This window comes from Thalassolituus sp. (assembly GCF_984348125.1).
In genome coordinates this window covers 57,672-115,342 of record NZ_CFHJLR010000012.1, presented here as the reverse complement: position 1 = coordinate 115,342, position 57,671 = coordinate 57,672, and the positions used below count along the sequence as shown (strand labels likewise).

Sequence of the window (57,671 nt, the reverse complement as noted above, 5' to 3'; positions counted from 1 at the left end):
AACCTTCTGAGCGCGGCCGGCTCACTCGCTGTTGACGTGAACGAAGAAGGTACATGGCACACTCTTTTTATCGGTCAAAGTAACCGTGGTGAGGCAAGGCTGCTATGGATGTCGGACGCTAAACTTCGCCCCGAAATGTTTCCCGGAAGTGAAGGGCCATCCGACTGGCTTCATCACGTTACTATTTACTGGAGAAATAATCGCGGACGCTACCGGACAGGGAGCATTGGGGGTAAAGCATGGCTGTAACCCCAAAAAAATTCTCTGTAAAGAATCTGGTCGATTCTGCGAAAAATTACGAATTCCCAAGTATGCGTGGCCGGTTGCTTACCTGGATGATGATAACGGCATTGATTCCCGCTATTTTCCTTGTACTGATCGGCCTTACCTATGCTGAAAAGCAACTGGAAAAACGTGCTCTCGCTGATCTGAGTGCGGCATCGAAGCGACTGCATCACGACATCAGTCTGGTTGTTAATTCTCCACTGGAAACCGTCAGAGTCTTTTCGCGATCACCCTACCTGCATCAGGCATTGAAGGATTTCTCATCCGTGTTTGATAAGGATGAACTGTATTCCACGGACTATCAGGATATGCAGGATAAATACTGGGCCTATTTTTCTCTATATGCTGAGAAAAACCGTTTACGTGATTTGCTGATACTTAACCATCAGGGCGAGGTCGTGTTTTCAGCGGTACAAAGCGACGCGTACGGTGCTGACATTAAACACGTAGACTACACAGGAACCGGTATACAGGCAGCCTACAAGAAAGCGCTCTGGAAGATGGACTCCGCCATTGCCTTTTCTTCATCTGAAGCGGACGAGAATACCTTCGCTTTTCTTGCAGCTCCCGTCGTTGGGGATCGATTATTAGGCGTCATTATATTGATACCTGAGCCAGCTGAATTAGAGCGGCTTCTCTCTATACACAGCCACAGCGGGCAACTTGTTAATCTCTATTCCGAAAAAAAATCCGTAGGCTACCGCTCATTGTTTAAGGGAGATGTCATAGACCGAACTTCAGGTCTCGGCAAGCGATTATCGGGTGCCATGTTGGGGACGGACTTCAGCGGCGAACTGGATTTCTGGGAAGGCGACTGGTTGGTCAGTATACGTTCGGTTCCGGTACTGCAGTCGGTTCTTGTGCAGCGCCGTGATAAAGATGTCGTATTAGAGTCAGTCAGAGAATTAAGGTACGGAGGGTGGGGCATTACTCTGGTTGTATTGCTTCTTACCTTCGTATTGTCACGGCGCTTGTCTCATAACCTTGCTGCTCCGGTGTTTACCCTGACTCAGAGTATCGAACGTATATCGGAGGGCGATCGTGAAGTCTCTGTTGATGTGAACAGAAAAGATGAACTGGGTAAACTGGCCCAGCAGTTCAATGAAATGGCGGTCTCTCTGAGAGATACGCAAGCGCAGCTGGTGCAGACTGAGAAGATGGCCTCAATCGGGCATCTGGCGGCTGGTGTTGCACACGAAATTAATAATCCCATGAGTGTTGTCACCGCCAACATGACAACTATGAAAGAGTACGCTGCGACTTACGTAAAGCTAGCCGATCTCTTCTCCCGTTATCTCGAATCAGCGAGTGAGGACGCCTCTGAACGACAGGGTATTCTTGATGAACTGCAGTCGTTTGAGAAAGAAGAGGATATTGGCTTTGTTCATCAGGATATGAAAGCGCTGCTTCAGGATTCCCAGCTTGGCTTGTCACGGGTCCAGCATATTGTCAGCAGCCTGAAACTTTTTTCTGAGCTGGATAAATCGGAAGAGGAAGACATTGACCTGAAAGAAACTCTGGAGCAGGTAGTCAGTGATGTGGCGCCATCACAAACGCGTCAGGTAGAGATTACTTACGATATTGAACTGGACAGCAAAGTCCGGGTCAAACCCGAGCAGATGCGGAGAGTGTTCTCCGCAGTAATAGATAATGCCATCAGGGCGTGTGTCGATAAGGGCAGCCTGCGAATTAAAGCCTGTCGTCAGGACTCAGTGCTGATTATTGATTTTCAGGACACTGGATGTGGCATGGCACCGGATCAGGTGAGTCAGGTGCTGGATCCCTTCTACACAACACGTGAGGTTGGAGAAGGGATCGGTCTGGGACTGTCGGTCGCGCACTCTATCGTTGAAGCTCATGCCGGGACACTCAGTGTTGTCAGCAAAGAGGGTCGTGGTACCCGGGTTCGGATAGCCTTGCCTGAGCGCTGAGATCTGCGTCTGGATTTATCGCTCCTGCGCTTTTATAGTGGCTTGGTGGATACCCTGACTGGCGACCAACGGAGTGCAGACATGCTGTCGTTACTTGCAAGATTACTTAAAGCCCTCAATTCGGAGGCAGCTCCAGGACAGGTAGCTTTCGGCTTTGCGCTGGCTATGATCCCGGGGTTTACCCCGCTATTTTCCCTGATTAATCTCGTTGTATTACTCATCGCGTGCATTCTGAGAATTAACTTCAGTGCCTTTTTGCTCGGCATTGTTGTGTTCTCCGCCATCGGCTATTTCCTCGACCCTCTCTCAGCTGATGTAGGGGAGTACCTGTTAACTCTGCCATCGCTCACTGATACCTGGACACAGTTTTACCAGAACGACTGGATGAGGGTTTCTTCCTTTAATAACACGGTCGCGATGGGTGGGCTGGTTATTTCAGTTTTACTACTGGTTCCAGTGACTCTGATCAGCCGTATTCTTATCCTGCAATACCGTAAGCGTGTTCTGAACTGGGTTAATCGTTTGAAAATTGTTCAGGCGCTTAAAGCCACTAAATTCTGGTCTATCTACACCAAGTTTGCGGAGTACTCATGACTAAATGGATTCGCTGGTCAGGTCTGGCTGGTTTTCTTGCGGTAGTCGGGCTGATTGCCGCGCTATTTATTTTCCTGCTGCCTTTTCTGATCAAGTCAGGTATTGAATTTGCGGGCACCAAACTGGCGGGTGCCAAAGTCACTCTGGACGATGCCGATGTGACACTATCTCCGCTGGGTGTTCGCCTCGAAGGGCTGCAGGTGGCAGACGCACGTGCTCCTATGATGAACCTGATGGAGTTTGATGAAGCTGTCGCTGACCTTGAATTAGCGCCCCTCATTGTCGGTAAGGCGATCAGTAATGAGCTGTCTGTTTCTAACCTGAGGTTCCACACTGAGCGCGAAAGCAGTGGTGCAATAGAGGTCGCAGAGTCGGAATCAGAAGGTGATGAATCGCCTTCTCTGAAGGAAAAGGCCTCTGAGGCTCTTCCTTCTGTCGATGAGGTGTTGGCAAAAGAAACGTTAAGCACGCCTGATGCGGGCGAGGCTCTGAAAGCTGCCTGGAACGAAAATAGCCAACTGATCGATGACGCCTTCGATAAAGTGCCGGACGACAGCTCTATAGCTCAGTATGAAGAGCAGATTCAGGCGATAACGTCTGGACGTCTGGAGTCTATCGAGGATTTTCGCGAACGCAAGCGACAGCTTGATGAGCTGAAAGAGCAATTTAAACAGGACCGCGATGCGGTGAGGGATGCCAGAGACGTCGTTCGCTCTGCGAAAACAGAAGTGTCCGCTAAACTCACCGAGCTTCGTCAGGCCCCGTCTGAAGACCTTGCCTATCTCAAGGATAAGTATCAGCTGAGTGGTTCTGGCGTTTCTAATATTACAGGGTTGCTGTTTGGTGATGACGCCGCTAATTGGGCGCGTGAGGCTCTGTATTGGTATGAAAAAGTCAAACCTTACCTGGAGTCAGACGACGGTGCAGAGGCTGATAGCGAGAAAGATGAAAAAGCACCGCGTCTGGCTGGACGTTTCATACACTTTCCGAGTGACGATCCGTGGCCTGATTTCATGATCCGCACTGCGCGACTGACAGGCCCATTTGATGGTGGTCAGTTGGTCATTTCGGGCAGGGATATTACGCACCAGCAAACAGTGACGGGTCGACCGACCGTATTTACTGCGACGGGAGAAGGGTTGCAGAAAATTGGGGATCTGGATGGTCGCCTGGTGCTGAACCATACCGTGGGCAACGCAACAGATACGCTGACTCTTGCAATCAGCGACTGGAAAATGGCTTCTCTTAATCTTGGTGTTGCTGGTGCCAGACTGGACTCGTCTCGTGTTCAGCTGGATGCAACGGCAGAAGTGGTTCGGGGCGAGCTGGATGCTGATCTCGATGCGAACGTGACCCAGGCGAACTTTACGGGTGAAGGCCAGACCCTGTTTGCCCGTGAACTGAACGCGGCGCTTCAGGGAATTAATAACTTTACTGTGAATGCGGGTGTTACCGGCACCCTTAAGAACCCTGACATTGCTTTCGGTTCTGATCTGGATCGCCAGATAAACAGCGCGATCAGCAAGCGCATCCGGGCCAAGCAAGATGAGTTCGAGCAGAAGCTGAAAAATCGTCTTAATGAGAAGATGTCAGAATATGCAGGTGATTATGCTGAGGAATTACAGCAGTTAGCCGCGATGGAAGGTTCGCTTGATGATAAACTCAGTGCCTTAAAAGACCTCGCTTCGACTGAGCTTGAAGATTTTAAAGCACAGCAAGAGCGTGAAGCCCGCGAAAAACTCGAAGCTGAAAAAGCAGCTGCCGAAGAAAAAGCGCGGAAAGAGGCGGAAGCAAGGAAGCAGGAACTGAAAGATCAAGCGAAAGACAAACTAAAGAACCTATTCTGATGCAGACCCGATTACTAACACCTGAAGAATTTAAAGCCACACATTTTTCCCCTGCGCGGGTGGAAGACAGCACGCCCACCCCGGATTTCTGGATCTATGTTCAGGCGATACCGGCTGAGCACTTTGGCATATTTGATTGCCGTGAAGGGCAGGTGACCCATGTATATCGAATGGGTAACGAATTCGAACACGTCTTGATCAACAGCCAGTATCAGGGTGTGGCAATGGTCATCGTGGTCGACCTGGGCAGCAAATCTGTGCACGGACACTACCTGCTGGATGTAAACCCTCCAGGGACTCAGACCTCGGAAGAAAATACCTGATGATCCGGTAGTGTCAGCTCCGGCTAAGCAGACGAATAAGCCAACCAGTAACCGGACGAGGGCTGATCTGGCCTAAAAGGTATAACAGTGTGAACTGTAAGCTGACGGTGCGGTGGGTTAGTTTTCTCGACAGTTGTTTCAGTACCGCTTCGGCGACATCTTCGGCGGTCAGGTTGACCCCCAGAGCGTCGATAATGTGTGCTCCATGTTTCTGAGACGTCAGCATAGGCGTCTTGACGAATGGAGGCATTACGTCTCCGACATGAATACCATCCTTTCTCCACTCAAGGTTAAGAGCTTCGGTTAACCCTTGAACGGCAAACTTTGACGCTGAATACACAGCGAACTCCGGAATACCATAAGTGGCCGATGCCGAACTCATATTGATCACCTGACCTTCAGGTGCAGCTTTGAGGTAGGGATAGGCTGCCTGGCAGCCATTAATAACGCCTTTGATATTAATATCCAGAATCTGCTGGTGGCGTTCGCGACTGATGTCGGTAAAACGATTCACCTCAAGTATGCCAGCACAATTAAACAGAAGTCGCAGCTGTCCATGGTGTTTAGCGGCAAAATCACTGACTGAATGCTCAAAGGCATCGGCATCTGTCACATCCAGTTTATAGATATACACGCGTTCAGGCGTTTGAGCGCAAAGAGCCTCAAGATCATCAGTAAAAAGATCCGCAAGTGCGACAGACCAACCACGATTAATCAGAGCTTCTGCTGTTGCTCTGCCAATACCGGATGCTGCTCCGGTAATAAACGCGTTCATATCACCTCCTAAGATTATTAACTGGCCTTGCCCTGGCTACTCTTCATCGTCAGCTGTATCGATGGAGTTTTTAACTGCCGGTAATGAGTACTCAGGTAGGGTAAACCGCTCCAGGCTGGTGCGGTCCAGCGTATTCAGCGGCGTCATATCATTCACTACTCCACCTTTTTCGAACAACAACCAGCTCCATTCGTTATTCAGTACGGCACGACGATACAGATTCAGAATCTGTGTCTTAGTAATATTGCCGACTTGATCTGCGATGGCCTGACGGGTATCAAAGGTATATCGTCCGGTTGAGAGATCAGCCCAGAAATTGGCTGCTTTTTCGCCCATATTTTTAGGGTTTTCGGTCAGCCGCGTGATCAATCCTTCCTGAAATAACGCGAACTCTTCATCCGACATGGTCTCCAGTTTACCTTCGTAATCGCGGAAAAATATCCGGCTATGATTCATCATCTCTTCTGGGGTAGCGGTTGGCGATTGAACGATAAACAATAGCCCGGGAACAGATTTCTGCGGATAAGCGGTCGCAAATACGATGTAGCCCAGTTGTTGCTCCGTGCGCATATATTGATAGTAGGGTGACGAAATCATCTGAGCGAGCAGGCCCGCTTCAGCACGGGATACGTCTGACGTGTCTGTCCCCTGAAGGTACAGTGTCATGACTTTATCCGGGTGATCCTGAGTGACCGACTGCTGAAATTGCCCAGCAGGTGCTTTCAGTAGTTTCGAGTCTGTCTTTGCTTCGGTATTGGCCGGATAATATTTTTGAGTCAGAGTGCCAATCTCCGCAGCAGACTCTGCACTCAGAGTACCGTGAACATAGGTCGTTATAGCAATGCTGTTTCCGAGCTGTGCGGCAAAATTCTCCAGCTGCTCTTTAGTGGTCGCTTTTACCACAGGTAACAGATCTGTATCACTGAAGGATGGTTCGATTAACCAGTTCTTCAGGTCAGCCAGAGTGCGCTGATACGGACGTGCCTTCAGGTTGTTTTCAAGAGCGCGGATCAGGCTTGCCTGATAGCGCTCGAACTGCTCGTTACTGATGTTCATATTTTTCATTTCAGTAAATATCTGTTCGAGCAGAACCGGTAACTTATCGAAATAGCCGCTTACTGCGATTTCCAGCCCTTCGCTGGTGGCAGAAAGGCGATAGTTTAGCCCTGCGAGGCTGGCAGGATAACTGTAGGTGTTTAAGGCTTCAGTGACTGTCCGGGCATAGAGACGTGCGAGGACACGTTGCTCGGCACTGTCTTTAATCGCTGGCACTTTAAGATCTATTAATACCTGCGCGCGAGGAGCATCAAACTCATGCTCTGGGTAATACCAAAGCTGGTAGCCGTTATCTGATGTAACCAGTTCGGGGGTATCGGACGCTTCGCCGGGGGCCGTTTCAAGGTTTTCTGGAACGAATGGGTTGGCCTTTGGTAGGTGGAGTGCCCCCTTCCATTCAGATGTTTCTGCCTTCTGATAGTCTGAAGGGCGTATTTTGATCTCGGTCCCGTACCAAGGGTCGGTCGTATCTGTATCGACACCTGGTGCTATCAGGACGCGCAACATATTGTCAGCCGTCAGACCAGACAAGTATTTCTTTATCAGCTCATCGGGAGCAGGTTCTGAACGGTAGTCACCGTAGATGGTATCTTCTACGGGAAAAATCAGCATATTGCTGCTCAGGCGGGTGGTGTAGTTGGATATTGGCCCATGTTCCTGAAAGCGGAATGTCATTTCATTGAGCATTCTCTGCTCTTCTTTGATGTAGTCAGGGATACCGTTAGTACGGATCAGATCAATGTATTCCATCAGGATGGAGGTGATTTCCTCCTGATGGAGTAGGCCGGACTTGGTTAAACCAATACCGACGACCATAGTGGATGCATGGTGGGTGCTCAGCGAGCGACCGGCACTGAGCGATTCAGCCCAACCCTTTTTCTTCAGGAGTGCGAGAATACTGCCGTCGCCTTCGTGACCAATCAGGTTCGAAAGTAACTGCACGGGTTTGTACTGATACTGTGAAAGAATTTCTGGCAGTGGAAAAGTAAAGCGAAGCTCGCGTATTTCCTTGACCGGTTTGATGTGCATATCAAGTGGCAGCTGTTCGGGAACAAACACCGGAACATCAGGCCGTTCGAAATGAACATCCCTTTCAGGAATATCAGAAAAAAGCTGGCGGGCTTTATTACCCAGTTGATCAAGCTCGTAGTCGCCGGCGATAACGAGCGTCATGCGATCTGAAGAGTAGTGCGTCTGATAAAAAGAAATCAGCTCGTCGCGAATCTTACTATCTTCGCGGTCGCTGAGGGTGTCCAGGTTCCCGGTCGAAAAATTAGAGAAAGTGAACTCGGGGTTCATTGCCATTTTTTGTGCTGAAAAAATACGGCGCCCATCTTCTTTAAGGTTCGCGCTGTACTCGGCGTGTACAGCGTTTTTCTCCCGATCGACGTACGCTTCATCGAACGTAGGGGAAATGAAAAATGGGGCGAAACGTTCCAGCGCGCCGCTTAGTTTTTCGTTGTCGACATCAAAGAAATAGGTCGTCTGCGCATAGGAGGTAAAGGCATTATGGCTACCACCATTCTGCTTTATAAACTGTTGGTATTCGTCTGGCTCGGGAAATGGCTCAGTGCCGAGAAACAGCATATGCTCGAGGAAGTGGGCGAGGCCCTCACGATCCTTGGGATCATCCATGCTGCCAACGTTTACACTCAGGGCTGCACTCGCCTTGTCTGCTTCGGGAGTCCTTACGAGCATCACTTTAAGACCATTTTCAAGCTCCATATAGCGGTAGCTATAGGCGTCCGCAGGGCTTACGATCAGGTCGGGGGATTGCGAAATGCGGAACATAGAGTATCCAAAAGCGGCCAATACAATAAGAATAAAAGTCCAGTAGCGAGGCGAGAACATGCCAACTCCTGCTGCAATGTATGTCGTTTTAATTAGTGGGCTGTGCCGTCTGCGCTGGCAATTGCCTGAGCATCGTCCAGGGAGTGATGCGCAGGGTCCAGCGCGGCAATGTGGGTAAGACGCGCACGGGCGTCTTCCAGTTCCGCTACCATCAGCGCAAATTGTGATTCAAACGCCTGGTCAATGGCGTTGTATAGAACTTTCACTTTGTCTTCTGCTTCGGCGTTGCCTCCTTCGCGGAGGGTTTTCAGGCAGGCGAGGGCGATGTTGTGGTACATCTGGTCTTTGTTCACGGGCGTCTCCTTTTTCCTCATGATACACGACCCGGCGCACCGCTATAAGCCTGCGTGAAACTCCTTAACTTTCTTTACCCCAGCGTGGCGTCTGGGCTGAACCAGTGCAGCTCACTGATACTGACTTCAGGACTCAATACACTTCCACTGAGCCAGTCTATTCGTGCTTTGTGGGATGTGGCCAGCAGTTCGGAATGTTGAATATGACCGGCATAAATTACCATGCCTTCATCATGCAATTTCTGCAGCAGGCGCCCACCCTGTACAGCATTCCGTGGCTCCTGCATCCGCGTCAGAAATTCCGGTGCCAGGGTGATCCCACCAATTGGCAGACTCAGGATTTGCCGGGCGTTAAGGAAGCTTCGGCCGAAGTGGCGTATCATCCGTGTAATATCGTGGTGGACCAATTCTCCATGCAGAAGAATATCTTCTTCCTGCTCACTGAGTAGCTGTTCTTCGCTGAGAATCATTGATACTTCAATGGGGTGCAGTGCACGTGCCTGTTCCAATGCAGGCAAGAACTCCCGGACGGACTCGGCTGATGCATTGTGGCTGTCGAGGATAACTCTTACCGGCCCACTGAAGTGAGACTGCCAGGTCGTCACAACGGTCGTTAACCAGGACTGCCAGTCAGCTTCTTTATAGTTACCCAGCTGCTGACTCTCAACGCCGAGGATCTCGCCATGAAGTCCAAATACCGGAAGCACTGTTTGCTCTTCTTCTGTGGAGCTTACCTGACGGGTATTCAGACCCAGTTTTTCACGTAGCCAGGATTCATAGTCAGAGTCGGATGGGGCTTCGTGGCGGGTCATGCTGGCTGCCGGAAGGCGTCCATCGGCTTCCATCGCGGCGGCGAAATCCTGAAGCTCTGACACCGACGACGCATCACGGGCAGCAATCAGAAACTCGTTAGGCTGAGGCATGTGATAGAGGTCCTGCCCCTGGCGACAGATACTTTTGAGGTCAGAGAATAAGCGAGCCGAAGCACTGAGATCACCAACCAGCTCAGCCTCAAACTGGATATGGAGGGCGGCAGCTGGCAGGGATTCCTGAGATGCTTCAGCAGAATGATCCGCGTGTGTACTCTCTACAGCCGGGCTGTTGAAGACGGATGAGTTCAGATCACAGACGCATAAGCGATATTGAGCCCCAAGTGGGCTGATGGCCATCGAAGACGGCAATTGCTGGTGTTCGTTGTCGAGGAGTGTGAAGTGACCAAGCCAGGTCGCTCCAGCCTCAATCTGTCGTGTCACTTCTGCTTCAAGTGTTACTCCTGCTGCCGAACAGGCCGGCGAGAATAGGTTGAGCCCCTGCAGATCTTCTTCCCTGATCGCCAATGCCTTGCATAGCTGCGGGCTGGCAAGACGAATGATCCAGTTGCTGTCAGTCAGAAACGCCGCTGAATCCGTAGTCAGAGCTTGTTGAAACTGATGTACGTAACCAAGCAGACTTTGTTGACGAACGCCTTCTTCTATATCAATTGTGAGTAGAGTGTTGTCCCAAGGCTTAGCGACAAAGCGGTGGACGTCACCCGCATGCCAGGCTTCGCGCAACGCGGAGTAGTCGACCTGCCCTGACAGAAGCAGGCGATAGGTATATGGGGAAATCTTTCTGGCTTCGTGGCACAGAGAAATACCATCACGGCGTGGCATCTTGAAGTCTGTAACCATAACGTGGATGTGCTCGCGGCGGAGTACGTCGAGTGCTTCCTCACCATCATTTGCTTCGAACAGGTTCCAGTCCTGAGATCTGAGCATGCGGCGAAGTGCCTGAATAATGCTGGGCTCGTCATCTACTAAAAGTACATTGATCTGCATAGTTGCTGCTTCTCCTTTTGTAGAAGTGTAGTTCGACGCTTTTTGGCTCGGAACAAGAACTCTGTAAATTCCTGTTAATTTTTCCTTGCAAACGCAGAAGGCTATCTATACTGGATTTAGTGTAGTTACCTATCGAGAGATTGCTGTGAGGGAAAAACAAGCGCTGACAACAGGTGAAGTCGCCAAATACTGCGGAGTTAACTTCCGTACAGTGATCCGTTGGATCGAACGCGGCCACCTGGATGCATACAAACTGCCCGGCCGTGGCGATAACCGAATACCGGTAGAGAGCTTTGTTGATTTCCTCAACAATAACAATATGCCGGTTCCGGAAGAGCTCGACAGTGGCGGACATAAACTCGTACTGCTGGCGGACGTTGATGAGGTCTCGACAGAGATCGCCTCCTGCGTCCGGCGGGCTGGCTGGGATCTTCTGGTGACGCAGGACCCTGTCCACTTTGGCTTTCTGATCAGTCAGAACCAGCCGGCGGCCATTGCGATTACCCGACCGGAATTCGAAGAGTCGGTGAGGCGCGTGGTGCGTGACGGTGACCACAAAGAGATGTTGTGTATCTCTATATGTGGCTCGGGCGATGGCGCTCAAGGGCTCAAGGACGGATGGCTTCATCTGCGCTGGCCGCAGGATCAGCAGCAGTTCATTCTGCAGCTGACCAGTAATCAGGCAGCATGATGTAGCCGGGCATTCAGCCCCGTCCTGTCCGTGATTTCCGGGAGCGTAATGTCAATGTACTGGACGTATGTGATAATTATTGCGCTTCTTGCTGCTGTTATGGTTCTCCTGACCCGGCTTTCTCAGCAGCGTATTTCACTTGTCGATCTACAGCGCGAGAAAGACCGCGCTGACATCCTCTGGAGGCATTTTCCTGGCGTTGTCGCTGAAATTCGCCCTGATGGCACTATCATGAGTGCCGGAACCGGTATCCACACCCCTGGGGCAGACCGCCTGATTAAAGGGGAGCAGGTTCAAAGCTTTCTCTCGGGTGAGGCTCTCAGTACATTCAGCCAACGCCTGAAAGAATCTGTGGTTTCCCGCCAGCCCGTGTCCTATTACCTCTGTGTTGATGCTGATGACACGATCGTACACCTGCGCAATGAACTTGTACCTGTTATACGTGATGGCCGGGTTAAGTCTTTATTAATCATCAGCAGTGATATAACTGAGCTGAAGGAAGTCGAAGAAAAGCTGAAGACGGAGAAAGCGATTGCTGAGTCCGGATACCAGGCCAAGCGTCGCTTTCTGGCCAGTATGAGCCACGAGATCCGGACGCCACTGAACGGCATGCTTGGTGCTCTCAGCCTGTTGGGCGGAACCCCCCTTAGCCCTCATCAGAAAGGCTACCTTCATAACCTGCAACAAGGTGCAGATCATCTCCTCGCCATCGTTAATGACGCGCTTGATGTCTCCAGGATTGAGAGTGGTCACCTGCAGTTGGTGAGGGAGGAGTTTGATCTGCCAGCCCTGGCGCAGAGGGTTTTGGGAATTGTTCAGGGAAAGGCCTCTGAAAAGAGGATCGCGCTGCAGCTATTCTGCGACGATGACGTTCCGGGGCGGGTTATTGGTGATCCTCTCAGGGTCAGTCAGATTCTTATTAACCTGCTTAACAATGCCTTGAAGTTCACCGACAAAGGTCATGTCATATTGCGGCTCGTGAATTCTGATAAAGATGGAGACACGATACGATTTTCGGTAGAGGATACAGGCACTGGCATTGAGCCATCACGGGCTCCGTATCTTTTTGATGAATACAGTGCGGCCCACGATGAACGCTCCAGGGCGCTTGGCGGCACGGGCTTAGGCCTGAACATCTGCAAACGCCTTGTTGAAGCAATGGGCGGAAATATTGGCGTGGCCAGTACGCCCGGTATCGGTTCCTGCTTCTGGATGAACATCCCGTTAGCTGCGACCCAGGAGGGAGTTACGACTTCTGCGGACCTGAAATTTCGTGACAGGACACTTTGGGTGGCTGACTCCTACGCGGTAAATCGCTCCTTCGTTATGGGGGTTGCCGGACGCATGGGCATGAATGTGCGTGGCTTCGATCGCCTCAGGGACTGTATTTCAGCCTTGCTGGTGGATAAGCCTGACGTACTTGTTCTGTCACGCCGTTTTTTTGCGGCACCTGATATGCAGCTTCAGTATGACTCTCTGGGAGACGTCAAGTTGTGCGTCAGCTGCGATGAAAGTTTTTCTGAGAATTGGCAGCCTCCGGCTGAGCTTGTTCATGGTGCCTGGGCCTGGCCAATGGACCATCGCCATCTGAGTTCGCTCTTAGGTCGGGTCCTTGAATCAGAGCCTGCGGGTGACCAGGTGATCCGGCCGCCGGGCACGGAATCAAAGCAGGTAGTTCGCTCCTCCCTCTACTTGTTACAGGTTCTTCTTGTTGAAGATAACCCAGTGAATCAGAAGGTTCTGGAGCAGCTACTGAAGCGGCAGCAGTGTCAGGTGATTGTACGCAGTAGTGGTGTCGAAGCTATTGAATATCTGACCAACAACTCTGGTACTGAGCTGGTCATTATGGATCGGCATATGCCCGGTATCGACGGCATAGAAACCATGCGACGCATCCACGCATTGCCGGGGTACGAGACTTTGCCGGTCGTCGCTTTGTCTGGAGATGCTCTGGAGGAGCAAAAGCTCGAGTTTCTTCAGGCGGGAGCGATTGACTATCTGCTTAAACCAGTGAGCCCAAAGCGCCTGAAGCAGCTGGTTGACAGCTTCAGGTCAGAGCATCGCCGTGCGGTATAAAGCGGTTGTCCGTTTCTGCTTTCATCTTGCGTACGATGTCTTTTTCCGGTTTCCGCCCTTGCGATTTCAGGTATCGGAAGATGCGAATTGCCGGGTTGTTCGCGCCAGACTCAAAACCACTCAGCGTCTGTTCTGCACGAATATAGAAAAAAGCAATATTAATAAGCTCAGCGTCCGCAAGATCTGAGAGAGATTGTTCCCAGTCACTCTGGCTGCTACGAATCCAGTTCGCCGCCCGATTTCTGAGTTGTTCCGCTGCGCTGGCGGGATTGTCTGCAGCGGCTGCAAGCTGTCGCAACTCGTTGCTCGTCGGAACGGCCTCAGTCTCTGTTGTGGTCGCTGACGGGTTCCATTCACCGATCATACATTCTACTCCGCAGTTTTCTGCCGTTGCTCTGTCGTATATGGTAGCGATATTACCACAGAGCGAAACAGGTCGGGACGCAGGGCATCATGAGTGACATTGAAGAAGATCGTTATCATGACATACGGCCATATAAGGACGAGGAAGTCAGGCAGGTTCTGGAAAGATTAGGGCAGTCTTTTGAACTACATCGGGCGCTGGTGTCCTATCGCTTTGCCCGATATCCGCAATGGCTGCAGCGAATACTGGCTCGGATGGTTGGCTGGCAGCTTCGTCGCCATTTTGCACCAATGACAACCGTAGATGCCTTTCAGGGATGGTTGAAAGACTGGATAACAGCCCTGATAGACTCGACCACTGCAAATGTGGAGGTTCATGGCCTGGACCTTCTGAACAAGGGCCAGTCGTATCTTTGGCTGTCCAATCACCGCGATATTGCCATGGACCCCACGCTGATAGGTTACGCCCTTGTCTCGTCTGGGTGGCCAACAGCAAGAATTGCGATTGGCGATAATCTGCTGGCCAATCCGGTACTGGCGGATCTGATGAGGCTGAACAAAAGCTTTATCGTTAAACGTTCAGTTTCAGACCGTCGGGCACGGCTAAAGGAATTTCAGAAACTGTCAGGTTATATCCGCCACTCACTCGAGGATGGCCACTCTGTCTGGCTTGCACAAAGAGAAGGGAGGGCGAAAGATAATCTTGATCACACGGATACCGCAGTTCTTAAAATGCTGTCTCTTAGCGGGCGGGATGACCGGCTCACTTTCGCTGAAACTTTGCAGCGGCTGCGGCCAGTACCTGTATTAGTTCAGTACGAGTGGGATCCTTGTGATGTATTGAAAGCCCGCGAACTGGTGGCACTGGAGGAGAACGGTGTTTACAAAAAATCTGAAGGAGAGGACACACACAGTATTCTCCTTGGTATGAAAGGGCAGAAGGGCAATATCCGTATTTGCTTTGGGCGACCCCTGGCGATGGCTGACATGCAGGACGCGAACCTGATGGCAGCAGCAACTGACCGGGAGATTGATCTGATGAAAAAACTGTTTCCGGTTAATTATGCGGCTTTACGCTTGCTGCAGAGTGAGCACCAGCTCTATCAGGACCTGAACTGGCAGTGCCCTGTTGGTATGGAACTACCGTTGAATGAGTTGAGTATGCGGTGTTCGGGAGAGCCGACCGCAGTGAAGATCAGAATGTTAAAAACTTACGCCGCGGCATTGATCAGCCGCTTGTCGAGCCCGAGTAATCAGTAATTATCCGGCGTCTTAATCGCCGGATAATTACCAAATCTACCCGCTGCACTATTGCGCGTTCAGAAGCTCAGTAATACGAAGGTCAACGTTTGGACGAATACTGACGTCAGGGAACTCCTCAGTAATCATACGGAAGTATTCCAGTGCCTTCAGACGACTACTCTGGGAGTTGTATGGGCTCATGTAAATCAGTCCCATCTGGTAAAGAGCTTTAGATCGGATCTCTTTTCCTGACGCCTCATTCTCATAAACGATGGTGTATACGGTAACGGCTTCTTCGATGCGGTCTTCAGTAATCGCACGTTCACTCATCGGATTCAGTTCATCGTCATATGGAATGTTTGGTCTTGACAGTAATTCCTCACGATTCAGATTATTCAGAAGTTCTTTTGCTGGCACGAAAACCGGATTTTCTGCGCGTTGGTTGAGCTCTGCAAGGTGCGATTGGATGCGGCTGGAAATACGTGAAGACGGGAATTCCTGGCGGTGTTTCGTGAAAAACTCACGTGCCTTGGCGTCATCACGCTGATCATTGAAGCGATTCATGTAAATCAGGCCAATCTGGTACAGAGCTAACGATTTCATGTTATCGCTGTAATCCGGGTTGTTGTAACCCATCATGTAGGTATCGACCGCTTTTTCAGTCTGGCCGCGTGCAATTGCCTGAATGGAAAAGGTTAGTAAGTCTGGCTCGTCTCTCAAAGCCGCAGCTGCTCGGAGGCGAATGTTTTCTTCATATTTAGCGACTTCATACGCTCCTGCGCCCGCGACGGCAAGTGGTGCCGGTGCAGCACATGAAGCAAGTAAAAAAGGTGTGACGATAAGTAGCAGACGGATCAGCATAGTTATATCCCTGTTGTTGTCATAATGCCCACTGGATCAGAGTAAGCTTGTAGCCAGTCTAAATTGATGACAACGGGAAGGAAAGTCAGTTCATCGGGAAAGCGTAGATCAGCGTATCACCGATGCGGCCAGGACCGCGGCAAGAACACCGATCGAAGCCCCGGCAATGGCTGCTCGCAAAGCAGTGGATCTGACCATTCTGACGGTGGCTCGACGGTGATCCTCGAGTGCAGAATCAAAAGCCATTTTCTGAACCTGAAGCTTGCTGGTCAGTTCATCAGTGGCACGTTTTACCATACGGTCTGCGACGGCAGCGGCCAGTTTCTGGTTCGCTGTTTTAGTTCGGTTAAATAGTCGTTCAGATTCAAACTCCGCATCCAGCTCTTTCTGAACTTCGCCGACTTGTTGCTGTAGTTGGCGGCGCATTACTTCAAGCTGATGACGCTGGTGCTGCTGAAGTTGAGAGGCAGTGGTGTCAATGCCAGCGGTAATTTCTCCTTTGGCCTCCGTCAAGGCACTTCTGAGGTGCTTCTGTACCAGGCGGTCAATCTCTACTAAGGGAATAGAAGCAGTAGGCAAAGTAGTCACGTCCTTATTCGCGTCATTTGCAGCGGGCTTGTCGAGAGAGCGAATGACTGCCATGACGGCTTCCTGATCCGCTGGTTTGCAAAGAACACCGTTGGCGCCTTTCTGCAGTGCAATCCGGAAATAGTCTTCGCCGTCTTTCGACGTATACATGATGGTAGGGATGGCAGAGGTCTTGGGATTTGCCCGAATCATCTGGGTGGCCTCAAGCCCATCCATTCCCGGCATCATATGATCCATGAATATGATGTCTGGCTGACGATGCTCAAGGAAAGCTAATGCAGCTTCGGCGCTCTCGACAGTGTCGACGTTTACCTGAATGCGAGCGAGGAGTCTTTGCAGCACCAGGCGTGCAGACTTGGAGTCATCAACAATGAGGGCACTTTTTATCAGCATGGCTATATTATTGTTATGCAAAAATGCAATCTTTAGTCGATTCCATATCGAAATCAAGGATTTATTACGCCTAACTTGAACCAGGTCACAGGGGGGGAGTGTGAGAATGGCCCGGGGAGCATCAGAAATTGAATGGATCTGGCATAATAGATAAGCGAGATATCTGGCAGGGGGCCAATAATGACAGTACAAGACCATGGGCATTTAATTAAGCGGGCTGCTGTAGCGTCTCTGGTGACTGCGACAGTTCTGTTGCTTTCAAAAGCCGCGGCGTGGTCTGCCAGCGACTCGGCAAGTGTTCTGTCCTCTCTGCTTGATAGTCTGATGGACATTGCAGCCTCCCTGATCAACTTTTTCGCAATACGTTACGCATTAATGCCACCAGATGACGAACATCCTTTTGGTCATAGCAAAGCAGAAGGACTTGCTGCATTAATGCAGTCAGCTTTTATCCTTGGCTCGGCGACTATGTTGCTGCTTCATGTGATCGACCGCTTGCTGAAACCTCAGGAATTAACGGCCCTGCCGGAAAGTATTGGTGTGATGGCTTTTTCTACGTTAGCCACTGTATGCCTTGTGATGTACCAACGTTATGTCTGGCGAAAAACCGGATCACTCGCGGTTAAAGCAGACTCGGCACACTATCTCAGTGATATTCTGACTAATATTGCAGTTATCGTTGCGCTTGTCGGTGCTATGTGGGGGGTGTTGTGGCTCGATGCCGTCATTGCGTTACTCGTTGCTGCGATACTGGTGTTCGGAGTTATTACTATCGTTAAAGAGGCTCTTGCCGTACTTATGGATCAGGCACTGGATGCAGATGATGAGGCGGAGCTGATCAATATCATTAATACCACTGAGGGGGTACTGGGTTACCATGACCTGAAGACGCGCCAGTCGGGTGTAGTTCAGTTTGTGCAATTCCACCTTGAGCTTTCGGCAGACCAGTCGTTAAAGCAGGCACATGCAACGGGAGAAGTGCTTGAACAGCGAATTCTGGAGCGTTTTCCGCGAGCTGAAATTCTGATACATCACGATCCTATCTGATGATTCGTAGTGCGTTTTTAACAGCCTCTTTGTTTATAGTCTGTTTATCAGACTGTCTGGCCAGTGACTTTGACGAGCCAACGCTTATTCCCTTCGGAACCGTGTGGCCTGAGCACCCAGAAACTGAAGTAGATGTTCAAACAGAAGTTACTGATGATATGGCAGAACGGTCACGTCGTTGGTTGATTGATCATCTGGATAATCTGTCGGGTGGCATCGACAGTTTTTTCGTTGATCGATTTTTTAACGATGATGTGACCGATATTCAGGGACATGGCAGCCACGCTAAATTCTCTTTTTTTACGCGTCGTGAATTGGGTGACCCAGTGGACTACAAGTTTGGCGTCAGCCTCAATATCGAACTTCCTCATACTAACGACAGATTAAATCTTCTGCTGGAGTCTGAAGATGAGGACGTTCGGGAGTCACAGGTATTAGAAAGCCCGGATAACGTTACCTACAGTTCAGCACTGCGATTTATTATCCAGCAGACAGAGCGTTGGAGCTCGTCGGTTGATGCCGGTATACGCTGGGGAATTCCGCCTGATCCGTTTGTACGCTTTCGGGCTAAGCGTCCCGTGTATTTTGACTACTGGAACTTCACTTTTCGTCAGGAGCTGAATTACTACACCTCAGATGGTTATGGTTCAGTGACGGATCTGACATTTGACCGTCCGATTGATACGCAGCGCTTATTTCGCTATGAAATGGAGAGCGAATATCTCCTGAATAATGATTATTTTACTCTTATGTACGGTGCTGGCCTGTACCATGAAATTAACCCTATTTATGCCTATGCGATTCTGGCAAAAGCAACGGGGGATACGGAATACGGAGCTACGTTTGACGCCTATGAATTCGGCGTGCGTCTGCGTCGACGTATTTATCACGACTGGATGTTTGCTGAGTTACATCCTCAGTATATCTGGACTCGTGAAAATGACTGGGAACCGACGCCGGTACTGATGCTGCGTTTGCAGGCTGAATTCAGACGGCAATAATTCTGCGGAAAGTCAGATTGATGCGCGGCTCTGTTACCCGTGCGCGGCGGGGAAGGGCGTGCTGCCAATCGGACTGCATGCCAGCCTTCATGATGAGCAGGCTACCGTGTTGAAGGGCCAGGCAGTGTGCCTGTCGCGTTGCTCCAGAAGGTCGTAGAGTAAAGTCTCTTGCAGCTCCCAGGCTTACAGAGGCGATCACTGGTGCTTCGCCTAATTCAGGCTCATCGTCGCTGTGCCATCCCATGCTGTCCTGTCCATTGCGATAGAGGTTAAGCAACACCGAGTTAAATTCAACGCCTGCTATTCGGGAGAGGTCTTTCGCTAACGAGGCAAGGTAGTCTGGCCAGATAACAGAAGTGAAGTCTGTTCCTGAATATCGGTAAGTATGAGGGCGATCTCCCATCCAGGCCTGCAGCCGTGGAATCGGGTGTCTTTTTCCGTAGATGGTGATGCTTGGCTGCTGCCAGGCAATGTCAGACAGCAGGCGACTCAGTAATTTATCGCTGTTCCCGCGGGATAACCAATGGGGAAAATATTCCATGCTGCCATCCGGCAGCATGGTTTGCCCGAACAGGTCACTCATCTCAGTTATCGAAGAAACCTTCAAACAGAGGAGAGGTCAGGTAGCGTTCGCCAGAGTCTGGGAGAACGACAACGATGGTCTTGTCTGCATAGGCGGGATCTTCGGCCAGGCGCAGAGCACCAATCATAGCTGCACCGCATGAAATACCCGCGAGAATACCTTCTTCGGACATGAGCCGATGTGCCATTGCCATCGAATCGTCATTGGAGACAGGTTCGACTCTGTCCAGCAATGAAATATCGAGGTTGCCCGGAATAAAGTTGGCGCCAATGCCCTGAATCTTGTGTGGTCCAGGAGTCAGTTCTTCACCTGCAATTTTCTGCGTAATAATGGCTGAGTCAGCAGGTTCAACAGCAACCGCTTCGATAGAGCTCTTCTGGCTCTTAAGGTAGCGGGCACAGCCACTGATCGTGCCACCAGTACCGACACCTGCAACGATAACATCGACGGTTCCGTCGGTATCATTCCAGATTTCCGGACCCGTTGTTTTCTCGTGGATAGCCGGGTTGGCCGGGTTTTCGAACTGTTGCAGCATAATTCGGGAGTCAGGCGACTCGGCCAGAAGTGCTTCTGCTTTCTGAACTGCCCCTTTCATACCTTTAGGACCTTCAGTCAGAACCAGGTTAGCGCCCAGGGCTTTCATGACTTTACGGCGTTCCATGCTCATGGTTTCTGGCATGCATAGGGTGACCTTGTAGCCGCGTGCTGTCGCGACAAAAGCAAGAGCAATACCTGTATTGCCACTGGTCGGCTCGACAATTTCCATGCCGGGCTTGAGAAGCCCATCCTGTTCAGCTTGCCAGACCATGTTGGCGCCGATGCGGCACTTCACAGAATGCGCCGGGTTCCGGTTCTCAAGTTTGGCGTATAAACGTGGGTGTTGCGTCAGTTTACTGATGCGGACGAGTGGGGTGTTGCCAATTGACTGGGTAATGTCGTCGTAGACCTTCATAGTTTCCTCAGTGACAATATTTCTGGTTGGGCTAAACTTAGGCCGATATGTGATGTACTAACGACAGCAAACCGGGAGAGAAGTTGCCCAGTTCCAACGTTCAGCGAGACAGCGATACCTTACGGCCCCTTGAAAGCCAGATCAATATGCTTACAAGCCTGATCGAGCGTAAAAAAGCTGGGGGGCGCTTCCCGGCAGCCCTGGAGGCCAGTTATCAATCGTTTCGTCTACGCCAGTTTTTCAGCGTGGATCTGCGTGTCATCATGTCTGGCCTGCTGGTCTTCGTGGTCTTTGGCTGGGCGGATTTCTCATTTGGAGGTGCCCAGTCAGTCATGTTGTTCAGTGTCAGGGTGCTGATCGCTGTGCTTCTGATGTTGGCTATTATCTGGATTCCCCGCAGTCGCTTTGCACCATACTCTCTCTACGCTCTGGTGGTTGGGGTGTACATATGTTTCCTTTCAGTGCTCTGGAATATATATATCGTTGATCTGCCGTGGGGCTATTTTTACCATCTGGGTATGATTCCCATGCAGGTCTTTGCTTTACTCGGCTTGCGTAGCAACTATCGCGCGATGTTTTCCTGCTCGTTGGCTATGTTGCTGAGTTATACCGCGTTTATCGTGTTGCTGCCGGGCCCTGCGGAGCTAACCGAAGTGAACCGTCTGGCCATGGCCATGGCGCCTTATTACATCCTTTTCTGGGCGATACTCGTCATTATGGCATCCTATTTGTCGTATACGATTGAGTCTGGTACCCGCACTGACTTCATCAAAAACCGCTTATTGGCACTTGAGGCGGATAGGTTGCAATACCTTGGTAGGCGCCTGCAGCAGTTGTCGACGACGGATTCGCTGACAGGGATTGCCAACCGGCGCCATGCAGAGACTCAGCTTTCTGAAGAGTGGAGACGTTGCCTGCGTAGCAATGAGCCTTTGGCGGCTCTGATGATCGATGTTGATTTATTCAAAGCCTATAACGACCAGTATGGCCACCAGCAGGGGGATTCTTGCCTGCGCAGTATTGCGCAGAAAATGGCTGAGTTCTGTCGGCGCCCCGGGGATGTCTGCGCACGTTATGGCGGGGAAGAGTTTATTATCGTTTTGCCTGAGACGACGCTGAATCAAGCCGAAGAACTGGCGCAAGAACTGTGTGAGGCCATCGCGGGCCTGAACATTCCTCATGCCCGCTCTCCTCATAGTGTCGCGACTGTGAGTGTGGGGGTGGCTGCTGAGATTCCCAGAGCAGGCGAAAATTATGAGGGGCTGCTGAAGCGCGCAGACATGGCGCTATATCAGGCCAAAGACAGTGGTCGGAATCAGGTCAAACGCCAGTCAGTTACATCGAGCTGACCGGCGTTTGTGATTGAGTTTTACTGACCGCTACGCAGGGCTTCCAGGCGGGCGTCTTTCTCTTCCCAGAGCTTCTGTACCCATTGCTGAAAATGCAGGCGATAGCTGTCGTCTGTCTCGTAGTCACCATTAATCAATTCGGCTGGAATCGGTTTCTCTTCGACAACGACATTGCAGCGCGGCATTTTACCCTGCATAAAATCCCAGAAGGTTGGAATGCCGTCCGGGTAGTTGATGGTCACGTCCAGTATTGACTGGAACTGATCTCCCATAGCGCTCATGGCGAATGCCATGCCACCCGCTTTGGGCTTCAGCAGGTGTTTGAAAGGCGAGCCGGTTTCATCGTGCTTCTTCTGAGTAAAGCGTGTGCCTTCGAGAAAATTCATCACACTGGTCGGCATGTCTTTGAACTTTTCACAGGCCGCGCGCGTAGTATCCAGATCTTTGCCCTTCATTTCCGGGTGCTTTGCCAGGTACTCTTTGCTGTAACGCTTCATGAATGGGAAATCCAGCGCCCACCAGGCTGCGCCCATGATCGGCACCTTAATCAGTTCCTGCTTGAGGAAGAACTTCAGCAGTGGGATACGGCGATTCAAAGTATGCTGGAGAACCAGAATATCGACCCAGCTCTGGTGATTACTCACGACGAAATACCAGCCGTTACGGCTCAGGTTATCGGGACGCTCTATCGTCCAGTTCATTTTCTGGGTCAGGGTCATCCAACCTGAGTTGCAGCTGATCCAGGCATTGGCGACAGCTGCCAGTAGGTAGGTAAGGAGCTTACGTACCGGAGCGACTGGAATGATCACTTTAAGGAAAGTCAGCGGAAACAGTAAGCACGCCCAGAACAGGGTGTTAATCAAAAGCAGCAGGCTTGCAATAATGCCGGTTACGATCGGTGGCATGTCAGATACCTTATTTCTGATGTTGGGACTGAATCGCTGTCAGGGCGATGGTGTAGACAATGTCTTCTACCAGAGCACCTCGTGACAGGTCATTTACCGGTTTCGCGAGGCCCTGCAGCATCGGTCCGATACTGATGACGTTGGCACTTCGCTGCACCGCTTTATAGGTTGTATTACCTGTGTTCAGATCCGGGAAGATAAGCACGGTTGCCTGTCCTGCTACCGGGCTGTCCGGCGCCTTACTCTTGGCAACGCTGGCGGTGGTGGCCGCATCATATTGCAAAGGCCCATCGACTACCAGATCAGGACGGCGCTCACGTACGATGGCCGTGGCTTCACGGACTTTCTCTACGTCTGCGCCACTACCGGATTCGCCAGTCGAGTACGACAGCATGGCAATGCGTACGGGGATATTCATCTGCCTGGCGGATTCGGCACTCTGAATCGCGATATCCGCCAGCTCTTCCGGGCCAGGGTCCGGGTTCACAGCACAGTCACCGTAGACCAGAACCTGATCTGGCAGGCCCATAAAGAACACAGAAGACACAAGCTTGGCGTTAGGGGCGGTTTTGATCAGCTGCAGAGCCGGGCGGATCGTATTCGCCGTGGTATGAATGGCGCCAGACACCAGGCCATCAACTTCATCCTGTGCCAGCATCATGGTGCCGAGCACGACGTTATCTTCGAGCTGAGCGAGTGCCATGGGCTCTGTCAGATTCTTATGCTTGCGGCGTTCAACCATGCCGGCAACGTACTGATCGCGGACATCGTCCGGATTTACGATGCTGAGATCATCGGGAAGCTCAACTTCCTGCGCCCGCGCAACCTGACGCACGCTTTCCTCGTTGCCGAGCAGAATGCAGTCGGCAATGCCACGGCTCTGACAGATGGCTGCCGCAGCAATGGTTCTTGGTTCTTCTCCTTCCGGGAGCACGATCCGGCGCTTATTGGCTCTGGCGTGAGACACCAGCTGGTGGCGGAAAGCCGCGGGGCTCAGGCGAGGAGTATGTGGCGCACCAATCCGCTCTGCCAAAGTTTCAACATCAAGGTGCTGCGATACCGCATTCATGATGCGTTTAACCCGCTCCGTATCATCAACCGGAACGTGCGTATCCATGTGGGTTAGGGCGCGGGCGGTGGAATAGCTGTCGGTATGAACACTCAGAACAGGAAGGCCGGTTTGCCATGCACGCTCGCACAGATTGTGCAGGGCATCGGTTGGTGTGTATCCCGACGTGAGTAGCAATCCAGCGAGTGGCGTGCCATTGGTCGCTGCCATTGCGCTGGCGACAATAATGTCATCGCGATCTCCTGGGGTCACAACCAGAGTTCCGGGGCGAAGGTGGTCGATCATATTGGTCAGTGTGCGGGCGCAAAGAGTGATGCGTGCCACGCGCCGCTGATCAATGTCGCCCTCACTGATAATGTCTGCGTTCAGCGCACGGGCAATATCAAGCGTACGTGGGCTGAGGAGGTCCGCCTGCCATGGAATGACGCCGAGAACAGGGCAGTCATCAATCGTGATCTGCTCGCACTCTTTGGCGCTACAGCCTGCCGGGGGCATATCCGCAGGAGATTCTTCAGATGTGGGTAATGCGCCATGAATGTCGGGTGCGCCGGCCTTGTTAATAATACAGCCCATCATACTGGCTTTCTTGCCGCCGAAGAGTCCGACCTGCAACTTCAGGTCTGAACGAATCTGGCTTGCACTTTTGCCTTCTGCGCTGGTGACCAGCAAGACGTCTGCCCCCATAGCTTTAGCAATTTCGACATTCAGCTTGGCGGTGTACGGCTCGCTCCGATCTGGTACCAGGCCCTCGATGATCACCACATCGCAGCCTTCTGCGACCTGAGCGTGAAGGCCGACAGCATCTTCCAGCGTACGATCCAGCATGCCATTACTGACCGACTGCTGAACATCTGCCAGTGCCATTGGCTCTGGCGTATCAAGATGGAGAACACTGCGGATAAGCTGTGTAGAGCGCTCATTGGCCGACGAGCCAGGGGCGACCGGTTTCACGAAGCCAACTTTTAGTCCCTGAGCATCAAGTGCCTGAATCAGTCCCAGGCTGATGGTCGTCAGGCCGCTTTCAGTATCGGTTGGGGCGATGAAAATATTAATCATGGTCAGATGTGAGCCTGTATGTGTCCTGCGCGATCATGCGCTCTTCGTCGGTGGGAACTACCATTACCAGGGGGGTGCCCTGTTCACTGATTCGTCCGGTGTCGTTGCCGTTCGATTGGTTAAAGTCGCCGTTCAGGCGATATGGAATATTCTTCCAGCACGCCAGAATACGCTGACGGATATTGGCCGCATGCTCGCCAATACCGCCGGTGAATACGACTGCATCGGTGTGTGTGAAGTTAGTACTGAGTGCGGCGAGCTGGCGGGCGGTGCGGAAACAGAACGTATCGATCGCTCGACGTGCGGCCTCATCACCCTCTGATTCCGCTTCAAGGAGAGTCCGCATATCGTTGCTGAGTCCACCAGAAAGTCCAAGCAATCCACTTTCACGGTTCAGCGTGGTCATCAGATCAGAGAGTGATGTCTCTGTGGTTTCACTCATAAACTCAATCAGCCCTGGGTCAATATCACCACTGCGGGTGCCCATCACCAGGCCCTCGAGGGGAGTCAGCCCCATGGTTGTGTCAATAGATTTGCCCTGGCGGATTGCACAGGCACTGCAGCCATTGCCTAAGTGAGCAATGATCAGATTGAGGTCTTCGGGCGATTGCTGCAACCGCCGTGCAGTCTCGGCAGCAACGAAGCGATAACTGGTGCCGTGAAATCCATAACGACGGACGCCATATTCTTCGTACCAGGCGTAGGGCACGCCATAGAGGTACGTCGACTCAGGGATGGTCTGGTGAAATGCGGTATCAAAGACAGCAACGTTGGGCACGCCCGGGAGTAATTCACCGCAGAGTTCGATCCCCATCAGGTTCATCGGATTATGCAGTGGTGCCAGTCCGGAAACTTTCCTGAGCTCGGCAATGGTGTGCTGATCCAGCGTGCAGCTCTCGATGAAAGATTCGCCGCCATGGACAACCCGGTGACCAATGCCTCTGAGTCCCTTGAGCTGGGATTCCGCGGCCTTGATGAATGCGGTCAGTGCGGCATTGTGATCCATACTTCCCGAGGTCTGAAGTTCGATCTGACCTGAGACAGACAATGAAGCTTGTTCTGTACCCAGGCGCTCGGCGTTAGCCTCTATAACAGGGGTGGTTTCTTCAGCGCTATTGTATAGGGCAAGCTTAAGGGAGGAGCTGCCACAGTTAACTACCAGTACCGAGCCTTCCATCGGTGTATTTATCTCCTGTCCGTAAGGTGAGTCGGGTTTACCCAGGCCGTATATCCTGGCTTGCCAGGTACCCCAGTAATCTCAAGGTGATATCGCCGTCGTGCCTTAAAAGCCGCTCTTTATGGAAGCGGAGGCTGTAACGGCTGCCCTGTGTCCCGGGTTCTGCGCGAACGATCTGAGCCGGGATATTCTTTAATTCATGTTCTGCAGCGGAAATCGTCAGGTTGACCCGGGCGCCGACGGGCATTTGTCCCTGGCTGATGACGGTCATGCCGTCGGTAGAAAGCCAGGTTACGGTGCCTGAGATACTGCGTCGCTTCAGAGGAAGCCAGTGATGACGTATGAGCGTGACCTCGATATGTGACTCTGTCATGAATCAGAGGTTTCCGGCTGATCGTACTTTCCCAGTTTGTTGAATCTGATCATGCTGCGCACTTCATCTATATATTCATGGCCTCGCTCGGAATAACTTTCGAGCCCACCGGCGACCACAGTGCCGCTGGCAAAGCCTTTGTTTTTCATTGCTTCTGAGCGGATACGGCGTAATTCGCGGTACGCGTCATGGCGGTTAATGTTCAACATGTAGCTGCGTACGCTGGCGTAGGGGCTCTTGAAAGAGGCTACCTCGTGGAATGCGTCGCCAGCTCGCTGCTCAGGCACAATACCGCAGCCCTTGCTGAAGCACCACTGACCAAACAGATTGTTACCTTTCACTGCAAACCTTGAGGTTCCCCAGGCTGATTCGTTGGCTGCCTGTGCCATGGCCAGGCTTGGCGGAACCGGAGCTACACGCACTAACAGGCGTTCTACCAGCTTGCTCGTTTCTTTCACGTCTTCGAGTCGGTACTTTGAAGCCAGCGTTTGAAGAAACTCGTTCGCGTCGTCATCCAGCTCGTCGTACTTCCCATACTCCTTGATAGTGAGCAAGGCCGAACGCTCGGCCATGATCTCCCTATTTGCCTCATCGGCCAGGCGTTCGATAAAGGAGAAAAAGGCCTGCTTCTTCTCTTTGACATTGGCGTAAGAGGAAAAGTCCGGGAGTTCCTCTTTACTGATCGTTTTATCTACGGTGAAGTCTGTCGCGACATCTGGTTGATTGCTGCAACCAGAAAACAGAAAAGCCGCCACCGCCAGGCCAGACAGACAGATCGTGCGTACGAACATAGGGAGAAACTCCTGTTGAAAACATAATGTAAGTTTATCAGGTTCCTCTGTGAGGGTTGAAGGTGCCTGTAACAATGGCCTTCTGAAAGCCATCGCAGATGCCTGGAATAGGACAAATCGGGATAAGGCTGACAATATACTGACGGAAAAAAGTGCATAACTTTTAATTTAACTGGCGTCCAGTAATTAAACGTTAAATTTTATTAACAAGCCGCAAGAATACGATATGCTGGCCGATAATATTCAAGGCAGGTTTGAGAGTCTTCAGTGCAGACAGTGAACGGTTTTGCGACTCAGGCCAGCCTAACTTGGACAACGGTCGGGGCACCGGACTATGGCAACAGAACCCATTATTTTAATCGCAGATGAGACTCTGTCTGTGCAGGCTCAGCTCGGTGAAGCGCTGGGTAAGAGAGTATCACTGGTCAGTGCAATGAATCAGGAACAGTTGGACTACTGGATAGACCAGCCGGAGCGTAAGCCAGATCTGCTGGTCGTCGATCAGAGTTTTACCGGACAACAACTGTCACGATTCTGCCACTACTGGACGCAGGACCCTGAAACCCGTCAGATCGGCCTGATTGTGATGGGCCCTGACGATGACGATGTTGAAATATCTTCGCTGGGTGCAGGCGCCGATGCGTATCTCCGCAAGCCGCTAAATTCGCAGTTGTGTCGTATCCGGATTGATCAGCTGCTGGCAGCGCGTAAGGAAATGCAGCGGCTTGAATCGCTCTCCGTGACTGATGGCCTGACGGGTATCGCCAACCGTCGGTATTTTGATGACTTTCTCAAGGCTGAATGGTTGAGAGCGAAGCGTGAGGGCGGCAACATAGGTTTGATCATGGTGGATATTGACCACTTCAAAGCGTTCAACGACCACTACGGTCACCTCGAAGGAGATCATTGTCTACAGAAAGTAGCCACGACGCTCAAAGAGCAGGCTCAACGGCCGCGGGATCTTGTTGCACGGTTTGGTGGTGAAGAGTTTGCTATTGTTCTGCCATCCATTCATTTTGATGGCATGAAAGTGGTGGCGGATCGAATCCGTTCTTCACTGACAGAAGCAGCCATGCCTCACGAAGCGTCGGATACCAGTGATATTCTGACGGTAAGCATGGGACTGGCATGGGCAGAGCCGTCTTCGTCTGACAGTATGGAAGCCTTGATTGAAGCAGCAGATGAAGCCTTGTATGCGGCTAAAGCAGGCGGGCGCAATCGTTACAGCGAGACGGTTGATCTTGCTTCTATCCGGTCGTTGATGACCAATTGAAAGACAGGGGGCAATTAGCCCCACTGTCGGTTTCTTCAGCCGCGCAGAATGCGGCTGAGGAAGCGGTAGTTCATATCTTCCCGGCGCAGCAGAATCATAGCGTCGGCGACTCCGAAGTCTGCATCCAGGTACGGTTCACCACAGATTTTTACGCCAATTCTCAGGTAGGCCTTCAGCAATGACGGAACCAGGGACTTACCGTCGAGTTCAGTATTGGTCGCAGGCACCGGAATTTTGGGAACAGCGCGCAGGTTGTCAGGGGTCATATGTTTTTCACGCAGATGATCCATGATGGCGTTGGCTTGTTCGAAGCCACCGGATACAGGAATTGAACAGCAACCCATCAGGTAGTCGATGCGGTTCACTTCCATATACTCTGCAAGGAATCCCCAGAGATAGCCAATGGCGGCACCCGTGCGGAAATCAGGATCAACACAGGTACGACCGATTTCCATGTACGTCTTGCCCGGTTTCAGGACTTTACTCAGGTCAAACTCGGTAGACGAATAGAAGCCGCCGGCGCGGGCTGCCAGGTCATTGGTCAGGATACGACTGTAGGCAACGACGGTATCGGTATCGTTGTCCTTTACGATCAGGTGCATGCAGATGTCATCGAAACGATCTTTATCGATGCCCATGTCCGCGCCTTGAACGTCGGCACCCATGTCTTCGGCAAAAACACGGTAACGGAGCTCAAGCGCCTGACGAATCTCACGCGGATCTGAAGTAATGCGTGCCACCATGCCGGTTGCTGGCTCTGTGGCTCTCAGTTGGGCATTAGACTGTGCCATGTGTTTTCCTGTTTCTTTTTTCACGCCGGAATTTATAACAGTTCTGTGACAAACGGATGACATTTCCGTGCAGAACCTTACCTCTCGTGTGGCCTGTCAGAAAGCGGCTATCCTAAGTGCATGGAGGTAATTATGAAACCTTTGTTACAGATATTTTTATTGTTTTTCTGTGCGTCTTCACATGCTGTCCCCTATATCAGTCCGGAAGCAGCGATTGAGGTACTCAATCGTGATTACGCTGGTGAAACTTTATACTGGAAACCAGCTTCCTTGCCATTGACTCTATCGCAGTCAGATCGCAGCGCTGAGGCCAGTCAGCTGGCGGAACTCTTCGACATGGAGTTGATCGGGCGTGAGCGGAAAATTTCGACTGAGGAAATAGAAAAAGGGCGCAAGCGTGTGGTCGTTGCCTGGCGTTACTACTGGTTAGATGACGCAGTTACTGGGATGCCATACGGTACGCGGCGTGTAAAGTCTCTGGTGACGATGACGGACCCGATCGAGCGCGATGCCCGATGGTTTGTCGAAGTAAATATTCGGTGGTTTGTCGACGGTCTGGCAGACTGGATCAGCGAGCCGGTCTTCAGGCGTGCAAGACCTCTCAGGCGCGCCATGGAGTCCGAAGAAAAGCCCTTTGAAGCGACTCTGTACCTGGAGTACGTCGACCACCACTGGCGTCTGTGGCAGCCAAAGTAGCTCTGGTGCCACATAGTTCGATAATTCGATACATAGCTCTGACGGGGCGATAAAGCGATTCAGATGGCCTTAGAAAACCGCGGAGTTTCGCTGTCATCCCGGTATGCATCAAACGCCATACATACCTGACGGACCATCAGACGTCCGGCATTGGTAACACTGATGGCTTCGCTCGTGACTGTGACCAGCCCATCTTTTTCCATTTCACTCAATTGTTTTACCGAGCGATTCAGGTAAGAGCGGCTGTCGATGGCAAAGAGTGTATCCAGATCATCGAACTTAACCGTCAGATGACAGAGCAGGCTCATAATGACCGTCTTTCTGATCAGGTCGTCTGTGGTTGATGAAACTTGCCGCATCGTTGGAAGCAGCCCCTTGTTGAGTTGCTCGCCCCAGTTGCCCAGGTCTGTCTGGTTCTGGAAAAAAGAAGAGCCAATCTGACTGATGGAAGACACGCCGAAGCCGATCAGGTCACAGTTACCATGGGTGGTGTAGCCCTGAAAGTTACGGTGCAGCTTGCCTTTCTGTTGAGCAATGGCGAGTTCATCGTTCGGTAGGGCGAAGTGGTCCATGCCTATGTATTGATAGCCCGCCTGATCCAGGCTGGTGATGGCCGTACCGAAGATAGCCAGTTTCTCGGGCGCATCCGGGAGATCGGCAGAGTTAATGCGACGCTGAGGCATAAAACGCTCGGGCAAGTGAGCGTAATTAAAGATGGAGAGTCTGTCCGGGCGCATATCGATGATGCGCTCCAGTGTCTCAGCAAAGGTTGATCTGGTCTGGTGAGGTAAACCATAGATAAGATCAATATTAATAGATCGGAAGCCCAGAGTCCGGGCGTCCCGCATCACAGCCTCAATCATTTCTTCTGGCTGAACCCTGTTCACAGCAATCTGCACTCGTTCGTTCAGATCCTGAACACCGAAGCTGACGCGGTTAAAGCCGAGCTCACGTAGGGTCTTCAGGGTGTCAGGGCCCAACTCTCGAGGGTCAATTTCAATCGAGAAATCTGAGCCCTCGTTATCCTGAAGGCTGAACTTATGACGTACGTAATTCATTAGTTGTCTAAGCTGGCTATCACTCAGGTACGTTGGCGTGCCGCCCCCGAGGTGCAGTTGCTCAACCGGACGTGAGCGGTCAAGCAATGCCGCTTTCAGATCGATTTCACGGTAAAGCTCTGCCAGGTAGGCTTCTGCGCGATCTCTGTGTTTGGTCACTATTTTGTTGCAGCCACAGTAGTAACAGACGTGACGGCAGAAAGGGATATGAAAGTAGAGCGACAGTGGTTTGTCAGAATCAGCAGCCAGTGCGGAGCGCTCACAGGCATCAGACGTCGCTGGTGTAAATTCCACCGCGGTAGGATAAGAGGTGTATCTTGGCCCGGCGCGATTATAACGCTGGATCATCAATGGGTCCCAGGTGAGGTGTTGCGACATGTGCTGGCCTGTTTTTTGAATATTTGAATAAGTATTGAAGAAGTAAGTGACGATGAACGAGCAGAAGAATACGCTTGCGATCAGCCGGGCATCTTGTCCTGAATCAAATCACGGGTAGATTCAAACGTCTCTTAGTCGGTTACTGATGGATGCTGCCAACAGCCTGATGAGGAATTTGGCGGGTTTGGTCTGGTGCTGGACAGGATAGTCCCTTAAAGTGTGGGGGATTGTTGAGGTTAGGCCTCTAATGGCCTTGATTTTATCAATGATTGATCGTTTTATAGTCGCTTTCCTGACTATGTACATGAAGTGCAGCGAAAAATTCTAATAAACATGCGTACATGATTGGAGCATTTGGGGTCAGCTATGCCTAAAAAGCCGTTTACACCGGAAGAAATTGCCGCGCAGCGCGAACGAATTATGGACAGCGCGTCGCACGTGATGGCTGAGGTTGGCTTTCATCATCTGTCGATGCGAAAACTGGCATCTCAACTCGGGATGACAGCAAGCAACATCTATAACTACTTCCCTAACAAAGAATCTCTGTTCGTTTTCACCCGTCGCCGCGGTTTTGAAATGGCGTTTCAGGATATTAACGAGCAGATGAGTCAGCATCTTGACCCGCGTTCGGCACTCTATAACTTTGCCGGGCACCTGATTCAGTTTGCGCAGCGCTCACCGGGCTACTATCAGCTGATGTTCCAGCCACCCAAAATGACGCTGACAGACCCGGAAGTTGTCGATCGTGACGTGCTACTCCAGGTGGATCGTCTGGCCGAAGAATGGCAGTCGCATCTGTTAACTATGCTGGCGGACGCGGTTCCGGCGATCTCTGTTGCCTCAGAGGCACGACAGAAACAACTGGCGCTGTTTTTCGTTTCGTCCCTGCATGGACTCATTGATACTTATTACTACAAAGCCCTGCCTAAACTGCTCTCAGGCGTTGATCTGATTCCTGATGACGTTGTCGAAACACACATCGGTTGGTTGCTGGCTTCCCTCGAACATCAGGCCGAGAGCATTCACTGAGGTCCCTCAGTGCTTCGGTAACAGATCGGGTTTACTTGCTGCCTTTCGGTTGACCAGGAAGGCGGCCTTCTAAGCGATAAACGAAGGCCAGGATCTCAGCGATCACCTGATAGAGCTGTTCAGGAATTTCTTCCCCGACCTCAAGTTGCCCCAGCCAGGTGGCCAGTTCTGCATTCTCATACACCGGGACTTCGTGCGCGATGGCGACGGAAATGATAGCTTGTGCAAGATCATATTCACCGCTGGCACTGACGTGAGGGGCGTGTTCGCCATCGTAGGCCAGAGCAATGGCTTCGGTTGCGTTCAGCAGGTGCTCAGGAATCGTCATGTGTGAATATCCACCAGTGAATGTCTAATAACTGGCTGCTCGCCGGGTAATTTCCGCCCATGGCGCGCTCGCAGCTCGCCCACGTCTGCTCCGAGTAAGGTCAGGGTTTCTCGCAGTGGTCGCAATGCCTGTTGAATTTCCGACAAGGTATCTGAGGTTTCTGACCAGAAGGTCGCAGATACCGCCGGGGGACATAAGTCCAGTTCGATATCCAGCGGGCCGAGCGTTTCCAGATCAAAGTGCAGGGTGAGTTGCCAGCGCGACTGTTTCTTCTGGCCATCCTCAGGTGCGCCTTGATCGTCATCTCGTTTAAGGCACAGCAGGTCCTGCTTGATCGTGTCGTTGTCCCGCCACATCAGGGGGACCTGATACTGAGTTGTATCCTGTGTCTGCACCAGGCGAACCTGCTCGGATTCGGTCTGGGACAGGGCGGTCTGCAGTAAACGGAAGGTTTCGGGGCGCAGCCCCTCGTTGAGCGCACCTGCCAATGGATTGGTCTGGGCGCCTGATCGTGCCGCTGCCATCGTAGCGCTTCCTGCAGCGCCTTCTGACGTGGAGGCTGGGTGGTTCTGACTCCGTCCCAATATAAACAGGAGTAATCCTTTGAGGTTATCGCCGGGAATGATCGGCGAGCTTTGCAGTATTGAACTGGCGGTTGAACTGGCCGGTGAGCTACTTAGCAGAGCGGCCAGCTGGGCGGCACTTGTCTCAGAATTAGCCGGGCTGTCAGAAGACAGTTGCTTCTGCAGTGTTTCAATCGCAGAGAGCAGCGATGGCCTGGTGATCGCAGAGTTGTCGGTGCTGACGGACTGACGTAAAGACTCTGATGCGCCGCTCGCCGCGGAGCTGGCCGTTGAACTTGCCGGAGCACCAGCGTGTGCCGCGGCCTTGTTCCAGAGCGTCTTAAAAACAGAAGCGACGGTTGTCGGGGAGGATGCAGACTCACCGGACGCAGAAGCACTGCCATGCGGTGTCGCAGCAAGACGAAATAACTGGCTCTCGTAATTCAGTGGGCTATTGGATATGGCTTTGTGAAGGCCTGATGGTGAACTGAGTTGCGCCGCATCGGGCAGGTTTCTGACTAACGCCTCGGTCGGTTGCAACAGGCTGGACTGGCTATTTCTGTTAGCTCCGGCAGATGTCAGGTCATTTAACACAGCACGCAGAACGGCACTGTAGTCGGGGGTAGAGGTTGTTGCGACAGAGGGGCCTCGCAGTCCAGCACTGCCACCGACTGAATACCCGTTAGATACTGAGGCAGCCTGGGCTGGAGGCTGTCCTGATGATGTTGCTACGGATCCTGTCGGTAGTGAACTCCCTTGCGACCAGCCAGCACGCGCCATCAGTAAGGCTTTTATCGTATCCGGTAACGCTGCTGTGGAAGACGTTGCAGCGCCAGAGACGGAGGTTGGGTTCTGCTGGAGGATGGCAGAGGACGTGGTTATGCCATTGCTGGCTCTGGCGAGCTGGAGCGCGGCGGTTAATTGCAGCTGTTGCGCCATCGACTGTAACTGTGAGGCCAGTGAAGTATTCCCGGAGGCCTGAGCGGTAGGGTTAGCCGATGTCTGTGACACCTGACTCTGTGGAAGTTTAATGTCTGTAATTACGACACTGGGCGGTGTTTGTTCGGTCACTCGCAATGATACTTCGGCGCCTACCGGTAAGGGATGCGAGCTCTGAAGGTTCAGCGACTTCCCTTGAGAGGTGACTGTGATCTGCCAGTTATTTGGGCTTGAGGCGTTTCTGTCGCGTGGGCCGTTTTCTCTGACGTTATTCTTCGCGCTATCAGTGACGTCAGCGCTCGTCTGGCGACCGGATGTTGGGGGCTCAGGAGTACGCCGACTCGCTGTCACTGTGGCTGAAAACTCGACGTCTGATTTCGCGGAAGGGCCCGACGAAGCAGCTGACGATGAGCGCGCAGAAGAAGCCCCTGACGTTTCGCTGCGTACAGCCTTTGTCAGCGCGCTCTGTATCAGGGGCATATCAGGTGTTTTCATAGTTCACCTTATCGGCGCAGATTGACAAATCTTTATTGCGCTGGCTCAGCGTTGTCGTTGGCTTTTTCGGTATAATGCGTGCGCCAGATTTATTGATGACTCGCTGGCGCTTCACTTATTTGGCCATAGTATGGCCCGGAAATCGAGGTTCTGATGACGCCACAGCAGGGCGCCCAGCAAACATTACTCAGCGCGAGCGAACTCTATTGCGAGCGTGATGACCGTGTCCTTTTCGAAGGGCTGTCGCTGAGTATCTCAGATGGTGAGCTGATCCAGCTGGCAGGTCCTAATGGTGCCGGTAAAACGACGTTACTGAGGTTGCTGGCCGGGCTGAACCGCGATTTCAATGGGCAACTGCTCTGGCACAATGCGCCTATGACGACGGTGTACTCTGAGTATGCCCATCACCGCTTGTATATGGGACATCTGTCCGCGGTAAAAAAATCCCTGACCGCACTCGAGAATCTACGTTGGTTGACCGCGCAGGATAAAGCATCGGAAGAGGAACTCTGGGACGCTCTCGAACAGGTCGCGTTGGCGGGTTACGAGCATACTCCCTGCCTGCAACTCTCGGCCGGTCAGCAACGCCGTGTTGCGCTCGCACGTTTAAAAGTCAGCAAGGCCCCACTCTGGATATTGGACGAACCTTTTACCGCTCTGGATAAGGACGGTGTTTCATGGCTTGAGCGCGAACTGCAGTCTCACGTATCGAACGGTGGTGCTGTGATCATCACCAGCCATCACGCGCTGGAGGGTATTCCGGGATTACGCCGGATAGAGCTCGGAGGTGTCGCATGAGCCTGGTTCGGGCTACGGTTCGTCGAGACCTCTTGCTGGCTGCCAGAAACCCTGGTGAGTGGGCAAACCCGCTGATGTTTTTCCTGATGGTCGCGGCTTTGTTTCCGATGGCGGTCGACCCGAATCCTGAGTTTCTCTCAAAAATCGCGGGCGGCGTGATCTGGGTAGCCGCCTTGTTGGCGACGCTGTTGTCGTTAGACTCCCTGTATCGTGCGGACGTTGAAGACGGTTCACTGGAGCAATGGCTGGCATCGGGTGAATCTCTGTATGCGATGTCGCTTGGAAAAGCCTTGGTGCACTGGTGCATCAGCGGCCTGCCTCTGACTCTGATGTCGCCTTTATTAGGTGTGATGCTGCATCTGCCGGAGCACGCCTATTTCGCCTTGTTTATCAGTCTGGCAGTGGGTACTCCGGTTTTGAGTCTGCTGGGCGCCGTCGGGGCCGCGCTGACTGCCAGTCTGAGAAGCGGCGGCCTGTTACTGACGCTGTTGATTCTGCCTCTGTACGTCCCTGTGCTGATCTTTGCAGCCAGTGCGGTTTATCACGCCGGGATCGGAATGGCTTACAATGGCCAGGTTGCTATGTTGGGGGCCATGTTAGCGCTGGCTCTCGCATTAACCCCTTTTGCTGCTGGTGCAGCCTTAAAACTGAATTTATCGCGGTAACTGAATATGTGGCAGTGGCTTGTACGACTCTATCATCGACTCGGATCACCTAAGTGGTTCTATGAAATGACCGAGCGCTGGATCTTCTGGCTAGCGTTAGCGGCAGGTGGCTCGGCGATTGTCGGTCTGGTGCTTGGTTTGTTGTACGCGCCTGCAGATTATCAGCAAGGCGATAGCTTCAGAATTATCTACATCCATGTACCTGCGGCTCTGTTGGCTCAGAGTGCCTATATGATGATGGCGGTTGCCGGTGCGGTGTATCTGATCTGGCGCATGAAAATGGCGGCATGGGTGGCGAAGGTGATTGCGCCTGTCGGTGCGGCATTCTGCCTGATCGCGCTGTTGACGGGGGCTATCTGGGGTAAACCGACCTGGGGCACCTGGTGGGTCTGGGATGCGCGCCTGACGTCTATGTTGATGCTGCTGTTTCTTTACTTCGGCGTGATGGCGCTGCAGCAGGCGATGGATTCAGAGGAAGCGTCATACAAGGCGGGCGCTATTCTCGCGCTGGTCGGTCTGGTGAATATTCCGATAATTAAGTATTCGGTGGAGTGGTGGAACACGCTGCATCAGCCAGCCACCCTCAAGTTGACCGAGAAACCGTCCATGCACCCGGATATGCTCTGGCCATTGCTGATCATGATTGTCAGTACTTATCTGTTTTTCGCACTGGTTGTCATTTTGCGTACACGTAACGAAATCCTCTGGCATGAGCGTAAACGCCAGTGGGTTCGAAAGATTCTGGAGTCCTGATGGAATTTTCTTCGTTAGCTGAATTTATCGCGATGGGAAAGCACGGCTTTTATGTCTGGCTTTCGTACGGACTGACCGCCGTGATCATCGCCTTTGTTGTGATGCAGCCGATTCTGCATCGCCGTCGTTTACTGAAAGAGCAGGCCCAGCGTCTGCGTCGGGAGAAGCGTAATGCACCCTCAGCGTAAAAAACGTCTGCATCTGATTCTGTTTCTGGTTCTGGCTGTAGCATCTGCGGTCGGGCTGGCCATGTATTCACTGTCACAGAACATCAATCTGTTTCAGACGCCGACTCAGATTGCTAACGGTGAAGTGCCTCCGGGTCGCACGATTCGTGCGGGTGGTCTGGTCGTTGAAGGAAGCGTTGAACGTGATCAGCAGGGGCTTGGGGTTACCTTCCGTGTGACCGATGGTCAGTCTGAAGTGCCTGTTTTCTATGACGGTATCCTGCCGGACCTGTTCCGTGAAGGTCAGGGGATTGTGGCCTTGGGCGAGGTGAACACAGAAGGATTGTTTGTCGCTTCAGAAGTCCTGGCGAAACACGATGAAAATTACATGCCGCCTGAAGTTCAGGCAGCGCTGGAGCAAGCCCATCAGGACGGTAAAGCTCAGATGGAAGCGGCGGCCAAGGAGGCAAGCTACTGATGCTGAATACCGCAATGCTTCATCTGCCGGAGATCGGGCAGTTTGCACTGATACTGGCCTTCATTATGGCCGTCCTGCAGGTCATCGTTCCACTGTTCGGTGTGAACCGTGGACAGCTCTGGTTGATGGGCTATGCGCGCCCACTGGCCGTCGGTCAGGCGCTGTTTCTGGTGATCAGTCTGGTATTACTGGCGACCAGTTTCGTGATGGATGATTTTTCGGTTGCTTACGTGGCCGCTAACAGCAATAGCCTGCTGCCTACGCCTTATAAAATCAGTGCCGTCTGGGGGGCTCACGAGGGCTCGCTGCTGCTGTGGGTCACTATGCTGGGCCTGTGGGGCGTGGCCGTTGCTTTACTCAGTCGCTCACTGCCATTGGATATGGTTGCGCGTGTGCTGTCGATCATGGGGATGGTATCGGTTGGCTTTATCCTGTTTACCCTGGAAACCTCCAACCCCTTTGCGCGTATTCTGCCAAGCCCGCCGCAGGACGGTGCTGACCTGAATCCGCTGCTGCAGGATTTTGGTCTGATCGTACACCCACCGACACTGTATATGGGCTATGTGGGTCTGTCGGTTGCGTTCGCTTTCGCACTCGCAGCACTTATGAGCGGCCGCCTTGATGCTGCCTGGGCACGCTGGTCACGCCCATGGACCACGGCTGCCTGGATCTTTCTGACCGTCGGTATTGCTCTGGGAAGCTGGTGGGCGTACTACGAACTCGGCTGGGGCGGCTGGTGGTTCTGGGACCCGGTAGAGAATGCATCGCTTATGCCCTGGCTGGTAGCAACGGCGTTACTGCACTCTCTTGCTGTGACAGAAAAGCGTGGTCTGTTTAAAAGCTGGACGGTGCTGCTTGCGATTTTTGCCTTCTCTCTGAGTCTGTTGGGGACTTTTCTGGTGCGTTCTGGCGTTCTTACGTCGGTGCATGCATTCGCATCCGACCCGGAGCGGGGCGTATTCATTCTTGCCTTGTTAGGGATATGTGTTGGCGGCTCCTTGCTGCTTTACGCGCTCAAGGCGCCGACCGTCGCCTCGGTGGGGCGGTATGACGTTGTCTCGCGGGAGACCGCACTGCTGGTCAACAACCTGTTGCTGGTGGTGATGGCTCTGGCGGTACTGACCGGCACACTGTACCCGCTGGTGTACGATTTTATGGGGCTGGGTAAGCTGTCGGTAGGCGCGGCCTGGTTCAATACCATGTTTGTTCCTTTGACCGTGGCGCTGGCGCTATTGATGGGCGTGGGTGCTATGACCCGCTGGAAGTCCGATCGTGTCAGTCGACTCGGCGGCCAGCTTTGGATCGCAGGCGTTCTGGCCATCGTGTTCGCGATTGTTGTGGCGCTGCTGCTGTCTGAGGCTGTGAACGGCAGTGTGGTTCTTGGGCTGGGTATCTCTTTCTGGCTGATCTTTGCAACCTGTGCCGATGTGTGGAAAAAATCGAGAGGCCGTTTAGGCAAAATACCTTCACTCGGTGTGAGTTATCTGGGCATGGTGATCGCTCACGTGGGTGTTGCTGTGACGATTATCGGCGTCACTATGGTGTCCAATTACAGCATCGATAAATCGGTGCGCATGGTACCGGGGCAGGTAGAAACTCTGGGTGATTATCAGTTCGAATTTACTGAAGCCGGAACGATAGATGGGCCTAACTACACATCGCAAGCGACGCGTTTCAACCTCTATAAAGAAGGTAAGAATATTGAAGTGCTGACTGCGGAAAAGCGCCGTTATCACGCCCGAGGCAGCGTTATGACCGAGGCTGCGATAGACGTCACTCTGTTCCGTGATGTTTACATCTCTATGGGTGAAGCCCTGGAAGGTGACGCCTGGGGGATGCGTCTACAGGTTAAACCTTACATGCGTTGGGTATGGCTGGGCGCTATCTTTATGTCGCTCGGTGGCTTTATGGCCGTGCTGGATAAGCGTTACCGCCGTCGTCAGAAAAAGGAGAAGCTGGCATGAACCGTCTGCTGCTATTTATCCCGCTGGTCATCTTCGCTCTGATGGGGTTGGTCTTCTGGGTTGGCCTGGGTATCGAAGATAAAACCAGTCTGCCGTCACCGCTTATCGGTAAGCCATTTCCGGAATTCGAGCTGGGTGTCGTCGAAGACGGCAGAACCCTGACAACGAAAGATCTGCAGGGGCAACCGGCCCTGGTGAATGTGTGGGCAACCTGGTGCCCGACATGCAAAGCCGAGCACGCCTTTCTGAATGAGCTGGCAGAGCAGGGCATCCGCATCATCGGAATTAATTACAAGGATGATGTGATGAAAGCACGGGACTGGCTCAAGGCTTACGGCAATCCCTATGCATACAACCTGTCTGATCCTCAGGGAAAGCTTGGCCTCGAGCTGGGCGTGTATGGCGCTCCTGAAACCTTTCTGATTGATTCAGAAGGCATTATCCGCGGTAAGCACATTGGCGACCTGAACCCTGTGGTCTGGGAATCTCTGGGTAAACAATTCGGAGAGATGCAATGAAACACTGTCTTTGGTTGTTGTGCCTGATTGCATTGCCTTCATGGTCGGTGATTGATGGGCACAAGTATCTGTTTCAGGACCCGGAAGATGCAGCACGGTTTGAGCAGCTTGCAGAAGATCTGCGTTGCCCTAAGTGTCAGAACCAGAACCTGGCCGATTCCAATGCGCCGGTCGCTGCGGATCTCCGGGACAAGGTGTATGAGCTGATGCAGGAAGGTAAGTCTGACGATGAAGTCGTGACTTATCTGGTTGATCGCTACGGTGATTTCGTTCGTTATAAGCCACCATTCCGGTTGGATACTCTGCTGTTGTGGGGAGGCCCTGCGCTTCTTTTGCTCTCCGGAATTCTGCTGCTGGCGCTGTTGCGACGTCAGCAGGCTCAGCCCGTTGCCGAGTTGTCTGCGGAAGAGCGGGCCCGCCTCGAAGCGTTGAAATCCAGTCTCGATGAGGAAAACAAATGATTACTGGTCTGATCGGCCTGTTGGTTGTACTTCTGCTGGTGCTGTTATACCCAGCCATTCGAAATGCTCAGGCTGAAGCGGCAACCCCCGGTAAACTACAGGCTCAGGAAAACCTGAGACTCTATAAAGAGCGGGTAGCTGACGTCGAGGCGATGGACATCAGTGAAGACGACCGTAAGGCTATGATGCTTGAGCTGGACCGGGAGCTGCTGGCTGCTGCGGACAAAGCGGCAGGATTTCACACCGGGCCGGGTAAGGCTGCGCGTTTTGCCTTCACATCATTTCTGATTCTTCTGTCTCTTGCGGCGACCTACTCACTGTACATGAGCTGGGGGGCTGGCAACGAAGTCCGGGCGACACAGCTACTGGAATACTCGGCAACGTCAGAGCTATCTGAAACCGAATACAAAGAATTGGAGAAGCGACTTGATTCTGCCGGTGCTCGTGACCCCGAGAATCTGGAGTGGGCGTTTCTGAGAGGGCGGCTACTGGAAGCAGAAGCACGTTTTGCCGAAGCGGCAGAAGCCTACGAAAATCTGCTGACCAAGCTTCCGGATGAACAGGTGCAGGACCGGGCGGCCATCATGACGTCAATGGTTCAGGCGCGCTTCTTCTCGACTGGGCAGCAGGCTACGGATGAGCTCTACAATACCCTGAAAGAAGCGCTGGCACTGGCGCCAGGGCAGCGTAAACCGCTGGGTTTAGCCGGGATCATGGCTTATGAGCTGGGTAATTATCAGCAAGCCATCGAACACTGGAAGGCTCTCTGGATACAGTTGCCGGAAGGCAGTATGGAAGCCCGAACCATTGCTAATGGTATTGGTCGCGCTGCTGAAGTCTTGGAAGAGCAGGGCACTCGTGTTGACCTGAGCTGGATGGTCCCTGCGCGAGTTGAAGTGTCCGTTGCGCTGGCAGACGACGTTCGTCAGCAGGTGCCAGTCAATGCGACCGTATTTGTTCTGGCGCGTAAGCTGGATGGGCCGCCGATGCCACTCGCAGTTCAGCGTCTTGTGGTTTCCCAGTTGCCGACCACGGTCGTGCTGGATAACTCGATGGCGATGGCAGCAGGCGCCAGTATTGGTGACGTTGATGAGGTGACCATTACTGCCCGAGTTTCTCTATCCGGCCAGCCAATGGCTCAGGCGGGAGACTGGCAGGGGCAGGTCTTTAATGTTCCGACCAGAGGCTCTGAGGCCATTCAGGTGACTATCTCAGAGCAGGTCAGCGGCGAATAACAAAGCCACAAAGCCAGATAGAACAAGCAAAGATCATTACCAGCGCGCGTAATGGTCTTCGGCCAGTCCCCAGAGATTGTCGATATGGATGGTCTCGTGGGGAAGGTCGATCTCACCGCTGTATCTGCCCAGGTACTGGCGGAAGTTACTGGCGGCGATGAGGGCGTTCGTGTGATCGTGATAATTCACTACCGGATCGAAGTGGAGACGTACGCTGTTGTCGTGTGATGTGACTGACCAGCCAGAGTCTGTATCTTCTCGGTTAAACTGAAAATGGACGCCGGGCATGACCGTCGGTACCCCATCTATCCATAGCGTATTTTCACTGAAGCCAGTTTCGTTCACGCCAGCAGACAGGTTCAGCCCGATCTTACGTTGATCGTTCAGGCGCCCGGAAATACTGGCCCAGTTCCAGCTGGTTTCATGGCGCATGTAGCCACCTGTCCAGTCGACACCGGCCAGTGCCCGAAGTGATTCGAGATTATAGGTGCGACCTTGCCACTGCACTTCACCCTGACACACCCGAGCATTGCTTTTCTGGGTATATGTCCAGCCACTGAAGCCGGTGCGGGTACAGACCGACATCGGGAGGTAATGCGTGCTCTCATCGATACTGGCCCGAATACTGGTGCCATCGGCCATACTGACGCGCACCTGTCGCACGCCGGGTCGGTTACTGGCTTTTATGGTCAGTCGGTTGCGGCCTTTTACGAAGCTGACGATGTCCTGATTAGGTTGCTGCCCGAAACGAAGTCCACGACGGAAGGGGCGCGTGAACCGATATTCTTTCCAGCGTTCTGCTGACTGATCATACAAATACAGAAAGGCATGACTGGCGAAACGAAGGCGCACAATAGCCAGACCGATGAACAAAGGATCTGCAGAAATAGAAACAAACTGGAACTGATTAAAGTGCTGGTCGCGCTTTTTCGGCAGGATTGGCTTTCCCATCGGGGTGCGCAGCTTGTAGTCGCGAAAATTTATATCGCTGACAGGGGTGTCAAAGCGCCCAAAAAGAGGTTGTCCATGTTCATCAATCAGGCGGTCACGCGGCGTCATCATCTTTCCTGTAGCTGTTTACGCATGCGGCTATTAAAACAGAAAAGATGGCCTGATTAGAGGTGTCTTATGAGACCTGCGTCACACCCATTGAAGTCCCTGACGGGTGTGAGGCGTATTAACGGAAGGCGGCGCGCATGGCTGCCAGAGAATCCTGGTCGGCTTTGAAGCGCAGTTTCAGGTAGACACCCTGTGCGGTGAAGTTCGCGGCAGAGAAGTCGCTGTCGATGAAGCCCGTGAAGTTATAGCCCACGCCAACCCAGGTGTTAGTGGCTGGAATAAAGCCAACGGAGAGGCCTGCGCCGTGGCTTACCTGGCCTGCTTCGTAGGCGTGTAGACGGCGACCATGGGCACCGACATCCCAGCGGTCTGTCAGGTGGTGGCGCCATTCTGCGGCCATGAAATCGGTGGTCGAGGCGTAATTATCGCCATCGTATTGGTTAAGAACACGCTTGATGCCATATTGCCCAGCGAGCTGATCGCGGCCGGTAATCATCCAGTTCAGGTGCGCATTGTTAATCAGTTTGCGGGTACGGTCAGGGGCACCGATACCGCCGATGGTGTCCTGAACCCAGCGCGTCTGCCACAGCAATGCATACGGGTTTACGCGAGGGCGCAGGGCCAGATCAAAACGCAGGTCGAGTTGGTTTGCGTAGTACTCAGTGCCTGATTCATTGAACCAGTCGACGCTGCCGCCCGCCGCCAGCGCATCGTTCAGCGGATGATACAGATTACTGCGTGCTACCCACTTATCGAGGGTCGTGCCGTTGCGGTATTCGAGGCGGTTGTTCCACTGCCACTGCTCGGTTCTGAACGCCGAGCCTGCGTGGACTGCGTGGAAGTTTTCTGTGGTGGCATCTTCCACCGGCACGCTGTTCTCAAGGTCTTTGGATTGCTCAAAGCCAGCGCTCAGGCTCCAATTATCGTTGAGTAGGAAGTCCTGAGTTAAGCCAGATACAGCAAAGAGACGGTAGTTATCATCGACTTCAACCTGTTCAATGCTTTGTTCTGCGCGTGCGCCGGCCCAAGGCGTCGCGCGAATACCCATAATAGAACGCTCCGGCGCATCATCGCTGAACCCGGTTTCGTGCTCGGCGAAAATACTGTAATTGCGTGAAATCTGGTAATCAGCGCCAAGCAGCATACGATCGTAAGCATCTGAGCGTTCAGAGATATTTGTCAGAAGCTGGCTGCTCAGGGTCAGTCTATTATTCAGGACGCGCTGGCTATAGCCCAGGCTCAGCTGATCGGTATACAAGGTGTTATCCAGACTCTCCTGCTGAGCTGCAATCAAGCCCAAAGAAACCTGTTGGTTGTCGCTCAGGCGGTGAATCCAGTCGGTCTGAGCCTGATAGCTATCGAAGCCTGTGGTCAGACCCAGACGGTGGAAGGTCATGACCTGCAGGCGGTTATCATCATTGATGTACCAGTTACCTTCGATACCTTCTTTGCGGAAGTCATTTTCGCCGACGGATGTCTGGTCCAGACCAAAGCCATCTTCCTGTTCGCGGATATACGCACGGGCATCAAATTTATCGTCGCGGTGAGAGACTTCAACCAGATGAGCGTTCGCAGTATCAGTGTTACCGGAAACCACTTCTTCAGATTGAGCAATCTCGGCTTTGACTTCGGTTTTACCGAGTTTGAGCGTCGCGTCAGCAGCGCGCAGATGACGGTCGTCTCCGCTCTGGTTCTGCGTAATCGTCGTCACGCCGGCACGAACCTTATCGTCAAGCAGCTTTACGCCTGCGCGACCACCGGCGATGTAGCCCAGGTCTCCGTCTGATTCGACTTCGTATTCGACAACGATGTACTGAGGGTTAAAGCTGTCATCGGTGCTGGCGACTGGCCCTTTGAAGTAGAGCGTGCCGTCAGAGTAATCGATTACGTAATCGACGTTACGGGTCAGGGTGGTGGTCGACAGAATGTTCTCACTGCGGTAACGGTCACGGACGATCAGGCGAACCTGCTCGCTGTTGAGTACCAGCTGCTGATTTTTCAGGCGATACAGACCAGAAGTACCATCCCCCTGAATCTCCTCACGCATAAAGCCCTGATCCGTCTGGCTGACGAAACCGGAGAATTCAGCAATGTCGCCCTGATACACGGTCTGGATACCGGTCAGTTTACGACTGTAGCGGCCAAGCTCCGTGACGGTCAGGTTGGTGTCGATATCACCAAATACTGTGTAGAAACGCTCTTTTTCAACCCGGACATACAGTTTACGGGCTGAGCTGGCATCGAGTTGCTGCTGGCTGGCGTCACCGTAGAGGGTGTAATACCGGTCTGGCTCAATGAGGCGCGCGAAAGGCTCGGCGTCTTCTTTGCCCGAGTCGTACGCTGCAGTGACCAGCCACTCGCCCAGAACCTGACCCTGAGCGAAGAAGGCCAGACGCCCGTCGTGGTAAATGTTGTCATCAACCCCGGCGGCTTTCATTGAGTCACTGTTGCCACCATTGGCGTTATAGCCGACGGCCAGATCACCCAGACCCACAAAGATCCATTCACGTTCTTTTGGCTTCAGCCAGGCGCGGATTTCGTCGGTCTGACCATTGCTGTGCTTGAAGCGCATGACCACCTCTCCCGAGCGGAAAGTCGGGGCCAGACGAATATGTGCAATACCATCCTGACCAACCTGATAGGCAGGTTTCTGCATGTCGGTCAGCGGACTGATCTCTTGTTCGCGTTGTTCACTATAGAGAGTGTATGGCTCAAGGATTTCGACCTGACCCTGAACGTTAGCGCGAATCGGGAAGCCTTCTTTGTCAGTCAGGCGCACGGCTACGACAGGTGGATTAATACCGTCGGCGACCAGCATGCTTTCGTCTTTTATAAACTCGGCCTTGGCTGGCGCTTCGGCAAAGTGCACGGTTTTCTTGATACGTTTGACGACACGACCGGCCGTATCCATCACTGTCACTTCGAAATGGTTAGGGCCAGACATCAGGTCAACACCACGCCATTGGCTGATCACCAGATCGCGGGTTTTACTACTGGTGTTGCCGTCGAAGTTCAGGGCACTCACAGGTTTACCGTTCAACGTCAGTGTGGCGCGTTGTTTCTTGGAATGAGATACCGCAATCTTGGTTGAGCTGATTGATGGGCTGCGATCCAGAGGTGGCCAGATCCACTGAGCTTCATCCGGCGCGGTACGGAACCAGTTTTCGTCATATTCAGGGATGGCCATTTCGGATGGCAGGCGTGCTGGATTACCTGCTGCTGTGGCTAATAGGCCGGTAAGTCCGGGAATCAGGGATTGTACTTTAGCGACCTGAACATCACTGCCAGCACTCGCCAGATCAACCACTGCATCAGCGTTGAGGACTTTCACTTCAACACGTCGGTTCTGTGCGCGGCCTTCGGCGGTTCGGTTTGAAGCAACAGGTTCAGAAGGCCCTCGCCCCTCAGCGATGATTTGTGAGCGTGGAATACCCAGTTCATTGGCGAGGAAATCCGCGACCGAGTCAGCACGCGCTTCAGACAGCACCTGGTTATTGGCAAAGATATGCTGCACGCGGCTGGAAATCCGTGAGCTGTCGGTGTGGCCAATCACTTTGAGTTCGAGGTTGCCGAGACCATCCAGTGCTTCAATCACATTCACCAGGTTCAGCTTATCTTCTTCCGTCAGAATGTCTGAGAAGTTGGCAAACTTTGGCGGTACGACAGGTTTCACGTTTTCTTCTTTCGGCGGCAGCACCAGCTTGATTGAGGTGCTGACCGGCTGAATCTGTTGCGGAGACTGAGCATCTGCCTGGAAGCGGGTGACCGCACGAGTGATGAGTTCACCCATGGGAGCGCGGTCACTGATGTACGCATTGAACTCAATGACGTTCTGCCATTCTTCAGGTTTGTCGTTCAGACGGTAAACGAGAGTACCGTAAGTGACCGTCGGGTCTTCAATCGCCCGGCCATCCAGTGTGCTTGAGCCAGTTTCGTATACAAGGCCCTCTGGTAGCGAAATCATGCCTGTCACATTCTGCAGGGGCAGGCCGTTGCCATCCAGTGTAAAGCGGTAACGTACCTTATGGTCAACCGGTGATGCGTATGGACGCTCGTTTATTTCTTCCGCTGTGAATGGCAGCAGAGCGTGGTCAAGTTGTTGGCGAATTTCGCCGACTTCCGGTTCGCGCATCTTCAGGAAGAAATCAACGCGCCAGAAGCTACCCGGCTGCACATCAACGAACTGGCTGTAGCTGCGACCAGCGTGGAAGCCGCGCTGCGGACACTCCATCAGTTCCATGTATGGCGGGATGGTGGCCGTGTCCATCTGCACAACGTGGGTGCCCGGAGTGACGTCTTCGATGTGCCATTCGCCATTTTCATCTGACACGACATAGGTGCCGTCTTCCATAAACAGGCGGATATCCGGGACACCGTCGACCGAGGCCTGGTTGCCTTCACAATCATCAAGGTAAATACGACCGAACAGGCGGGCCGTATCTTTGAAGAATTCATCGCGGATAATGACCTTAGCGCTGGCATCGTTTGCGACCAGTACATCGTCGTTCAGAGATACCCGGTTGACCACTTCACCTTTCGCCAGTGCTGTGACCTGCGCAACATAGGTCAGTTGCAGTCGCTCGAAGGCCTGGATGGTGGCAATGGGCAGGGTCAGGGTGCGACCGTCACGACTGAGGTCGAAGTCGACTTTCTCGTTGTTCAGGCGGGCAGAGCCTTCCATGTAGCGAAGACCGGCGGGCAGCTGGTCGACAAGAGTGACGTCGCTAGCATCAACTTCGTTGTTAACGAGGTTAATGGTGAACTTGAGGCTGTCGCCAATGCCGGCTTCATTGTAATCAGACTGCTTGCTCAGCAGCAGGCTGTTATCCAGCGGGTCAGCACCGATATCTGTGCGGAATACCTGATTGTTAACGCTGAACGTTTCGCCGCGCGAAATGCCTGTGACATCAAACGGGCCGTTGAGCGTATCGCGCAGGGTCTCGTCATCAATTTCCGAAGGCACCCGGAAGGTGGCCGGGCCTTCGATTTCAAGGAAGTAGTTACCGTCTTCAACGTACGGGAACCAGAACTGACCGGCAGCAAACTCGGGTTTCACCGCAGTGGCCTGTACACTGCCAGCCTGCATTCTACTGGCCTGAAGATTACCCGCCGGACCGCTGACAACCGTAACAGGGTAGGGCGTTACACCGTCTTCGTAGAATACCTTGTCAGTTGCTGGTAGTCCGGTATCTGCATTCATCAGAGTTACGCTGACACCGTTCACCGGGCTGCCATCGCTGGAGCTGAATACTCGGGACACCGGATTAAACAGAGTCTGAGCAGCAACGCTGTCGGCAGGGTCGGTCGGGTCGGTATAGCTTACCGAAAGCTCTGTGCCTGTCTTCACCGAAATAATACCGTCGTAGGGCTGTGTGCCCTGATTGGTATCCTGGCTCGGCAGGACGGCAGCGAAAATACCTGTATTATCGCCGGTTTCAAAAAGGGTCAGTTGTTCGGTATCACTGCCGCCTGGTGTTGTGATAGTCACAACTATGGTGTCCGGACGGGCGGGATTCAGGTTCTTGTCCTGATCTTCAACAATGATGATGACCGGCTCACCTGCACGGTAACCGAATTCATCATCCGAAATATTTACGGTGGCCGGGAAGTTAATGGTGTTGCCATTTTCATCTTCAAAGCCGGTATACGGAGTAAAGTTACCCTGCCCATCGCCATAGTCGGTGCCATTGAGAGTTAATGGCGTGCCGTCGTCATCAATATGAGCAAGACGGATATTGGCTGGGGTAGGAACCACAGGACCCGGATTTACTTCCTGAGTCGTCAGGCTGGCCGAGTCACTGCGGGTAAAGCTTTCTGCGTTGACAGAATAGGTCGCGATAACCGTGTTAGTGATCTCTGTTCCGGTTGGCGTCACTGCCGCCTGCGCGGAGTGTGCCAGCAACACAGACAACAGGACGCCCAGAGCGTGCTTGGCGCTCCGGTGCAGTCGGGTTGTCAGTGTCGGGAACAGAGATCTCATTAACATTTTCTGTCAGTTAACCTGGTTAACCATCGTTTCAGTCAATCGTTACCTGGAAGGTAATGACGTTGGTTTCCTGATTCGCAGGGTCAGCATCGCCATCGACGGTGCCCAGATTCACGGTGACTGTGTCGGTACCAGCGTCGTAGCTTGCAATTGCCGCATCGACAGCAACCGGGGTCGTTGCACCGTCCATTGCGACCAGCAGGCTGTCTGCTACGTAGGTGGTATCAGCAGGAATCGCATCGGTAACGACCACATTGGTCGCATCCGCGGTACCTGTGTTTGTCAGAGTGATGGTGTACTCAACTACAGCGCCAGGAATGGCTTTTGGATTATCCGTGCCGTTCAGAGGATCACTGATGATTGCCGATGTTTTGGTCAGGTTGCCCAGCCCCTCAAGGTTCGGGAATACCAGAAGCAGCACATCGGTGAGTATTTCCTGGTTGTCAGCGTCGGTGTCGGCGTAGACCACTTCGATGCTGGTCGCACCGTTGGCGATCGCTGCGTCGTCTTCAGAACCGTTGGTCGGATCGTTGTCGCCAGTATCCAGCTGATATGTCGTTCCGTCGATGGTTGAAGCGACACCGTTGACCGTGACTGTGGTCAGAGCGACATCTTTGTCTGCGCCATCGATTTCCGCCTTCGGTACTGTGATAAATACAGTAATTGTCTCGTCGGCTAGCACTTCTGCCGTCGGGCCGGTGAGCAGGGTATCGGCGGCGTCAAGGACTCCGGGTGTTCCATTTACAGGATCATCAACGTAGTAACTGTATGTCGTACCGGTATCGATGTTATCCGTGTAAGTGGTGCCATTAACGTCAAGAGTCGTGCCTGTTTCGTTGCCAGCAGCCACAGTGAACGACGTTGGCGAGTTACCATCGTTGGTAATCTGAACCGCAGCAATGGTTACGTTGTCAGCCTCAAGAGAGGTCTGATTGGGTTCTGTGGTCAGCAGACGCGTCAGGGCATAGTCGACTTTGATGTCGACGTTGAAAACGTCCTGAGCCTCAACAGCATCCTGATCTACTCCATTTATCTGGTAGTTCAGAATGGCCGTGTTAGTGACCTCGGTCCCGGCAGCAGTTCCGGCGGCGTGAACCTGAAACGACATTGTACTGAGTGTTGCCAGTACAACGGGGCTGATCAGTTTTACGTGCTTATTCATATTTCACCTCCAGCCTGGGATTACTTAACCCGGACCTGAAATTCGACAAAGCCAGTTGCAGACGGCGCTAAAGGCGCATCAACAATCCAGCGAATACTTTGGATATCTTTCGCACCGGCAGGGCGGATTTCGCCGTTTTCCAATACGTTCAGCTCACTCACAGGAGCAAACTGAGAACCATCCACCGACAGGGTGATGGAGGTACCTGCGCCGTTGGCACTGTTCATGATGTAAACAGTGTTTTCCGGCACAGGGTTCTTGATGGTGACGCCACTGACCGGCTCGCTTCCGGTGTTGACGTACGTGATGCGGTAGCCGACTTTGTCGCCAGGAGCGATTTTGTCGGCTTCCAGCCACTCTTCAGCCACGCTTCCGTCGTCCTGGGTAGCCATCACCACCTTATAGGGCTGTGATTCCAGGCTGACTGTGGCAAATGCCGACAAAGGCAGGAGCAGGAGTAATGTGGTCAGTAAGCGCATATGTCACCTCAATATCAGTTGATTTCAGCCTGAAGGCGGATTTCTACCGTTGTGTTTTCAGTCAGAGTGCCCAGGGTTACTGACACGTCAGAACCTGCAACGTCGACTTCGTCGTCACCGGCAAGGTCAGTTTTTGCTGCACCGTCGATCGTTACGGAATCGGCTACCAGCGTCATAGACAGTGGAATGGAGTCAGCCACGACCAGGTTGTTAACGTCGCCGTTTACCGCAGTTGCAGTAATCAGGTAAGTAACGATGGTGCCTGGGATGTCAGTCGTGCCACCGAATGGGTCAACGCGGCTCTCAATAGATTTATCCAGATCGATGTAGGCATCAGTGATCAGAGTGCCAACCACGAAGGTACCTGTGTCTGTATCGGTAACCGCAGTACCAACCACAGCGCCTGCTGGAGTGTTGGTGCCCTGACCTGGCAGCAGAGTACCCGGAGCAGCGGTTGCAGCGCCCGGCGTTGCTGATGTCGCAGTCAGTTCAAGTTCAGCTTGCTGGCCAGTCGCCGCAGTACCTGGGATGTTACCCACGATAAATACGGTGGCTGACTCGTCAGCGTCCAGTACCAGGTCAGCAGTGACTACCTGATCGCCAGTGTTGAACACGCCGTCGTTGTTGCTGTCGAGGTAAACAGTCACGCTTTCAGCGTCAAAGTCATCACCAGCCAGGTTGGCTGCTGTCAGGGTGAAGGCTTCGGTACCGTTACCTGTGTTGGTGACGGTAAACTCCAGCACCTGATTCGCACCGCCCGGCTGAGTTTCTACCGGTACTGTGTTTTCGGCTGTGACGTTAACGTTAATCAGCTCGGCAACAGTGATATCTGGTGCTGTTGCTGATGTGCTGCCAGGGTTGCCCGTTGCCGGGTCATCAAAGGTAGCGGTTGCGGTGTTGGTAATGATTGAACCTGCATCTGTACCTGCAGCCCAGGTTGCCGTAGAGGCAGCCAGGCCCGCAGTCAGCAGGGCGATTTTACTGATGGTCTTCATAGGGATCTCCTTAGTTGACCTTTACTTGATAAAAAATGCTGAATTCAGGACTGCCGTCTTCGTCCGTACCCGGCATAGAGCCTCCGAGACGGATTCGGATATCTGTTATCAGCGGATCGAAACCTTCGGCATCCGGCGTTGGCTGGTAGTCAAACGTCGTGCCGTTGTTGTTTGAGAACTCGATGTCGTCTGCAGTCGATGTCAGGTTTTCAAAATTCAGGGTCAGGGTGCTGGCGGTCGCGCCTTCTGTCAGAGTGATGGGGCTGACACTGGCGTCAGTACCAACGAAGAAAGCCGTGTCAGCCGGTAAGCTGTCAGTAATGGTGACTGTATCTGTGTCGGCGGTACCCTCACCTGTGTTAGTCACCGCCAGTTCATACTCAATCAGAGCGCCTGGAATGGCCTTAGGGTTGGCACTGCCGTTAATCGGGTCACTGGTTACCTGAAGCGATTTATTCATGGTCAGCTGCGCCGGTTGAAGCAGAGGGACGGTTACCGTCCGTACGTTAAATACGGTGCCTTCGTAGCCTTCATCAGCCCTGACGGTGAACAACCAGTCGCCGCTCTGAGCGTCGGATGCTGTGGTGTAGGGGTACTCAACTGTCACGGTTGATGGCGTGGTATTCACCGAGGACATCACAGCCAGGCTGACGGGAACCTCACCACTGGCAGCATTAATGGTCAGGCGGGTATTCGTAACGTCGTAGGCTCCAAAGGGGTCAGTGACATCTGCACGGACAAAATATGCGGTTCCAGGATTGATTGAACTGACAGGGCTGCCATCTGGGTAGGCCTGATCGTATAGCTCAACAAGATCGACACTGATCACTGTGTTAGAGGTCAGTGCCACCAATGAAATAACGCCATTATCAGAGCTGTAGACCCTGAGGTTGCGGTACTGAGGGAAGTCTGCAGAACCGCCAACCCGGCTCTGGGTGACAGCCAGACGCAGGGCATCCCCAGCGAGTAAAGGCTGGTTGCTGGAGACGGCCATATCAAACTGGAAGGTCCGCACAGAATCACTTGAGACAGTATTCGCTGCCGTCAGCAGACTCACCTGTTGGGTATCTGACGCAATGGTTGTTGAAGACCCGTTGCTTACTCTGATCAGAGAGACGGTTACGTTGTGCTGATATTCGTTGTTATTGCCCTGGCCTGCCGTCAGGTTGTTCTCGAGGCGCAATGTCACCGGAATAGGGCTGGAGTAATCCAGTTCCACATCGGTCTGGAGTGCCGGAGTCAGGGTCCATTGAACCGTCTGCTGATCATTCACTACCTGAAAACCGCCTGACGTATCGGCAATCCGGGTCAGGGTACTGTCGGGTTGCAGGTACAGGGGCTTATTACCGCTGTTGCCGAGGGCATTGTTGATAGTGACTGTGGGCGAGGTCATCGGATAATTGACCGCCGGATTACCCACAGTCGCGACGTTGGTAATGGTCTCACCGTCTTGCGCCCCGGCGGAAATAACAGCGTCAACGACAACATTCACTGTTGCCCCGGCAGGAATCGTCAGGTTACTGATCTCGACGATGCCAGTGCTATTGTCACCAGCAGGTGCAGGCTGACTGTTATTGATTGAACCACCTGGACGGCTGAACACACTGAATGAGGATATCAGCGCTGGCATCGGGTCGGTCAGAGTCACAGCGGTCGCGTTGAAGTTACTGCTGTTCGACAGACTCATGGTATAGCGCAGGGTGTCTCCGGGCAGGACCTGACCACCATTGAGATCGAGCACGCTTTTGACTGATGAGGACAGGTTCGCGTCCTGCAGCTGAACAGTAAGATCATTGGTATTGTTGGCCAGGCGGTTGTCGAAGTTCACGCCTTCAAGGCTGGCATTGCCACTGATCTGGCTTTGTGTGGTCGCCGACGTATCAAAAATAACGGTCAGGGGCGGTGCTTGATTACCGACAGGGATAATCTGATTGTAGGTACACAGCAGCTCACTGCCGCTGACTGAACAGTTCCAGTCAGTACCTGAGTAACTATCGAGCGTCAGGCCGTCATTCAGTGGGATGCGGATGACACTTCCCTGAGGCGCGTCCAAAGGACCATTGTTTGACGCGGTGAAGGTATAGATTGCATCGGCTCCGCGGGATATGCGGGCAGGTGCGCTGGTATCCAGTATGAGGTCGGAGACAGGTTCATTCGGTACACTGATGATTTCTGCAGTAAGAAAAACCAGATCCTGACCGGAAGAGTAGGTGGTTGTTACTGAGGTGTTACCCGGCGTTAGATATTGTCCTACCTGAAAGTCATCAATATCGACGCCCGGCGAGTTACCTTTGATATTCGAGAACGAATTAAACTGATTATTCGTTGGATTACCTCCATCGGTGAGGCTATTGCCCTCGAATACCAGAGCCTCATTCTGACCATTGAAGCTTTGTGAATTGCTATCGTCGCCTTCCCAGGTGATGTGCGCGTGTTTCGCGCCGAGAGATTGGGCGTTCTGCGAAATAATAAAATTATCGGGGGCTAATGTAATCGACTGCCCACGGAACGAGCGGAAGCCATCGTAGAGGTTAACCACACGTAGCGGCTCACTGGCATTTTCATAGATAATCAGAAGTGCCCAGCCACCGTATGCTGTCGCATAATCGCAGTAAGGGGTCTGTGCTCGCGTGAAATTTACACCACTGACTGTGTATGTGCCCGAGCCGTTGACCAAGCCGGTGACATTAGCGCGCGAACTATAGTAAATGGAATTAAAGCTTTGCCCCTGTTGTCCAGGGATGACGTAAGACTGCTCGTACGTATAGCCCGCAGTGACCTGAGCGCCATTCAACGTAGCCGTGTTGTCGGCGTTACCCGAACCGGACCAATACAGGTAAGCAGCTTCGACGTTGCTTCCCGCGGGAAGTGTAATGGAATCGCTTGACGAGGCCAGGGGAGTCTGACATCCATTCGTACCCTGACGGAAATGGCCACCTAATAACTCGTAATTCAGATTGCCCGCGAGGCTGTCCCGCAGAAGGATTTCGCCATTGCTCAGGCTCTGCGAGGCCACCGTAATGGGTGGAGCGGCGATTTGCGTATCGGAAGAACCCGAGCTAACCACTGCTATATTGGAGATTACAGCACCCTGTGGCGCACTGGCCGAGACCGTCGCATCTATAACAATTTCTTCGCTGCCGTTGGCGGCAACCGACATATTATTGATGACCACAACGCCAGTGCCATTAGCCCCCGCCGTCGCTGGCTGGCTGTTGTTAACACTGCCCGCAGGCTGGCGGATAACATTAAAGCCGTTTATGTACTGCGGCATATTGTCGGTGAGCGTCACGTTGTTGGCGTTGAAGCTGCTGTTGTTGATGAGGTCAATGGTGAAACGGAGAGTGTCACCGGGGTAGAGCTGACCACCATTGAGATCGATGACGCTTTTTACAGACGCAGAAAAATCCGCATCCTGAATATCGATGCTGACCGCGTCTGTGTTATCGAACAGGTTGTTGTCAAAATTGACGCCGCTGACTGTGGCTTCCGTCGTGACGCTGCTGGCGGTACTGCCTGAGGTCGACAGCAGCATGGAAAGCGGTGGCGTTGTGGTATTAATGGTCAGAGGTGAGTTATAGGTACATGTCACTTCTGAGGTGTTTGCGGAGCAACCCCAGTTCGTACCTTCGGCACTGACGAAGCTGGTCTCAGAGCCCAGGGGAATGGTGACGACGCTTCCAGCAGGCTCATTACTCGGCCCCTGGTTTGTTACTGATAAGCTGTAGGTAATATCAGAGCCACGGGATACGAGGGTATCGAAGCTCTGAATATCGACCGCCAGATCGCTGACAGCTTCATTCGGGATACTGATGATTTCGGCGCTGAGGAAAACCCTGTCCTGACCAGAGGAATACGTTGTGGTGACGCTGGTCTGGCCTGCCTGCAGGAAATTACCAATCTGATAAACATCAAGGTCTACCCCTGATGTGTTCGAGCTGGTGCTATTGGAGTACGAGTTAAACTGATTGCCCGCGGGATTGCCCGTACCAGTCAGGTTGCTGCCGTTGAAGATCAGAGCTTCGGACACACCGTTGAGTGTCTGAGAGTTCCCTGTGTCACCTTCCCAGGTGATATGGCCGTGGCGACCTTGTTTCAGTGAAGGATTGTCAGAGACGATAAAGTTGCTTGGGGTAAGAGTAATTGATCTACCCCAGTAATCGCGGAAGCCGTCAAACAGGTTGACCACCCGCAGAGGCTCATTGGTATTCTCATACACCACCAACAACGCCCAGCCGCCATAGACATTGGCGACATCACAGTATGGCTGGCTGGTATCGAAGGTCAGACCGCTAACACTATAGATACCAGAACCATTGATTCGATTACTGACATCCGCGCGGGCACTGAAGTAGTTACGGTTTTCAACAACCAGACTGTAGGAGACACCCGCATTTACTGTGGCGCCGTTCAGAGACACTGTATTGTCGGCCTGGCCTGAACCCGACCAGTAAAGATACGCGGCACGAATGGTACTACCAGCCGGAATCTGTAACGCGGCGCTGGAGGATTGCAACGCCTGGCATTGGTTGAATGAGCTGCCGTCTCTCAGAGAGGCCCCGGTCAGAGCAAAGGCAATGTTGCCTGCATAGCTTTTATACAGCTCTATCTCTTTCGCATGGGAGAGGGCGCTGAAGAAAAGTAACTGAATCGTGATAACGCAGAAAACCAGAGCGGATATCCATCGGCTCTGGTTATGGTTGGCACAAGACACCCGCCCGCAAATACTAGCAGGTAGAGCCAGATTCAAATGATTACTTCCCCAAGCAATATTATGCGTCACGCACTCGCCGATGACTGCACACCGGTTAAATTGCGTCACAAATCGAAATTTTGCGTAATATTAAGGCCGGTAATGTTACGCGTCAATTAACTGATAAAGTGTTAATTAAATGAGAAATATACGTAAAAACAGTTAGTTGGCGAAGATCTCTACAACTGAGTGGTAGCTATGTTGTAATTCTGACAGTTTGGGTCTTATTGTTGCGTAAATCATCCTAATAACGGCGAGGAACTCACATTAAGATCGCTCTGTCGGGATTGGCCACTCCGGAGAACTGTTTGTCAGGTGAGTGTAAATCAGCAATATCGGGGGGGGTTTCCTGCCAGTGGTATCCGGCAAGGAGACTGGGTGTAACATAATGTAAAAAGCCCGGCACTTGCCGGGCTTTCGTTTTTCTGGGGTATTCCGACGAATCAGAAGGCGTATTTAGTGGTAAAGTAAAGACGGTTCATACTGGCTTCGTCGCCACCTTCACGTTCTACGGTGGCTGTACTGAATTCCGCGCCGTAGGTCAGTTTCGCAACGGGGGAGCGCATGACATTTACGCGTACACTGGATGCGTCTGTAACAGGAGCACTGGTAAAGGTTGCATCATCATCATAGTCTGCGGACAGCATGCCGTAGATCAGACTTGAGCGCCATTCGCTGTTCCAGTGGTGACGGTAGGAAATAAATGCAGCGGTTGTTTCACTGGCTTCGAGGTCGTCGCCTACCAGAGAGGCATCCGCGACGGCACCCAAGCCAACGTAACGGCCAACACCGCTACCAGCGGTTGCGCTGAATTTCAGATCGTCTTTACCGATCATTACTTTACCGGACAGATTGACGCCATAACCGATAGTTGTGGTGTCGTCGTCTTCAAGAGCACCGTCGTAGGTTAGTTGACGCACCAGAGCAGCAGCTACGAGATCAGCGTTGCCCGCTTTGATTTTGTAGCTGGCAGTGATATCCGGAATCATGCCGTTGTCACCGCTATCGCCGGCACCGGTTGTCTGCGGGTTTTCCAGAGCAATCGCGAGGTCGCCCATGGTATAGCGCACCTGAGATTGGCGGATAAATACGGTGGATTCACTTGGGCCAATAAAGTCAGCAGACTCAGGGAGAGCGCCCACATTCATAAAGTTTGACCAGGTTTGACCGACGAGTAAGCCGTCGTATTTGATAAAGGCATGGCGCAGGCGTGGACCGTAGGAATTCGAAACGACCTCGTTACCGCCCGCACCTTCAAAATCCAGCTCGATAAATGTCGTGACGGATTTGTCGTTGCCGACGTCCGTGACAGTTTTGAAGTTGAAACGCGACGTTCGGGCTGTCAGATCAAGCTCTGTC

The 57,671-nt window shown here is 52.7% G+C and carries 48 protein-coding genes (2 of these 48 cut by a window edge); 23 read left to right on the top strand and 25 right to left on the bottom strand.

The genetic code is table 11. The annotated features are described in order from the left end of the window. The 5 genes from AC5E51_RS10310 to AC5E51_RS10290 form a co-directional block, all read left to right on the top strand. Positions 1-249 carry the 3' end of a transporter substrate-binding protein gene (locus AC5E51_RS10310; protein ID WP_301378162.1) on the top strand. 954 nt of this gene lie to the left of the window's left edge, so 249 of the gene's 1,203 nt are visible here — the last part of the coding sequence; its start codon lies off the left edge, out of view; its stop codon occupies positions 247-249. After that, positions 240-2,216: a sensor histidine kinase gene (locus tag AC5E51_RS10305; RefSeq protein ID WP_301389100.1), complete on the top strand. Its 1,977-nt coding sequence runs from the start codon at positions 240-242 to the stop codon at positions 2,214-2,216. The genes AC5E51_RS10310 and AC5E51_RS10305 overlap by 10 nt, the downstream gene beginning before the upstream one ends. Before the next feature lie 81 nt (positions 2,217-2,297). Continuing rightward, positions 2,298-2,810 carry a TIGR03546 family protein gene (locus AC5E51_RS10300; protein ID WP_297533191.1) on the top strand — a complete coding sequence of 171 codons (513 nt, stop codon included), beginning with the start codon at positions 2,298-2,300 and terminating at the stop codon, positions 2,808-2,810. Next, the gene (locus AC5E51_RS10295) at positions 2,807-4,657 is read left to right on the top strand and encodes a TIGR03545 family protein (RefSeq protein ID WP_301389099.1); all 1,851 of its coding nucleotides are present in this window, start codon (positions 2,807-2,809) and stop codon (positions 4,655-4,657) included. Before AC5E51_RS10300 ends, AC5E51_RS10295 begins: the two co-directional genes overlap by 4 nt. Further along, on the top strand, positions 4,657-4,980 hold the full coding sequence (locus tag AC5E51_RS10290) for a hypothetical protein (RefSeq protein ID WP_301389098.1): 324 nt from the start codon (positions 4,657-4,659) through the stop codon (positions 4,978-4,980). Before AC5E51_RS10295 ends, AC5E51_RS10290 begins: the two co-directional genes overlap by 1 nt. Positions 4,981-4,993: 13 nt before the next feature. Here AC5E51_RS10290 and AC5E51_RS10285 read toward each other — a convergent pair whose 3' ends face one another. From AC5E51_RS10285 to AC5E51_RS10270, 4 genes are all read right to left on the bottom strand, one after another. Further along, entirely contained in the window at positions 4,994-5,755 is a 762-nt protein-coding gene (locus tag AC5E51_RS10285; RefSeq protein ID WP_301389096.1) for an SDR family oxidoreductase, read from the bottom strand. Between the two features lie 36 nt (positions 5,756-5,791). Continuing rightward, positions 5,792-8,662 carry an insulinase family protein gene (locus tag AC5E51_RS10280; protein WP_491778537.1) on the bottom strand — a complete coding sequence of 957 codons (2,871 nt, stop codon included), beginning with the start codon at positions 8,660-8,662 and terminating at the stop codon, positions 5,792-5,794. A gap of 32 nt (positions 8,663-8,694) precedes the next feature. Further along, positions 8,695-8,955, bottom strand: a complete 261-nt coding sequence (locus AC5E51_RS10275; protein ID WP_068439249.1) for a hypothetical protein — start codon at positions 8,953-8,955, stop codon at positions 8,695-8,697. A 74-nt stretch (positions 8,956-9,029) separates the two neighbouring features. Further along, complete coding sequence (locus tag AC5E51_RS10270) at positions 9,030-10,772, bottom strand: response regulator (protein ID WP_491778536.1); 1,743 nt, start codon at positions 10,770-10,772, stop codon at positions 9,030-9,032. 145 nt (positions 10,773-10,917) lie between these two features. On the opposite strand from AC5E51_RS10270, the gene AC5E51_RS10265 reads away from it, so the two are divergent. Beyond that, positions 10,918-11,463: a helix-turn-helix domain-containing protein gene (locus AC5E51_RS10265; RefSeq protein WP_068442183.1), complete on the top strand. Its 546-nt coding sequence runs from the start codon at positions 10,918-10,920 to the stop codon at positions 11,461-11,463. Positions 11,464-11,517: 54 nt separating this feature from the next. Further along, positions 11,518-13,539, top strand: a complete 2,022-nt coding sequence (locus AC5E51_RS10260; RefSeq protein WP_491778535.1) for an ATP-binding protein — start codon at positions 11,518-11,520, stop codon at positions 13,537-13,539. Here the strand turns inward: AC5E51_RS10260 and AC5E51_RS10255 are convergent. Next, a complete protein-coding gene (locus tag AC5E51_RS10255) occupies positions 13,511-13,903 on the bottom strand; it encodes a hypothetical protein (protein ID WP_301389089.1) in 393 nt (130 codons plus the stop codon). The genes AC5E51_RS10260 and AC5E51_RS10255 overlap by 29 nt on opposite strands. Positions 13,904-13,992: 89 nt before the next feature. On the opposite strand from AC5E51_RS10255, the gene AC5E51_RS10250 reads away from it, so the two are divergent. After that, positions 13,993-15,162 (top strand): 1-acyl-sn-glycerol-3-phosphate acyltransferase, encoded by a 1,170-nt coding sequence (locus tag AC5E51_RS10250; RefSeq protein ID WP_068442172.1) that lies wholly within the window; start codon positions 13,993-13,995, stop codon positions 15,160-15,162. 48 nt (positions 15,163-15,210) lie between these two features. Here the strand turns inward: AC5E51_RS10250 and AC5E51_RS10245 are convergent, their stop codons facing one another. After that, entirely contained in the window at positions 15,211-16,005 is a 795-nt protein-coding gene (locus AC5E51_RS10245; protein WP_068434731.1) for a tetratricopeptide repeat protein, read from the bottom strand. Between the two features lie 108 nt (positions 16,006-16,113). Beyond that, entirely contained in the window at positions 16,114-17,007 is an 894-nt protein-coding gene (locus AC5E51_RS10240; RefSeq protein WP_301378158.1) for a response regulator, read from the bottom strand. Positions 17,008-17,166: 159 nt separating this feature from the next. Here AC5E51_RS10240 and AC5E51_RS10235 point away from each other — a divergent pair, with 159 nt between their 5' ends. Both AC5E51_RS10235 and AC5E51_RS10230 read left to right on the top strand, forming a co-directional pair. Continuing rightward, positions 17,167-18,033: a cation diffusion facilitator family transporter gene (locus AC5E51_RS10235; protein WP_491778534.1), complete on the top strand. Its 867-nt coding sequence runs from the start codon at positions 17,167-17,169 to the stop codon at positions 18,031-18,033. 158 nt (positions 18,034-18,191) lie between these two features. Continuing rightward, the gene (locus tag AC5E51_RS10230; RefSeq protein WP_491778533.1) at positions 18,192-19,034 is read left to right on the top strand and encodes a hypothetical protein; all 843 of its coding nucleotides are present in this window, start codon (positions 18,192-18,194) and stop codon (positions 19,032-19,034) included. On the opposite strand, the gene AC5E51_RS10225 is transcribed toward AC5E51_RS10230, so the two are convergent. Together AC5E51_RS10225 and cysK are read right to left on the bottom strand one after the other, a co-directional pair. Further along, positions 19,021-19,617 (bottom strand): alpha-ketoglutarate-dependent dioxygenase AlkB family protein, encoded by a 597-nt coding sequence (locus AC5E51_RS10225; RefSeq protein WP_301378155.1) that lies wholly within the window; start codon positions 19,615-19,617, stop codon positions 19,021-19,023. The genes AC5E51_RS10230 and AC5E51_RS10225 overlap by 14 nt on opposite strands. 1 nt (position 19,618) lies before the next feature. Beyond that, positions 19,619-20,569 (bottom strand): cysteine synthase A, encoded by a 951-nt coding sequence (cysK, locus tag AC5E51_RS10220; protein ID WP_301378154.1) that lies wholly within the window; start codon positions 20,567-20,569, stop codon positions 19,619-19,621. 83 nt (positions 20,570-20,652) lie between these two features. Here cysK and AC5E51_RS10215 point away from each other — a divergent pair, with 83 nt between their 5' ends. Continuing rightward, positions 20,653-21,918: a GGDEF domain-containing protein gene (locus AC5E51_RS10215; RefSeq protein WP_491778532.1), complete on the top strand. Its 1,266-nt coding sequence runs from the start codon at positions 20,653-20,655 to the stop codon at positions 21,916-21,918. 20 nt (positions 21,919-21,938) lie between these two features. On the opposite strand, the gene yihG is transcribed toward AC5E51_RS10215, so the two are convergent. From yihG to AC5E51_RS10190, 5 genes are read right to left on the bottom strand one after another with little or no spacing between them, the layout of a single operon-like run. Further along, positions 21,939-22,823 carry a 1-acylglycerol-3-phosphate O-acyltransferase, YihG family gene (yihG, locus tag AC5E51_RS10210; RefSeq protein WP_301389078.1) on the bottom strand — a complete coding sequence of 295 codons (885 nt, stop codon included), beginning with the start codon at positions 22,821-22,823 and terminating at the stop codon, positions 21,939-21,941. A 10-nt stretch (positions 22,824-22,833) separates the two neighbouring features. Next, on the bottom strand, positions 22,834-24,948 hold the full coding sequence (gene pta / locus AC5E51_RS10205) for a phosphate acetyltransferase (RefSeq protein WP_301389076.1): 2,115 nt from the start codon (positions 24,946-24,948) through the stop codon (positions 22,834-22,836). Beyond that, positions 24,941-26,125, bottom strand: coding sequence for an acetate/propionate family kinase (locus AC5E51_RS10200; protein ID WP_488045577.1), 1,185 nt, complete (start codon positions 26,123-26,125; stop codon positions 24,941-24,943). Before AC5E51_RS10200 ends, pta begins: the two co-directional genes overlap by 8 nt. 37 nt (positions 26,126-26,162) lie before the next feature. Further along, a complete protein-coding gene (locus AC5E51_RS10195) occupies positions 26,163-26,498 on the bottom strand; it encodes a PilZ domain-containing protein (protein ID WP_273087670.1) in 336 nt (111 codons plus the stop codon). Then, a complete protein-coding gene (locus AC5E51_RS10190) occupies positions 26,495-27,289 on the bottom strand; it encodes a glucosaminidase domain-containing protein (protein WP_068434751.1) in 795 nt (264 codons plus the stop codon). The genes AC5E51_RS10195 and AC5E51_RS10190 overlap by 4 nt, the downstream gene beginning before the upstream one ends. Positions 27,290-27,623: 334 nt before the next feature. On the opposite strand from AC5E51_RS10190, the gene AC5E51_RS10185 reads away from it, so the two are divergent. Then, on the top strand, positions 27,624-28,562 hold the full coding sequence (locus tag AC5E51_RS10185) for a diguanylate cyclase domain-containing protein (RefSeq protein ID WP_068434753.1): 939 nt from the start codon (positions 27,624-27,626) through the stop codon (positions 28,560-28,562). 35 nt (positions 28,563-28,597) lie between these two features. Here the strand turns inward: AC5E51_RS10185 and AC5E51_RS10180 are convergent, their stop codons facing one another. Beyond that, the gene (locus tag AC5E51_RS10180) at positions 28,598-29,353 is read right to left on the bottom strand and encodes a GNAT family N-acetyltransferase (protein ID WP_068434755.1); all 756 of its coding nucleotides are present in this window, start codon (positions 29,351-29,353) and stop codon (positions 28,598-28,600) included. A gap of 132 nt (positions 29,354-29,485) precedes the next feature. Here AC5E51_RS10180 and AC5E51_RS10175 point away from each other — a divergent pair, with 132 nt between their 5' ends. Beyond that, positions 29,486-30,049, top strand: coding sequence for a hypothetical protein (locus AC5E51_RS10175; RefSeq protein ID WP_488074491.1), 564 nt, complete (start codon positions 29,486-29,488; stop codon positions 30,047-30,049). Between the two features lie 59 nt (positions 30,050-30,108). Here AC5E51_RS10175 and hemN read toward each other — a convergent pair whose 3' ends face one another. After that, positions 30,109-31,485, bottom strand: coding sequence for an oxygen-independent coproporphyrinogen III oxidase (gene hemN / locus AC5E51_RS10170; protein WP_488074493.1), 1,377 nt, complete (start codon positions 31,483-31,485; stop codon positions 30,109-30,111). Between the two features lie 366 nt (positions 31,486-31,851). Between hemN and AC5E51_RS10165 the strand changes: the two genes are divergently transcribed. Continuing rightward, positions 31,852-32,514, top strand: a complete 663-nt coding sequence (locus tag AC5E51_RS10165; protein ID WP_491778531.1) for a TetR/AcrR family transcriptional regulator — start codon at positions 31,852-31,854, stop codon at positions 32,512-32,514. Between the two features lie 31 nt (positions 32,515-32,545). On the opposite strand, the gene AC5E51_RS10160 is transcribed toward AC5E51_RS10165, so the two are convergent. After that, positions 32,546-32,842 carry an EscU/YscU/HrcU family type III secretion system export apparatus switch protein gene (locus AC5E51_RS10160; RefSeq protein WP_068443640.1) on the bottom strand — a complete coding sequence of 99 codons (297 nt, stop codon included), beginning with the start codon at positions 32,840-32,842 and terminating at the stop codon, positions 32,546-32,548. Further along, positions 32,839-34,839 (bottom strand): flagellar hook-length control protein FliK, encoded by a 2,001-nt coding sequence (gene fliK, locus AC5E51_RS10155; RefSeq protein WP_491778530.1) that lies wholly within the window; start codon positions 34,837-34,839, stop codon positions 32,839-32,841. Before fliK ends, AC5E51_RS10160 begins: the two co-directional genes overlap by 4 nt. Positions 34,840-34,992: 153 nt before the next feature. Between fliK and ccmA the strand changes: the two genes are divergently transcribed. From ccmA to ccmI, 9 genes are read left to right on the top strand one after another with little or no spacing between them, the layout of a single operon-like run. Further along, a complete protein-coding gene (gene ccmA, locus AC5E51_RS10150; RefSeq protein ID WP_068443647.1) occupies positions 34,993-35,637 on the top strand; it encodes a cytochrome c biogenesis heme-transporting ATPase CcmA in 645 nt (214 codons plus the stop codon). Beyond that, positions 35,634-36,302, top strand: a complete 669-nt coding sequence (gene ccmB / locus AC5E51_RS10145; protein WP_068435549.1) for a heme exporter protein CcmB — start codon at positions 35,634-35,636, stop codon at positions 36,300-36,302. The genes ccmA and ccmB overlap by 4 nt, the downstream gene beginning before the upstream one ends. Positions 36,303-36,308: 6 nt before the next feature. Further along, positions 36,309-37,055: a heme ABC transporter permease gene (locus tag AC5E51_RS10140; RefSeq protein WP_491222620.1), complete on the top strand. Its 747-nt coding sequence runs from the start codon at positions 36,309-36,311 to the stop codon at positions 37,053-37,055. Next, positions 37,055-37,243, top strand: coding sequence for a heme exporter protein CcmD (ccmD, locus tag AC5E51_RS10135; RefSeq protein WP_068443651.1), 189 nt, complete (start codon positions 37,055-37,057; stop codon positions 37,241-37,243). Before AC5E51_RS10140 ends, ccmD begins: the two co-directional genes overlap by 1 nt. Then, positions 37,227-37,700 carry a cytochrome c maturation protein CcmE gene (ccmE, locus tag AC5E51_RS10130; RefSeq protein ID WP_068443654.1) on the top strand — a complete coding sequence of 158 codons (474 nt, stop codon included), beginning with the start codon at positions 37,227-37,229 and terminating at the stop codon, positions 37,698-37,700. The genes ccmD and ccmE overlap by 17 nt, the downstream gene beginning before the upstream one ends. Then, positions 37,700-39,664 carry a heme lyase CcmF/NrfE family subunit gene (locus AC5E51_RS10125; RefSeq protein ID WP_491778529.1) on the top strand — a complete coding sequence of 655 codons (1,965 nt, stop codon included), beginning with the start codon at positions 37,700-37,702 and terminating at the stop codon, positions 39,662-39,664. The genes ccmE and AC5E51_RS10125 overlap by 1 nt, the downstream gene beginning before the upstream one ends. After that, complete coding sequence (locus AC5E51_RS10120; protein WP_068437540.1) at positions 39,661-40,182, top strand: DsbE family thiol:disulfide interchange protein; 522 nt, start codon at positions 39,661-39,663, stop codon at positions 40,180-40,182. Before AC5E51_RS10125 ends, AC5E51_RS10120 begins: the two co-directional genes overlap by 4 nt. After that, positions 40,179-40,643 (top strand): cytochrome c-type biogenesis protein, encoded by a 465-nt coding sequence (locus AC5E51_RS10115; RefSeq protein ID WP_301378145.1) that lies wholly within the window; start codon positions 40,179-40,181, stop codon positions 40,641-40,643. Before AC5E51_RS10120 ends, AC5E51_RS10115 begins: the two co-directional genes overlap by 4 nt. Further along, positions 40,640-41,878: a c-type cytochrome biogenesis protein CcmI gene (gene ccmI / locus AC5E51_RS10110; protein ID WP_301378144.1), complete on the top strand. Its 1,239-nt coding sequence runs from the start codon at positions 40,640-40,642 to the stop codon at positions 41,876-41,878. The genes AC5E51_RS10115 and ccmI overlap by 4 nt, the downstream gene beginning before the upstream one ends. Positions 41,879-41,914: 36 nt before the next feature. Here the strand turns inward: ccmI and AC5E51_RS10105 are convergent, their stop codons facing one another. The 7 genes from AC5E51_RS10105 to AC5E51_RS10075 form a co-directional block, all read right to left on the bottom strand. Next, positions 41,915-42,937 carry a DUF2804 domain-containing protein gene (locus AC5E51_RS10105; RefSeq protein ID WP_301378143.1) on the bottom strand — a complete coding sequence of 341 codons (1,023 nt, stop codon included), beginning with the start codon at positions 42,935-42,937 and terminating at the stop codon, positions 41,915-41,917. Positions 42,938-43,055: 118 nt separating this feature from the next. Continuing rightward, a complete protein-coding gene (locus AC5E51_RS10100; RefSeq protein WP_301378142.1) occupies positions 43,056-48,917 on the bottom strand; it encodes an OmpA family protein in 5,862 nt (1,953 codons plus the stop codon). A 37-nt stretch (positions 48,918-48,954) separates the two neighbouring features. Next, on the bottom strand, positions 48,955-50,085 hold the full coding sequence (locus tag AC5E51_RS10095) for a DUF11 domain-containing protein (protein WP_301180012.1): 1,131 nt from the start codon (positions 50,083-50,085) through the stop codon (positions 48,955-48,957). A 20-nt stretch (positions 50,086-50,105) separates the two neighbouring features. Beyond that, positions 50,106-50,564, bottom strand: coding sequence for a hypothetical protein (locus AC5E51_RS10090; RefSeq protein WP_301378141.1), 459 nt, complete (start codon positions 50,562-50,564; stop codon positions 50,106-50,108). 14 nt (positions 50,565-50,578) lie between these two features. Next, positions 50,579-51,559, bottom strand: coding sequence for a hypothetical protein (locus AC5E51_RS10085; protein WP_301180011.1), 981 nt, complete (start codon positions 51,557-51,559; stop codon positions 50,579-50,581). A 10-nt stretch (positions 51,560-51,569) separates the two neighbouring features. After that, positions 51,570-56,342, bottom strand: a complete 4,773-nt coding sequence (locus AC5E51_RS10080) for a hypothetical protein (RefSeq protein ID WP_301180010.1) — start codon at positions 56,340-56,342, stop codon at positions 51,570-51,572. 413 nt (positions 56,343-56,755) lie between these two features. Then, a protein-coding gene (locus AC5E51_RS10075) for a DcaP family trimeric outer membrane transporter (RefSeq protein ID WP_301378139.1) crosses the window boundary here: on the bottom strand, positions 56,756-57,671 show its 3' portion. Its footprint extends 197 nt past the window's final position; the window shows 916 of its 1,113 coding nt (coding positions 198-1,113); its start codon lies beyond the right edge, outside the window — the gene reads right to left on this strand; its stop codon occupies positions 56,756-56,758.

Coding starts and splice junctions, on each gene's coding strand:
- AC5E51_RS10305 (WP_301389100.1), top strand. CDS start 240: ATGGCTGTAACCCCAAAAAAATTCTCTGTAAAGAATCTGGTCGATTCT.
- AC5E51_RS10300 (WP_297533191.1), top strand. CDS start 2,298: ATGCTGTCGTTACTTGCAAGATTACTTAAAGCCCTCAATTCGGAGGCA.
- AC5E51_RS10295 (WP_301389099.1), top strand. CDS start 2,807: ATGACTAAATGGATTCGCTGGTCAGGTCTGGCTGGTTTTCTTGCGGTA.
- AC5E51_RS10290 (WP_301389098.1), top strand. CDS start 4,657: ATGCAGACCCGATTACTAACACCTGAAGAATTTAAAGCCACACATTTT.
- AC5E51_RS10285 (WP_301389096.1), bottom strand. CDS start 5,755: ATGAACGCGTTTATTACCGGAGCAGCATCCGGTATTGGCAGAGCAACA.
- AC5E51_RS10280 (WP_491778537.1), bottom strand. CDS start 8,662: ATGTTCTCGCCTCGCTACTGGACTTTTATTCTTATTGTATTGGCCGCT.
- AC5E51_RS10270 (WP_491778536.1), bottom strand. CDS start 10,772: ATGCAGATCAATGTACTTTTAGTAGATGACGAGCCCAGCATTATTCAG.
- AC5E51_RS10260 (WP_491778535.1), top strand. CDS start 11,518: ATGTACTGGACGTATGTGATAATTATTGCGCTTCTTGCTGCTGTTATG.
- AC5E51_RS10255 (WP_301389089.1), bottom strand. CDS start 13,903: ATGATCGGTGAATGGAACCCGTCAGCGACCACAACAGAGACTGAGGCC.
- AC5E51_RS10250 (WP_068442172.1), top strand. CDS start 13,993: ATGAGTGACATTGAAGAAGATCGTTATCATGACATACGGCCATATAAG.
- AC5E51_RS10245 (WP_068434731.1), bottom strand. CDS start 16,005: ATGCTGATCCGTCTGCTACTTATCGTCACACCTTTTTTACTTGCTTCA.
- AC5E51_RS10235 (WP_491778534.1), top strand. CDS start 17,167: ATGACAGTACAAGACCATGGGCATTTAATTAAGCGGGCTGCTGTAGCG.
- AC5E51_RS10230 (WP_491778533.1), top strand. CDS start 18,192: ATGGCAGAACGGTCACGTCGTTGGTTGATTGATCATCTGGATAATCTG.
- AC5E51_RS10225 (WP_301378155.1), bottom strand. CDS start 19,617: ATGAGTGACCTGTTCGGGCAAACCATGCTGCCGGATGGCAGCATGGAA.
- cysK (WP_301378154.1), bottom strand. CDS start 20,569: ATGAAGGTCTACGACGACATTACCCAGTCAATTGGCAACACCCCACTC.
- yihG (WP_301389078.1), bottom strand. CDS start 22,823: ATGCCACCGATCGTAACCGGCATTATTGCAAGCCTGCTGCTTTTGATT.
- pta (WP_301389076.1), bottom strand. CDS start 24,948: ATGATTAATATTTTCATCGCCCCAACCGATACTGAAAGCGGCCTGACG.
- AC5E51_RS10200 (WP_488045577.1), bottom strand. CDS start 26,125: ATGGAAGGCTCGGTACTGGTAGTTAACTGTGGCAGCTCCTCCCTTAAG.
- AC5E51_RS10195 (WP_273087670.1), bottom strand. CDS start 26,498: ATGACAGAGTCACATATCGAGGTCACGCTCATACGTCATCACTGGCTT.
- AC5E51_RS10190 (WP_068434751.1), bottom strand. CDS start 27,289: ATGTTCGTACGCACGATCTGTCTGTCTGGCCTGGCGGTGGCGGCTTTT.
- AC5E51_RS10185 (WP_068434753.1), top strand. CDS start 27,624: ATGGCAACAGAACCCATTATTTTAATCGCAGATGAGACTCTGTCTGTG.
- AC5E51_RS10180 (WP_068434755.1), bottom strand. CDS start 29,353: ATGGCACAGTCTAATGCCCAACTGAGAGCCACAGAGCCAGCAACCGGC.
- AC5E51_RS10175 (WP_488074491.1), top strand. CDS start 29,486: ATGAAACCTTTGTTACAGATATTTTTATTGTTTTTCTGTGCGTCTTCA.
- hemN (WP_488074493.1), bottom strand. CDS start 31,485: ATGTCGCAACACCTCACCTGGGACCCATTGATGATCCAGCGTTATAAT.
- AC5E51_RS10165 (WP_491778531.1), top strand. CDS start 31,852: ATGCCTAAAAAGCCGTTTACACCGGAAGAAATTGCCGCGCAGCGCGAA.
- AC5E51_RS10160 (WP_068443640.1), bottom strand. CDS start 32,842: ATGACGATTCCTGAGCACCTGCTGAACGCAACCGAAGCCATTGCTCTG.
- fliK (WP_491778530.1), bottom strand. CDS start 34,839: ATGAAAACACCTGATATGCCCCTGATACAGAGCGCGCTGACAAAGGCT.
- ccmA (WP_068443647.1), top strand. CDS start 34,993: ATGACGCCACAGCAGGGCGCCCAGCAAACATTACTCAGCGCGAGCGAA.
- ccmB (WP_068435549.1), top strand. CDS start 35,634: ATGAGCCTGGTTCGGGCTACGGTTCGTCGAGACCTCTTGCTGGCTGCC.
- AC5E51_RS10140 (WP_491222620.1), top strand. CDS start 36,309: ATGTGGCAGTGGCTTGTACGACTCTATCATCGACTCGGATCACCTAAG.
- ccmD (WP_068443651.1), top strand. CDS start 37,055: ATGGAATTTTCTTCGTTAGCTGAATTTATCGCGATGGGAAAGCACGGC.
- ccmE (WP_068443654.1), top strand. CDS start 37,227: ATGCACCCTCAGCGTAAAAAACGTCTGCATCTGATTCTGTTTCTGGTT.
- AC5E51_RS10125 (WP_491778529.1), top strand. CDS start 37,700: ATGCTGAATACCGCAATGCTTCATCTGCCGGAGATCGGGCAGTTTGCA.
- AC5E51_RS10120 (WP_068437540.1), top strand. CDS start 39,661: ATGAACCGTCTGCTGCTATTTATCCCGCTGGTCATCTTCGCTCTGATG.
- AC5E51_RS10115 (WP_301378145.1), top strand. CDS start 40,179: ATGAAACACTGTCTTTGGTTGTTGTGCCTGATTGCATTGCCTTCATGG.
- ccmI (WP_301378144.1), top strand. CDS start 40,640: ATGATTACTGGTCTGATCGGCCTGTTGGTTGTACTTCTGCTGGTGCTG.
- AC5E51_RS10105 (WP_301378143.1), bottom strand. CDS start 42,937: ATGACGCCGCGTGACCGCCTGATTGATGAACATGGACAACCTCTTTTT.
- AC5E51_RS10100 (WP_301378142.1), bottom strand. CDS start 48,917: ATGAGATCTCTGTTCCCGACACTGACAACCCGACTGCACCGGAGCGCC.
- AC5E51_RS10095 (WP_301180012.1), bottom strand. CDS start 50,085: ATGAATAAGCACGTAAAACTGATCAGCCCCGTTGTACTGGCAACACTC.
- AC5E51_RS10090 (WP_301378141.1), bottom strand. CDS start 50,564: ATGCGCTTACTGACCACATTACTCCTGCTCCTGCCTTTGTCGGCATTT.
- AC5E51_RS10085 (WP_301180011.1), bottom strand. CDS start 51,559: ATGAAGACCATCAGTAAAATCGCCCTGCTGACTGCGGGCCTGGCTGCC.